General features: G+C 74.7%; 53 protein-coding genes (1 of these 53 running past the window's edge). 20 read left to right on the top strand and 33 right to left on the bottom strand.

Annotated elements, in window-relative coordinates:
- The 11 genes from murG to mraZ form a co-directional block, all read right to left on the bottom strand.
- Nucleotides 1-533: the 5' portion of an undecaprenyldiphospho-muramoylpentapeptide beta-N-acetylglucosaminyltransferase gene (gene murG, locus ACFPL3_RS20545; RefSeq protein ID WP_343946797.1), read on the bottom strand. 586 nt of this gene lie to the left of the window's left edge; the window shows 533 of its 1,119 coding nt (coding positions 1-533); its start codon is at nt 531-533; the stop codon falls past the left edge of the window.
- Nucleotides 530-1,945, bottom strand: coding sequence for a putative lipid II flippase FtsW (ftsW, locus tag ACFPL3_RS20540; RefSeq protein ID WP_343946798.1), 1,416 nt, complete (start codon nt 1,943-1,945; stop codon nt 530-532). Before ftsW ends, murG begins: the two co-directional genes overlap by 4 nt.
- Complete coding sequence (gene murD, locus ACFPL3_RS20535; RefSeq protein WP_379589555.1) at nt 1,942-3,381, bottom strand: UDP-N-acetylmuramoyl-L-alanine--D-glutamate ligase; 1,440 nt, start codon at nt 3,379-3,381, stop codon at nt 1,942-1,944. Before murD ends, ftsW begins: the two co-directional genes overlap by 4 nt.
- Before the next feature lie 110 nt (nt 3,382-3,491).
- Nucleotides 3,492-4,562 (bottom strand): phospho-N-acetylmuramoyl-pentapeptide-transferase, encoded by a 1,071-nt coding sequence (gene mraY / locus ACFPL3_RS20530; protein WP_343945207.1) that lies wholly within the window; start codon nt 4,560-4,562, stop codon nt 3,492-3,494.
- Nucleotides 4,559-5,965 (bottom strand): UDP-N-acetylmuramoyl-tripeptide--D-alanyl-D-alanine ligase, encoded by a 1,407-nt coding sequence (locus tag ACFPL3_RS20525; protein WP_343945206.1) that lies wholly within the window; start codon nt 5,963-5,965, stop codon nt 4,559-4,561. Before ACFPL3_RS20525 ends, mraY begins: the two co-directional genes overlap by 4 nt.
- Nucleotides 5,966-6,017: 52 nt before the next feature.
- Nucleotides 6,018-7,484, bottom strand: coding sequence for a UDP-N-acetylmuramoyl-L-alanyl-D-glutamate--2,6-diaminopimelate ligase (locus tag ACFPL3_RS20520; protein ID WP_379589586.1), 1,467 nt, complete (start codon nt 7,482-7,484; stop codon nt 6,018-6,020).
- A 198-nt stretch (nt 7,485-7,682) separates the two neighbouring features.
- Nucleotides 7,683-8,543, bottom strand: coding sequence for an alpha/beta fold hydrolase (locus ACFPL3_RS20515; protein WP_343945204.1), 861 nt, complete (start codon nt 8,541-8,543; stop codon nt 7,683-7,685).
- A 942-nt stretch (nt 8,544-9,485) separates the two neighbouring features.
- Nucleotides 9,486-11,342, bottom strand: a complete 1,857-nt coding sequence (locus ACFPL3_RS20510; RefSeq protein WP_343945203.1) for a peptidoglycan D,D-transpeptidase FtsI family protein — start codon at nt 11,340-11,342, stop codon at nt 9,486-9,488.
- Complete coding sequence (gene ftsL / locus ACFPL3_RS20505) at nt 11,342-12,154, bottom strand: cell division protein FtsL (protein ID WP_379589554.1); 813 nt, start codon at nt 12,152-12,154, stop codon at nt 11,342-11,344. Before ftsL ends, ACFPL3_RS20510 begins: the two co-directional genes overlap by 1 nt.
- Before the next feature lie 55 nt (nt 12,155-12,209).
- Nucleotides 12,210-13,190, bottom strand: a complete 981-nt coding sequence (gene rsmH, locus ACFPL3_RS20500; RefSeq protein WP_343944036.1) for a 16S rRNA (cytosine(1402)-N(4))-methyltransferase RsmH — start codon at nt 13,188-13,190, stop codon at nt 12,210-12,212.
- 180 nt (nt 13,191-13,370) lie between these two features.
- Complete coding sequence (gene mraZ / locus ACFPL3_RS20495; RefSeq protein WP_343944037.1) at nt 13,371-13,802, bottom strand: division/cell wall cluster transcriptional repressor MraZ; 432 nt, start codon at nt 13,800-13,802, stop codon at nt 13,371-13,373.
- Between the two features lie 453 nt (nt 13,803-14,255).
- Between mraZ and ACFPL3_RS20490 the strand changes: the two genes are divergently transcribed.
- The 3 genes from ACFPL3_RS20490 (at nt 14,256) to ACFPL3_RS20480 (ending at nt 18,871) form a co-directional block, all read left to right on the top strand.
- Nucleotides 14,256-15,224 (top strand): AAA family ATPase, encoded by a 969-nt coding sequence (locus ACFPL3_RS20490; RefSeq protein ID WP_343944039.1) that lies wholly within the window; start codon nt 14,256-14,258, stop codon nt 15,222-15,224.
- 6 nt (nt 15,225-15,230) lie between these two features.
- Nucleotides 15,231-16,472: a DUF58 domain-containing protein gene (locus ACFPL3_RS20485; RefSeq protein WP_379589553.1), complete on the top strand. Its 1,242-nt coding sequence runs from the start codon at nt 15,231-15,233 to the stop codon at nt 16,470-16,472.
- Nucleotides 16,473-16,693: 221 nt separating this feature from the next.
- Nucleotides 16,694-18,871 (top strand): transglutaminase TgpA family protein, encoded by a 2,178-nt coding sequence (locus ACFPL3_RS20480; RefSeq protein WP_379589552.1) that lies wholly within the window; start codon nt 16,694-16,696, stop codon nt 18,869-18,871.
- Between the two features lie 68 nt (nt 18,872-18,939).
- Here ACFPL3_RS20480 and ACFPL3_RS20475 read toward each other — a convergent pair whose 3' ends face one another.
- Complete coding sequence (locus tag ACFPL3_RS20475) at nt 18,940-19,320, bottom strand: DUF3040 domain-containing protein (protein WP_343946788.1); 381 nt, start codon at nt 19,318-19,320, stop codon at nt 18,940-18,942.
- Nucleotides 19,321-19,722: 402 nt separating this feature from the next.
- Nucleotides 19,723-20,484: a class I SAM-dependent methyltransferase gene (locus tag ACFPL3_RS20470; RefSeq protein WP_379589551.1), complete on the bottom strand. Its 762-nt coding sequence runs from the start codon at nt 20,482-20,484 to the stop codon at nt 19,723-19,725.
- A 121-nt stretch (nt 20,485-20,605) separates the two neighbouring features.
- On the opposite strand from ACFPL3_RS20470, the gene ACFPL3_RS20465 reads away from it, so the two are divergent.
- Entirely contained in the window at nt 20,606-21,478 is an 873-nt protein-coding gene (locus ACFPL3_RS20465) for a ParA family protein (RefSeq protein WP_343946792.1), read from the top strand.
- Between the two features lie 31 nt (nt 21,479-21,509).
- Here ACFPL3_RS20465 and ACFPL3_RS20460 read toward each other — a convergent pair whose 3' ends face one another.
- Nucleotides 21,510-21,956, bottom strand: a complete 447-nt coding sequence (locus ACFPL3_RS20460) for an SAV_6107 family HEPN domain-containing protein (protein WP_379589550.1) — start codon at nt 21,954-21,956, stop codon at nt 21,510-21,512.
- A 19-nt stretch (nt 21,957-21,975) separates the two neighbouring features.
- The gene (locus tag ACFPL3_RS20455) at nt 21,976-22,290 is read right to left on the bottom strand and encodes a hypothetical protein (protein ID WP_343944509.1); all 315 of its coding nucleotides are present in this window, start codon (nt 22,288-22,290) and stop codon (nt 21,976-21,978) included.
- A 218-nt stretch (nt 22,291-22,508) separates the two neighbouring features.
- Here ACFPL3_RS20455 and ACFPL3_RS20450 point away from each other — a divergent pair, with 218 nt between their 5' ends.
- Together ACFPL3_RS20450 and ACFPL3_RS20445 are read left to right on the top strand one after the other, a co-directional pair.
- Complete coding sequence (locus ACFPL3_RS20450) at nt 22,509-23,087, top strand: GNAT family N-acetyltransferase (RefSeq protein WP_343944508.1); 579 nt, start codon at nt 22,509-22,511, stop codon at nt 23,085-23,087.
- Between the two features lie 606 nt (nt 23,088-23,693).
- A complete protein-coding gene (locus ACFPL3_RS20445) occupies nt 23,694-24,350 on the top strand; it encodes an LppM family (lipo)protein (protein ID WP_343944507.1) in 657 nt (218 codons plus the stop codon).
- Here the strand turns inward: ACFPL3_RS20445 and metF are convergent.
- Nucleotides 24,337-25,239, bottom strand: a complete 903-nt coding sequence (metF, locus tag ACFPL3_RS20440) for a methylenetetrahydrofolate reductase [NAD(P)H] (protein ID WP_343944506.1) — start codon at nt 25,237-25,239, stop codon at nt 24,337-24,339. The two genes, ACFPL3_RS20445 and metF, sit on opposite strands and share 14 nt — an antisense overlap.
- A gap of 186 nt (nt 25,240-25,425) precedes the next feature.
- On the opposite strand from metF, the gene ACFPL3_RS20435 reads away from it, so the two are divergent.
- The 4 genes from ACFPL3_RS20435 to ACFPL3_RS20420 are packed head-to-tail and all read left to right on the top strand — an operon-like array spanning nt 25,426 to nt 30,705.
- Nucleotides 25,426-26,550, top strand: a complete 1,125-nt coding sequence (locus tag ACFPL3_RS20435) for a polyprenyl synthetase family protein (protein WP_379589585.1) — start codon at nt 25,426-25,428, stop codon at nt 26,548-26,550.
- 13 nt (nt 26,551-26,563) lie between these two features.
- Nucleotides 26,564-28,111, top strand: coding sequence for a phytoene desaturase family protein (gene crtI / locus ACFPL3_RS20430; RefSeq protein WP_343944505.1), 1,548 nt, complete (start codon nt 26,564-26,566; stop codon nt 28,109-28,111).
- 28 nt (nt 28,112-28,139) lie between these two features.
- Nucleotides 28,140-29,786: a polyprenol phosphomannose-dependent alpha 1,6 mannosyltransferase MptB gene (gene mptB, locus ACFPL3_RS20425; RefSeq protein ID WP_343944504.1), complete on the top strand. Its 1,647-nt coding sequence runs from the start codon at nt 28,140-28,142 to the stop codon at nt 29,784-29,786.
- Nucleotides 29,764-30,705: a phytoene/squalene synthase family protein gene (locus ACFPL3_RS20420; RefSeq protein WP_343944503.1), complete on the top strand. Its 942-nt coding sequence runs from the start codon at nt 29,764-29,766 to the stop codon at nt 30,703-30,705. The genes mptB and ACFPL3_RS20420 overlap by 23 nt, the downstream gene beginning before the upstream one ends.
- 116 nt (nt 30,706-30,821) lie before the next feature.
- Here ACFPL3_RS20420 and ACFPL3_RS20415 read toward each other — a convergent pair whose 3' ends face one another.
- Nucleotides 30,822-31,178, bottom strand: coding sequence for an Rv2175c family DNA-binding protein (locus ACFPL3_RS20415; protein WP_343944502.1), 357 nt, complete (start codon nt 31,176-31,178; stop codon nt 30,822-30,824).
- 66 nt (nt 31,179-31,244) lie between these two features.
- Between ACFPL3_RS20415 and pknB the strand changes: the two genes are divergently transcribed.
- Complete coding sequence (gene pknB, locus ACFPL3_RS20410; RefSeq protein WP_379589547.1) at nt 31,245-32,996, top strand: Stk1 family PASTA domain-containing Ser/Thr kinase; 1,752 nt, start codon at nt 31,245-31,247, stop codon at nt 32,994-32,996.
- A 6-nt stretch (nt 32,997-33,002) separates the two neighbouring features.
- Here the strand turns inward: pknB and ACFPL3_RS20405 are convergent, their stop codons facing one another.
- Nucleotides 33,003-34,391, bottom strand: coding sequence for a class II 3-deoxy-7-phosphoheptulonate synthase (locus ACFPL3_RS20405; protein ID WP_343944105.1), 1,389 nt, complete (start codon nt 34,389-34,391; stop codon nt 33,003-33,005).
- A gap of 101 nt (nt 34,392-34,492) precedes the next feature.
- Between ACFPL3_RS20405 and ACFPL3_RS20400 the strand changes: the two genes are divergently transcribed.
- Nucleotides 34,493-34,636 (top strand): GPGG-motif small membrane protein, encoded by a 144-nt coding sequence (locus tag ACFPL3_RS20400; RefSeq protein ID WP_343944106.1) that lies wholly within the window; start codon nt 34,493-34,495, stop codon nt 34,634-34,636.
- Nucleotides 34,637-34,648: 12 nt separating this feature from the next.
- On the opposite strand, the gene ACFPL3_RS20395 is transcribed toward ACFPL3_RS20400, so the two are convergent.
- From ACFPL3_RS20395 to ACFPL3_RS20385, 3 genes are read right to left on the bottom strand one after another with little or no spacing between them, the layout of a single operon-like run.
- A complete protein-coding gene (locus ACFPL3_RS20395) occupies nt 34,649-35,137 on the bottom strand; it encodes a polyadenylate-specific 3'-exoribonuclease AS (RefSeq protein WP_343944107.1) in 489 nt (162 codons plus the stop codon).
- Between the two features lie 49 nt (nt 35,138-35,186).
- Nucleotides 35,187-35,921 (bottom strand): hypothetical protein, encoded by a 735-nt coding sequence (locus ACFPL3_RS20390; protein WP_379589544.1) that lies wholly within the window; start codon nt 35,919-35,921, stop codon nt 35,187-35,189.
- 46 nt (nt 35,922-35,967) lie between these two features.
- Nucleotides 35,968-36,735: a lysophospholipid acyltransferase family protein gene (locus ACFPL3_RS20385; RefSeq protein ID WP_343941331.1), complete on the bottom strand. Its 768-nt coding sequence runs from the start codon at nt 36,733-36,735 to the stop codon at nt 35,968-35,970.
- A 193-nt stretch (nt 36,736-36,928) separates the two neighbouring features.
- Between ACFPL3_RS20385 and ACFPL3_RS20380 the strand changes: the two genes are divergently transcribed.
- Nucleotides 36,929-37,408, top strand: coding sequence for a DUF308 domain-containing protein (locus ACFPL3_RS20380; RefSeq protein ID WP_343941330.1), 480 nt, complete (start codon nt 36,929-36,931; stop codon nt 37,406-37,408).
- Between the two features lie 1,301 nt (nt 37,409-38,709).
- Here ACFPL3_RS20380 and ACFPL3_RS20375 read toward each other — a convergent pair.
- From ACFPL3_RS20375 to ACFPL3_RS20350, 6 genes are read right to left on the bottom strand one after another with little or no spacing between them, the layout of a single operon-like run.
- Nucleotides 38,710-39,666, bottom strand: coding sequence for an ROK family glucokinase (locus ACFPL3_RS20375; RefSeq protein WP_379589541.1), 957 nt, complete (start codon nt 39,664-39,666; stop codon nt 38,710-38,712).
- Nucleotides 39,663-40,037 carry a hypothetical protein gene (locus ACFPL3_RS20370; RefSeq protein WP_343941327.1) on the bottom strand — a complete coding sequence of 125 codons (375 nt, stop codon included), beginning with the start codon at nt 40,035-40,037 and terminating at the stop codon, nt 39,663-39,665. Before ACFPL3_RS20370 ends, ACFPL3_RS20375 begins: the two co-directional genes overlap by 4 nt.
- Entirely contained in the window at nt 40,034-41,260 is a 1,227-nt protein-coding gene (locus tag ACFPL3_RS20365) for an ArsA family ATPase (protein WP_343941326.1), read from the bottom strand. The genes ACFPL3_RS20370 and ACFPL3_RS20365 overlap by 4 nt, the downstream gene beginning before the upstream one ends.
- Before the next feature lie 37 nt (nt 41,261-41,297).
- Nucleotides 41,298-41,738: an SRPBCC family protein gene (locus tag ACFPL3_RS20360; RefSeq protein ID WP_343941325.1), complete on the bottom strand. Its 441-nt coding sequence runs from the start codon at nt 41,736-41,738 to the stop codon at nt 41,298-41,300.
- A 22-nt stretch (nt 41,739-41,760) separates the two neighbouring features.
- A complete protein-coding gene (locus ACFPL3_RS20355; protein ID WP_343941324.1) occupies nt 41,761-42,549 on the bottom strand; it encodes a metallophosphoesterase family protein in 789 nt (262 codons plus the stop codon).
- A 10-nt stretch (nt 42,550-42,559) separates the two neighbouring features.
- Entirely contained in the window at nt 42,560-42,958 is a 399-nt protein-coding gene (locus tag ACFPL3_RS20350; RefSeq protein WP_343941323.1) for a polyketide cyclase / dehydrase and lipid transport, read from the bottom strand.
- Between the two features lie 85 nt (nt 42,959-43,043).
- On the opposite strand from ACFPL3_RS20350, the gene ACFPL3_RS20345 reads away from it, so the two are divergent.
- Nucleotides 43,044-44,867: an AMP-dependent synthetase/ligase gene (locus tag ACFPL3_RS20345; protein ID WP_343941322.1), complete on the top strand. Its 1,824-nt coding sequence runs from the start codon at nt 43,044-43,046 to the stop codon at nt 44,865-44,867.
- A gap of 10 nt (nt 44,868-44,877) precedes the next feature.
- On the opposite strand, the gene ACFPL3_RS20340 is transcribed toward ACFPL3_RS20345, so the two are convergent.
- From ACFPL3_RS20340 to ACFPL3_RS20325, 4 genes are all read right to left on the bottom strand, one after another.
- Entirely contained in the window at nt 44,878-46,026 is a 1,149-nt protein-coding gene (locus ACFPL3_RS20340; protein ID WP_343941321.1) for a glycosyltransferase family 4 protein, read from the bottom strand.
- 109 nt (nt 46,027-46,135) lie between these two features.
- Nucleotides 46,136-47,230 (bottom strand): NlpC/P60 family protein, encoded by a 1,095-nt coding sequence (locus tag ACFPL3_RS20335; RefSeq protein ID WP_379589537.1) that lies wholly within the window; start codon nt 47,228-47,230, stop codon nt 46,136-46,138.
- A 247-nt stretch (nt 47,231-47,477) separates the two neighbouring features.
- Nucleotides 47,478-47,726 carry a hypothetical protein gene (locus ACFPL3_RS20330; RefSeq protein ID WP_343941319.1) on the bottom strand — a complete coding sequence of 83 codons (249 nt, stop codon included), beginning with the start codon at nt 47,724-47,726 and terminating at the stop codon, nt 47,478-47,480.
- Nucleotides 47,727-48,872: 1,146 nt separating this feature from the next.
- On the bottom strand, nt 48,873-50,207 hold the full coding sequence (locus ACFPL3_RS20325; RefSeq protein WP_379589534.1) for an NYN domain-containing protein: 1,335 nt from the start codon (nt 50,205-50,207) through the stop codon (nt 48,873-48,875).
- A 106-nt stretch (nt 50,208-50,313) separates the two neighbouring features.
- Between ACFPL3_RS20325 and ACFPL3_RS20320 the strand changes: the two genes are divergently transcribed.
- Both ACFPL3_RS20320 and ACFPL3_RS20315 read left to right on the top strand, forming a co-directional pair.
- A complete protein-coding gene (locus ACFPL3_RS20320; protein ID WP_343941317.1) occupies nt 50,314-52,035 on the top strand; it encodes a DEDD exonuclease domain-containing protein in 1,722 nt (573 codons plus the stop codon).
- 242 nt (nt 52,036-52,277) lie between these two features.
- Nucleotides 52,278-52,556 carry an Lrp/AsnC family transcriptional regulator gene (locus ACFPL3_RS20315; protein ID WP_343941316.1) on the top strand — a complete coding sequence of 93 codons (279 nt, stop codon included), beginning with the start codon at nt 52,278-52,280 and terminating at the stop codon, nt 52,554-52,556.
- Between the two features lie 200 nt (nt 52,557-52,756).
- Here ACFPL3_RS20315 and trpD read toward each other — a convergent pair whose 3' ends face one another.
- The gene (trpD, locus tag ACFPL3_RS20310) at nt 52,757-53,803 is read right to left on the bottom strand and encodes an anthranilate phosphoribosyltransferase (protein ID WP_343941315.1); all 1,047 of its coding nucleotides are present in this window, start codon (nt 53,801-53,803) and stop codon (nt 52,757-52,759) included.
- Nucleotides 53,796-54,251, bottom strand: a complete 456-nt coding sequence (locus ACFPL3_RS20305; RefSeq protein WP_343941314.1) for a hypothetical protein — start codon at nt 54,249-54,251, stop codon at nt 53,796-53,798. Before ACFPL3_RS20305 ends, trpD begins: the two co-directional genes overlap by 8 nt.
- Nucleotides 54,252-54,328: 77 nt before the next feature.
- Between ACFPL3_RS20305 and ctaE the strand changes: the two genes are divergently transcribed.
- The 4 genes from ctaE to ACFPL3_RS20285 all read left to right on the top strand — a co-directional run.
- Nucleotides 54,329-54,952 carry an aa3-type cytochrome oxidase subunit III gene (gene ctaE / locus ACFPL3_RS20300; RefSeq protein WP_343941313.1) on the top strand — a complete coding sequence of 208 codons (624 nt, stop codon included), beginning with the start codon at nt 54,329-54,331 and terminating at the stop codon, nt 54,950-54,952.
- Nucleotides 54,953-55,002: 50 nt separating this feature from the next.
- Entirely contained in the window at nt 55,003-55,845 is an 843-nt protein-coding gene (gene qcrC, locus ACFPL3_RS20295) for a cytochrome bc1 complex diheme cytochrome c subunit (protein WP_343941312.1), read from the top strand.
- Nucleotides 55,842-56,975: a cytochrome bc1 complex Rieske iron-sulfur subunit gene (gene qcrA / locus ACFPL3_RS20290; protein ID WP_343941311.1), complete on the top strand. Its 1,134-nt coding sequence runs from the start codon at nt 55,842-55,844 to the stop codon at nt 56,973-56,975. Before qcrC ends, qcrA begins: the two co-directional genes overlap by 4 nt.
- Nucleotides 56,972-57,671 (top strand): cytochrome b (locus tag ACFPL3_RS20285; protein ID WP_379589530.1); only part of this gene is annotated, 700 nt, incomplete at its 3' end. The genes qcrA and ACFPL3_RS20285, both read left to right, overlap by 4 nt.

Raw genomic sequence — 57,671 nt, 5'->3', positions numbered from 1 at the left:
GCCTGCCCCCGCAGCCCGGCCCGGTCCAGCGCGGTGATGGAGCGCCGCAGCGGCATCCCCACCACCCGCTCACCGGGCAGCCCGCTGCCGGGCACGGCCACGGCGACGATGTCGGCGAACCGCGCGCCCACCTTGTTGGCCAGCCCGGCGCGGGCGTTCGCCTCGTGCACGACGATCGGGACGCGGCCCCGGGCGCCGAGGTAGGCGGGCAGCGCGACGTAGCCGCCGAACCCGACCACCGCCTGCGCCCCGACGCCCGCGAGCACTTCGCGCACCCGGCCCACGGCGCTGCGGACCTTGCCCGGCAGCCGCAGCAGGTCGGCGGTGGGCTTGCGCGGCAGCGGGACCGGCGGGATCAGCTCCAGGGGGTAGCCACGGGCCGGGATGAGCGTGGTGTCCAGGCCCTTCTCGGTGCCCAGCGCGGTGACGCGCGCGTCGGGGCGCAGGGCGCGCACGGCGTCGGCGAAGGCGAGGGCGGGCTCGATGTGCCCGCCGCTCCCGCCACCGGCGACCACGAGGGACGGCCCGGTCATCGCACCCGCCCCCGCTCGGCGGGTGGGCGGGCCACCGGCGCCCGGTACGGCTGGGGCGCGGGCAGCCTCAGCCACCGGGCGATGGGCCCCTCGCCGTGCTGCTTGACCGCGGCGATGGCCTCCGGCTCGTGCCGCGCCGCGTTGGCGAGCACCCCGAAGACGAACATGGTGACCACGAGCGACGTGCCTCCCGAGGAGATCAGCGGGAGCTGCAGCCCGGTCACCGGCAGCAGCCCCACGACGTAGCCGATGTTGATGGCGGCCTGGGTGACGAGCCACGTGGTGGACGTCGCCACCACGAGCCGCAGCCACGGGTCGGAGCTGCGCGCCGCGATCCGGAAGCCGGTGTAGGCGAGCGTGGCGAACAGGGCGAGCACCACGAACGCCCCGATGAAGCCCAGCTCCTCGGCCACGATCGCGAAGATGAAGTCGTTGTGGGCGTTGGGCAGGTAGCTCCACTTGGCGCGGCCCTGCCCGAGGCCCTGGCCGAACAGCCCGCCGTCGGCGAGCGAGTAGAGCGCCTGCTGGGCCTGGAAGCCCGCCGCCTGCGGGTCGGCCTTCTCGGGGTTGAGGAAGGCCGTGATGCGGCTCATCCGGTACTCGGCGGAGAGCGCGAGGGCGATGGCCCCGGCCGCGGCGCCGCCGGAGAGGGTGAGGATCAGCCGCATCGGCGCGCCGCCGAAGTAGAGCAGCGCCACGAGCACCACGCCCAGCGAGATCGTCATGCCCAGGTCGGGCTGCAGCACCAGCAGCGTCAGCAGCACGACGGTGACCGGGACGACCGGGGAGAGCGCGTACTTCCAGCGGTGCATGACCGCCCGGCGGGCGACGAGCACGTGGGCGCCCCACAGCGTGAGCGCCACCTTCACCGCCTCGGACGGCTGCACCGAGAACGACCCGATCGCGAACCAGGCCCGGGACCCGTTGCGGGTCTCCCCCACGAACAGCACCGCCACCAGCGCCAGCGCGCCCACCACGAGCGCGGCCGGGGCCAGCGCGCGCAGCCGCCGCGGGGAGATGCACAGCCCGAGCCAGAACATCAGCAGCCCGGGCACGCAGAACATCAGCTGGCGGGTGAACACCGAATACGACGAGCCGTCGGCGGTGAGCGACTCCACCGACGACGCCGACAGCACCATGACCAGCCCGAACAACGTGAGCAGGCCGAACACCCCGAGCACGAGGTGCAGCGAGGTGAGCGGGCGGCGCAACCACTGGTTGAGCGCGGCGGCCGTGCGGCCGACCGCCTGGCGCACCCCGTGCGGGCTCACCCCGAGCCCGCGCACCCCTGTGCGGCGCGCCACGGCCGTGCGCGCCGCACCGGTCCTGGAGGCAGCCGCCTTCGCCGCGCCCTTCGACGGCGGGCGCGCCGACCGGCCCCGCTCCCCGCCCCGCGGCAACGGCACGGTCACGGCACCCGGTCCGGTGTGGAGGCGGCCAACCCGGCCGCTGCTTGCGCGAACCGCAGCCCGCGCTGCGCGTAGTCGGTGAACTGGTCCATCGACGCCGCGGCGGGCGCGAGCAGCACGACGTCGCCGGGCCGGGCCAGGGCGGCGGCCCGCCGGACGGCGGTGGTCATGACGTCGGCGGACGACGCGCTGTCCGACGGGGTGGCTTCCGGCATGGGGGCATCGTCGCCCGGCACGACCTCGGCCACGGGGAGGTCGGGCGCGTGTCGCGCGAGGGCGGACAGGATCTCCGCGCGCTCGGTGCCGATCACCACTGCGGCGCGCAGGCCGCGGGCGTGCCGGGCGACGAGGTCGTCCACGGCCGCGCCCTTGAGCAGCCCGCCGACGATCCAGACGACCGGGGTGGGCGCCTGCGCGGCGAGCGACGCGGCTGCCGCGTGCGGGTTGGTGGCCTTGGAGTCGTCGACGTAGCGCACGCCGGCGACGGTGGCCACCACCCCGCCACGGTGCGGGCCGGGCCGGAAGTCGTCCAGCCCGGCGCGGACGGCGTCCGGGCCGACCCCGGCCGCGCGGGCGAGCGCGGCCGCGGCCAGCGCGTCGAGCACACCGGGCGCCCCGCCCGGGTGCACGGCGGCGGCCTCGGTGAGCCGCCCGCCGTCCGGGTCGTCGCTGAAGGCGCGGTCCAGCAGGACCCCGTCGACGACGCCGAGCTGACCGGGGCCCGGCTCCCCCAGCGTGACGCCCACCCGCCGCGGCGCGGGCGCCTCGGCGAGCAGCGCGGCGGCAGGCGGGTCGTCCACCCCGGCGACCGCGACGTCCGCGCGCAGCGCCGCGGCCTTCGCGGCGGCGTAGGCGGCGAACGAGCCGTGCCAGTCGAGGTGGTCGTCGGCGACGTTGAGCACGCAGCCGGCGAGCGGCCGGATCGAGGGCGACCAGTGCAGCTGGAAGCTCGACAGCTCCACGGCCAGCACGTCGTGGCCCGCCCGCACCGCGTCCACCACGGGGTAGCCGATGTTGCCGCAGGCCACGGCGTCGCGGTCGGCGGCGCGCAGCATCGCCGCGAGCATCCCGGTGGTGGTGGTCTTGCCGTTGGTGCCGGTGACCACGAGCCAGACGGGCGGACGCTCGCGGGCCTGCCCGAGCCACCACGCGAGCTCCGGCTCCCCCACCAGCGGCACCCCGGCCGCCGCGGCGGCGGCCACGAGCGGGTGGTCCGGGCGCCGCCCGGGCGAGGTGACCACGAGCGCGGTGCCGGGCGGCACGACGTCCGGGTCGGCGCCCGCCTCGGCGCCCGGCGGCAGGTCGGCCAGCGCCGCGGGCCGGGCGTCGGTGACGGTGACCCGGGCCCCGGCCTCGACGAGGGCGGCCGCGGCCGCGAGCCCGGACACCCCGGCCCCGGCCACGAGGACCGGTGCGCCGGCCAGCTCGTCGGGCCTCATTCCGCGGTCACGCTCCCACTGGTTCACCGACGATGGACATGCCGTGAGCGGACATGCCGTGAGTGGATAAGAGTGCTACAGCCCTCGTACCCACTCACGACCACCCGGGGTCAGCCGCCGCCCGCCGCGGTGAGCCACTCCTGGTAGAAGAGGCCCAGGCCGAGCGCGGCGCACATGGCGGCGAGCAACCAGAACCGGATGATCACGGTGGTCTCGGCCCAGCCCGCCAGCTCGAAGTGGTGGTGGAACGGGGCCATCCGGAACACGCGGCGGCGCGTGGTGCGGAACACCGCGATCTGCACGGCCACCGACAGCACCTCCACCACGAACACACCGCCGATCACCACCAGCAGCAGCTCGGTGCGCGTCACGATGGACAGCCCGGCGATCAGTCCGCCGATCGCCAGCGAGCCGGTGTCGCCCATGAAGATGCGGGCGGGTGCGGCGTTCCACCAGAGGAACCCGATGCAGCCCCCCATCGCGGCGGCCGCGACGAGCGCCACGTCGAGCGGGTCGCGCACCTGGTAGCAGCCCGCGGCGCTGGCGATCGCGCAGTTGTTGCGGAACTGCCAGAACCCGATGATCGTGTACGTGGCCAGCACGATCGCACCCGTGCCTGCCGCGAGCCCGTCCAGGCCGTCGGTGAAGTTCACCGCGTTCGACCAGCCCGCGATGATGAGGTTGGCGAGCAGCACGAACCCGACCGTGCCGAACGACAGCACCGTGATGTCGCGGACGAACGAGAGGCTGTCCGAGGCCGGGGCCAGCCCGGCGTCGTTGGTGAACCGCACCGCGAGGATGCCGAAGATCGTGGCCGTCAGCACCTGGCCCACGGTCTTCGAGGTCTTGTTCAGGCCCAGGTTGCGGGCCCGGCGCAGCTTGATGAAGTCGTCGAGGAAACCGACCATCCCCAGCGCCGTGGTGAGGAACAGGACGAGCAGGGCCGAGGCCGTGATCGGCTCGCCGGTCAGCGCGTGCGAGACGAGGTAGCCCAGCCAGATCGCGAGCAGGATCGCGACGCCGCCCATGGTCGGCGTGCCCCGCTTCGCCTGGTGGCTCTGCGGGCCCTCGGCCCGGATCTCCTGCCCGAACCCCTGCCGGGAGAAGAACCGGATCAGGTACGGGGTGAGCAGGATCGACACCGCGAGCGCCACGCCCGCGGCGATGAAGACACCTCTCACCGCGGCACCGGTCCCGGCTCGTGCAGCAGCCCCTCGGCCACCCGCTCCAGCCCCGCCGAGCGCGACGCCTTCACCAGCACGACGTCGCCGGGCCGCGCCTCGCCGCGCAGCAGGTCGATCGCCTCCCCCACGTCGGCGGTGAGCTCCGCGCCCGGGTAGTCGGCCGTGCCGACGCCCACGAGCCGGTCGATCCGCAGCTCGCGCGCGGCGGCGGCGATCTCGGCGTGCACGGCCCGCGCACCGTCGCCCTGCTCGGCCATCGGGCCCAGCACCGCCCAGGTGCGCCTGCGGCCCCCGCCGATCGCGGCGAGCGCCGAGAGCGCGGCCCGCATCGACTCGGGGTTCGAGTTGTACGCGTCGTTGACCACCGTGAGCCCGTCGGGCCGGTCGGTGACCTCCATCCGCCACTTCGACGCGGGCTCCGCGGCGCCCAGCGCGGCGGCGACCCCCTCGGGCGTGCCCCCGAGTTCCAGCGCCACCGCGGCGGCCGCGAGCGCGTTGGCCACGTGGTGCTCGCCCACGAGGCGCAGCGCCACCGGGGCGCGCCCGGCGGGCGTCACGAGCGTGAAGTGGGCGCGGGCGCCCTCGAGCCGCACGTCCTCGGCCCGGACGTCGGCAGCCGAGCGCCCGAACGTCACCACCCGCGCGCGCGTGCGGTTCGCCATCGCGGCGACGAGCGGATCGTCGGCGTTGAGCACGGCCACCCCGTCGGCGGGCAGCGCCTCCACCAGCTCGCCCTTCGCCTGCGCGATCGCCTCCACCGAGCCGAACTCGCCGACGTGCGCGCGGCCCACGTTCAGCACCACCCCGATCCGGGGCGGGGCCACCGCGGCGAGCCGCGCGATGTGCCCGGTGCCGCGGGCGGAGAACTCGAGCACCAGGTGGCGGGTGGCTTCGTCGGCGCGCAGCACCGTCCACGGCAGGCCCAGCTCGTTGTTGAACGACCCGGGCGGCGCCACCGTGGGCCCCAGCGGGGCCAGCACCGCGGCGAGCAGGTCCTTCGTGGAGGTCTTCCCGGAGCTGCCGGTGACCCCGACGACCGTGGCGGGCAGCGCCCGCACCGCGTGCCCGGCGAGGGCCGCGAGCGCGGCGAGCACCGCGGCCCCGGCGCCGTCGTGGTCGCTCTCGGCGAGGTAGGTGCCCTCCTGCCGGCCCACCGGCGGCGCGATGACAGCGGGGGCGTCGACCTCGCGCCCCGCGAGCACACCCGCCGCCCCGGCGGCCACCGCGGCCGCGGCGAAGGCGTGCCCGTCCACCCGCTCACCCGGCAGGGCGATGAACAGGCCACCCGGCCCGATCGCCCGCGAATCGAACTCGACCGCGGAGACCCGCTCGTCCCCGGAAGCCCGGTGGAGCCGCCCACCGGTGACGGTGGCGACCTCGGCCAACCGCATCTCGATCATGCTCTTGTCCCGCTCATCGGGCCTATCCGATCATCCCGGTGCACACGGCCCGTCACCGCGTGCCCTGAAGCGCCGCAGCCAGCTCGGCGGCGTCGTCGAAGGGGTGTTTGACGCCCATGACCTCCTGGCCCGTCTCGTGCCCCTTCCCTGCGACGACCACCGCGTCCCCCGGCTGCGCGCACGCCACGGCGGCGGCGATCGCGGTGCGCCGGTCGCCGATCTCGAGCACGTCCCCCGCGGCCGGTTCGGCCCGCGCACCGGCGAGCATCTCGGCGCGGATCGCGGCCGGGTCCTCGGTGCGCGGGTTGTCGTCGGTGACCACCAGCACCTCCGCGCGCGCCGCGGCCGCCGCGCCCATCATCGGGCGCTTGCCGCGGTCGCGGTCGCCGCCGCAGCCGAGCACGACGATCAGCCGGCCGGGCACCTGCGGGCGCAGCGCGTCGAGCAGCGCGGCCACCGCCCCCGGCTTGTGCGCGTAGTCGACCACGGCGAGGAAGGGCTGCCCCTCGTCGACGCGCTGCATCCGGCCGGGCACCGCCACGCCGGCGAAGCCCTCGGCGGCCGCCGCGGCGGGCACGCCCACCGCGTCCAGGCAGGCGAGCGCCACCACGGCGTTGGCCACGTTGAACGCGCCGGGCAGCTGCAGCCGCACCGGCAGCCGGGCCCCGTCCGGGGTGATCGCGGTGAAGGTCTGGGTGCCGTCGGCGTCCGTGCGGACGTCGACGCCGCGCCACCGCGCGGGCCCCGACGTCGACACCGTGACCGCGCCCGGGGTGCGCGCGGCCAGCCGCTGCCCCCACTCGTCGTCGACGCACACCACGGCGTGCTCGGCCCGGCCGTCGAAGAGCGCGGCCTTGGCCTCGAAGTAGTCCTCCATGTCGCGGTGGAAGTCCAGGTGGTCCTGCGACAGGTTGGTGAAGGCGGCCACCGCGAACCGCGTGCCCGCCACCCGGCCCATCGCGAGCGCGTGGCTGGACACCTCCATCGCCACGTCGGTGACGCCGTCCTCGGCCATCACCGCGAACAGCGCCTGCAGGTCCGGCGCCTCCGGCGTGGTCAGGGCCGTGGGCAGACTCCGGCCGTGGATGCGCGTGCCGATCGTGCCGACCAGCCCGCTGGGCCTGCCCGCGGCCGCGAGCCCCGCCTCGAGCAGGTGCGCCGTGGTGGTCTTGCCGCTGGTGCCGGTGACGCCGAGCACCCGCAAACCCGCGGTCGGGTCGCCGTACACGAGCGCGGCCAGCGCGCCGAGCACCTGCCGCGGATGCGGGTGGACCAGCAGCGGCACCCCGGCGAGCACGGGACGGCGGGCGCCGTCCGGGTCGGTGAGCACGGCCGCCGCACCTCCGGCGAGCGCGTCAGCGACGTAGTCGGCGCCGTGCGCACGGGAACCGGGCAGAGCGGCGAACAGGTCGCCGTGGCGCGCGTCCGACGCCCGCAGGGTGACCCCCGTGACGGTGGCCGATCCCCTGGCCGGGACCTCGATCGCCGCTCCGAGGACGCCGAGCTCCACCGGGCGCACCCCGCGCGGACGCGGCGGTGCACCGGCCGGCACGGGAGGGGCTTGGCGGGCGGGCGACACGTCGGGGAAGGCTACCGGCGGGCCACCGGCCGCCCCTGCGCGCACCGCCCGCGCGTCACCCGGCCGCGCGCCGGACGGCCCACGGGGCGCGTCGGTCGGCTCCCGACCGCACGGAGCGTGATCCGCGCGCCGTCACGATCACCGTTCGGCGGTGTGTCGCAGCACCTCGGCCACCAGCACGTCCCACACCGGGGGCGGCGGCACCTGGTGACCCATCCCCGGCAGCGGGACGAGCCGGGCACCGGGGATCTCCTTCGCGAGCGCCTCGCCATGGCCGTACGGGAAGAGCGGGTCGTGCGTGCCGTGCAGCACCAGCGTGGGTGCGGTGATCGTCCCGATCGGGACGGTCATCGGCGGCCCCGCCTCGGCGATCCAGTGGTTCTTCCAGGCCGCCGCCATGTCGGGGGTGCGCTCGACCGCCCGCCGCACGAGCGCGGCCGCCCGCTCCGCGTCCGCCGGGAGGGTGCCCGCGAACACCCGCTCCGAGGCGAGGACGTACTCGACCACGGCATCGGGGTCGCGCCAGTCGGGATCGGGAGCGGGCTTCTCGAACCACGCCGAGAGCGCCTCCGTGCACGACGGCAGGTCCTCCCACGCGACGTCCGCCGGGCCGCCGATCGACGTGGCAACGAGCGTGAGCGTCCGGACGCGGCCGGGGTGCTCCACGGCGATGCGCTGTGCGATCGCCCCGCCCGAGGAGACGCCGAGCAGGTGCGCCGCCCCGATGCCGAGGCCGTCGAGCACGCGCAGGGCGTCCTCGACGAGGTCGACGCCTGTGTAACCCGGCTCCCCCGCGGGCCACTGCGTCGACCGGCCGGTGTCGCGCGCGTCGTAGCGGACGACGTAACGGCCGCCCGCGGCGAACCGCGCGCACAGCTCGTCGTCCCACACGTCCATGGAGCAGGAGTTGCCCCCGAGGAGCAGCAGGGCCGGGTCGTCGGGCGAACCGATGCCCTCGACGCAGAGCGCGACCTCCCCGTGCCGGACGAACCGCTCCATCACGCCCTCCTTCTGCTGACGTCGCAGTATCCCGCCACAACCGCAGCGTGCGCCTCGAACTGATCGACCACGACGAGACGAACGCGTTTGCAGCCGGGACAGCAGCTACGTCCTGCCCGGATCGATCACAGTGGCGGCCGGTGCCACGAGAAGTACCTGATCGTCGCCACCACCGCGGCGGTGTACGGCTCAGCAGATCACACGCGATCGACCACCACGAACCGCACACCAGCGCACCAGCCACCCCAGGCGACGCGGCCGATCTCGCGACCGCCCCACCGGCCGGCCGCTGCCCGCCGAGCAGCACCTCCTGGTCGTCGCAACAGCCGCAGCGTGCGCCTCGATCAGATCGACCACGACGAGCCGCACACCACCGCAGCCGTGACGACCGAGCAGTACTTCCCGCGTCGATCACCGTCGCCGCGCAACCGATCGGCCCGCGCGACGCACCGAACAGCACCTCACGGTTGCGGCAGCAGCCGCGGCGTGCGGCTCGCCTCGTCAACCACGACGAGCCGCTCACCCCGGTAGCCGCGACAGCAGAGAGGTGCTGCTGACACCGATCACGGTGGCGAACAGCCCCCGCGAAGTACCTGACCGTCGCGTCCGAGCACCTGGATCGGCCACCAGCCGAGCAGAGGAGACAACAGCGGAGTACTCCCCGCACGGGACACACCGGCCACCAGACCCGTCCCAAGCCGGCCGACGCCGCCGAGCAGCACACCGCAGCCGCAACGCCAGCAACGGCGTACGACTCGGACCGGCCACGCCCGACCCGCTGCATCGAGTCGCACACCACCGCAGAGCAGCGACCGCGATGTGCGACTCGGCCCGATCGACCACCACGAACCGCACACCGAAGTCCCCGGGCGAGCCGCGACGTACGGCTCGGGCCTCAGCACCCAGGCCGTGGGTTGAACTCCGCCTCGAACTGCGCGGCAGCTACGGCAGCTGCAACGTCTGCACCGGGGGCGGCTGGTCGCTCACGGGGAGCCGTTCGCGCTGGGCGAGGTAGGTGGCGATGTCGTGGAACAGCGGCGCCGCGCTCGTGCCCGGGTCGGGGGCGTCGAGCATGATCGCGATGACGTAGCGCGGGTTGTCGGCGGGCAGCATCCCGGCGAAGTTGATCCAGTGCAGCTGGGAGGAGTAGCAGCCGCAATTCGGGTCCACCTGCTGCGCGGTGCCGGTCTTGCCGGCCACCACGTACCCGGGCACGGCGGCCTGGTGGCCGGTGCCGCGCTGGCCGCGCACGTCCTGGGTGACGGCGGTGAGCATCGTCCGCAGGGTGGCCGCGGTCTCGGGGGAGATCACGCGCACGGGCTCGGGCGGCGGCGGGGCGACCTGCACGCCGTCCGCGCCGGTGGTGCCCGCCACGATCCGGGGCGGGACGCGCACGCCGTCGTTCGCGACGGTCTGCAGCATGCCCGCCATCTGCAGGGTGGTGACGGTGAGGCCTTGGCCGATGGGGAGGTTGCCGAAGGTCGAGCCCGACCACGACGACCGCGGCGGCACCTGCCCGGGCTCCTCGCCGGGCAGCCCGACGCCGGTGCGCTGGCCGAGGCCGAAGCGGGCGAGCATGTCGGCGAAGCGCTCCTCGCCCACCCGCTGCGCGGTCATGATCGTGCCGACGTTGGACGACTTCGCCAGCACCCCGGTGAGCGTGTACTGCTCGGTGCCGTGGCTCCACGAGTCGCGGATCGTGCGGTCGGCGACGCGGATGCTGCCCGGCACCGTGAGGACGTCGGTGGGCCCGGCGATGCCGTACTCCAGCGCCGCGGCCATGGTGACGACCTTGGTCACCGAGCCGGGCTCGAACGTGTACTGCACCGCGGTGTTGCGCAGCTGGTCCGGTGAGGCGGCCGACAGGTCCCGCGGGTCGAACGTCTGCCCGTTCGCCATCGCGAGCACCTCGGCGGTGTGGGCGTCGAGCACCACGGCCGAGGACGTCGGGTCGGCCCCGGTGCGCTGCACGTAGTCCACGAGCGCCTGCTGCACGGTGTACTGCAGGTCGGAGTCGAGGGTGAGCTGCAGGTCCGAGCCCTGCACGGCGGCGCGCTCGAAGCGCGTGCTGCCCGGGATGACGGCGTTCGAGTCCTCCGCCGTGTCGACGACGCGCAGCCCCTCGAAGCCGGCGAGCAGGTTGTCCTGCGAGCTCTCCAGCCCCACCCGGCCGGTGAGCTTGCGCTCGTCGGCGTTCCAGGTGGCGGCGCCGATCACGTTCGCGGCGAGGGTGCCGCCGGGGTACTGCCGGTCCTCGCGCCGCTCGTCGGCGATCTCCGGGAACCGCTCCTGGAGCGCGCGGGCGACGTCGGGAGTGACGAGCCGCGCGAGCACGACGTAGCCGCGGTCGCTGGTGAGCAGGTTGTACAGCTCGGCCTGGTCCTGCCCGGTGGCCTGCGCGATGGCGGCGGCCATCTCCCCCGCGTAGCGGGCGGTGTCCGGGCCGCGGGTCCGGGCGATCAGCCGCGGGTTCGCGACGAGAGCGCGGGCGTCCACGCTGAACGCGAGCGGCTCGCCCGCGCGGTCCAGCACCGCCCCGCGCTCGGCGGGGAGCCGGATGTTCGTCGTCGACTGGCGCTGCGACGCGGCGCGCAGCTCGCCTGCCTCCACGGTCTGGACGACCACGAGCTTGAGCGTCGCGATGGCGAGGACCATCACCAGCAGCACCCTGCCGATGCGGAGCCTGCGCACGGCGAGGGCTGCGGGGTCCGGTGGACGGCGGGGTGTGGCCGGCCTGGCGGACGTGGGCCTGCGGGCCGCCGCACCGGCGGACCGGAGCCGGGGCGGGGCCGTCGGCATCAGCCGGCGTCCGTCCCGCCGCCGTCCGCGCGGGCCTCGGTGCCCCGCTCGGCGGTGCCGTCCCCTGCCTCGTCGCCGGCCGGCTCAACCCCCGCGGCGCCGTCCACGGCCTCGGGCGTGGACTCCTCGGCGCCGGGAGCGGCGAGCTGCGCCGCCCCGTCCTCCGTCGCCCCGGATTCCTCCGGAGCGGCACCCTCGGTTTCAGCACCCTCCGGAGCGGCACCCTCGGGAGTCGTGCCTTCGGGAGCGGCACCCTCAGGTGCGGCCCCTTCGGCACCCGCCTCCGGCGGCTGCGCACCCTCCGGTGGCGCGGGCGGCGCCGGTGGCGGCGGGGCCACCGCGGCCCGCGGCTCCCCCACCACCACGACGCCACCGTCCGGCGCGACCACGAGCCGGGCCGGGTCGCGCACCGCGACCATGCCCAGCTCCCCCGCGCGGCGGGCCAGCTCGGGCGCCGACCCGAGCACCGCGACCTCCTGCTTGAGCCGCTCGGCCTGCTCGCTGAGGACGCGCGCCTCCGCGGTGGCGTCCTGGAGCCGGTACGAGTCGGCGGCCGCGGCCGTGGAGAGCCAGAGCGTGGCCACCAGCCCGACGACCAGCAACACCATGATCAGCAGCACGAACTGCGGACGTCCGGCGGGTGCCGCCGGGCGCGGCGCGCCACCCCGGCGCGGCCGCTCGTCCGCCCGCTTGCCCGCCGCCCTCGGCTCGGCTGCGGGCGCGGGTGCGCCGACCGGCCCCCGCTGGGCCGGGATCGCCGCGGTGCGGCTGCGGACGGCGGTGCGCCCGCGCTCGGTGACTGGAGCACTCATGACACCACCCCGTTCCGGACCATCGGCTTCTTCTCGTGAACCCGCCCTCGCGCCGTCACGCCGCCTCCCGGATGCGTTCGGCCGCTCGCAGGCGGACCGGCGCCGCCCGCGGGTTCTCCCTGATCTCGTCCTCGCTCGCCTGCTCGGCCCCGCGGGTGAGCAGGCGCAGCTCGGGCCCGTGCCCCGGTAGTTCGACCGGCAGGTCCACCGGTGTGCGCGACGACGCCCGCGCCGCGAACTCCCGCTTGACCATGCGGTCCTCCAGCGAGTGGTAGGCCAGCACGACGATCCGGCCCCCGACGGCGAGCGCGTCCACCGCGGCGGGCAGCGCGGCCCGCAGGGCGTCCAGCTCGCCGTTGACCTCGATCCGCAACGCCTGGAACGTGCGCTTCGCCGGGTGCCCCCCGGTGCGCCGGGACGCCGCGGGCACCGCCTCGTAGAGCAGCTCGACGAGCTCGCTGCTGCGCCGCAGCGGTGCCTTCTCCCGCCTCCGCGCGACGGCCGCGGCGATCCGGCTCGCGAACCGCTCCTCGCCGTACTCGCGCAGCACCCGCGCCAGTTCCGGCACCGGGTAGGAGTTGAGGACGTCGGCCGCGGTTGGCCCCGTGGTGGGGTCCATGCGCATGTCGAGGTCGGCGTCGCGCGAGTAGGAGAAGCCGCGCTCGTCGGCGTCGAGCTGCAGGGACGAGACGCCGAGGTCGAACAGCACGCCGTCGACGCGGGGAAGCCCCAGTTCCCCGAGCACGTCGGCGATGCGGTCGTACACGGCGTGCACGAGGTGGGTCCGGTCGGCGTGCGCGGCGAGCCTGCGCCCGGCCATCGCGAGCGCATCCGGGTCGCGGTCGAGCCCCACCAGCGTCAGCCGGGGGTGCTCGGCCAGCAGCGCCGCTGCGTGCCCGCCGAGACCGAGGGTGGCGTCGACGAGCACCGCGGGCCGGTCGGCGAGTGCGGGCCGCAGCAGTTCGGCGACCCGGGGCAGGGCCACGGGGACGTGCCTGGCCCCAGCTGGCCCGCCCTCGTGGTGATGCTGCCCCACCGCACACCTCCCTGCCCCGTGTCGCCACCCCCGCGCCCCCGCGCCGGCCGGCCGGACCGTCGGTTCCGACCGGTTCGTCGGCGATGCCTCCACCCGGCAGACCTGGCACCGGGGAAGGTGCGCCAGGGCTACCGGGTGGGGGCACCGCCGGGTTCTTGTCACCCGCGATCACCCCGTGCGTCAGATCAGTCCGGGGAGCACCTCCTCCTGCGCCTTCGCGTAGGTGTCCTCGTTCTGCTCCTGGTACCGCTGCCAGGCTTCGGCGTCCCAGATCTCGGCGCGGGTGAACGCGCCGATCACCACGCAGTCCTTCGAGAGCCCCGCGTAGCGCCGCAACTCGGGTGTGATCGCGATGCGGCCCTGGCCGTCGGGGTGCTGCTCGTCGGTGCCGGAGAAGAGGTTGCGCTGGAAGACGCGGGCCGACTCGCTCGTGAGCGGAGCCGACGCCACCTTCTGCGCGAGCTCGGTGAAGGCTTCGCGCGTGAACACGTACAGGCAGTGGTCCTGCCCCTTCGTGATCATCAGCCCGCCTCGCAGCTCGTCGCGGAATTTCGCGGGCAACGTGAGCCGCCCCTTGTCGTCCAGCCTGGGGGTGTAGGTGCCGAGGAACACCGGCCCCACCTCCCCTGCGGCCCTGTTGTGCCCCAGCGATCACCACATTACCCCACTTCGCCCCACCGTCAACTCGAACCGCCGCTCGTCGCACCGGAAACTTCACGGAAAACACCAGGTCAACGGCGGTGGGGCGGAGTGGGGGACCACCCGCTCGCGCGACGGTCGGCAATCACGCACGGTGAGCGTGCGGCCCTCCGGACGCTCGAACGGCCCTGCAGTTGCCCGCGTTGCGCCGCCCGTACGGCGCAGGAACGGCGCGCGAGCGGAGTCGGTGGGGCAGAGTGGGGAAGGCTGTCCACACCCGGTGGGGCGGAGTGCGATCAGCTGTTTGACAGACTGGACGGACGTCTCGCCCCAGAGACGTGCGATGGACCACGGAGGAGGGCACGTGACCGAGCCTGCGAGGTCACCGGAGGAGCACTCGTGACCGCGACGAGCAGCCGCCCCGGGCTGGACGACCCCGGCACGGGCCTCGGCGACGTCGCGGACCTGTGCGGCCGGATCGCGGGCAACGTGCAGCGCGTGATCGTGGGCAAGCCCGACGTCGTGCGCGTCGCGCTCGTCACCCTGCTGGCCGAGGGCCACCTGCTCGTCGAGGACGTACCGGGCGTCGGCAAGACGACCCTCGCGAAGGCGCTGGCGCGCTCCATCGACTGCTCGGTGAGCCGCGTGCAGTTCACCCCGGACCTGCTGCCCGGCGACATCACCGGCCTGTCGGTCTACAACCGGCAGACCACGGAGTTCGAGTTCCGGCCCGGACCGGTCTTCGCCAACATCGTGATCGCCGACGAGATCAACCGCGCCTCCCCCAAGACGCAGTCGGCGCTCCTGGAGTGCATGGCGGAGCACCAGGTCACGGTCGACGGCGCCACCTACGCGCTCGCGAGCCCGTTCATGGTGGTCGCCACGCAGAACCCCGTGGAGATGGACGGCACCTACGCGCTCCCGGAGGCCCAGCGCGACCGCTTCACCGCGCGGGTCAGCGTCGGCTACCCGGATCCGGCCGCCGAGCTGGCGATGGTCGACGAGCACTCCGCCGCCGACCCGCTCGACCTGCTCCGCCCCGTCACCGACGCCCGTCGGGTGCGCGCGGTCATCGACGCCGTCCGCCGGGTGCGCCTCGGCCCCGAGGTGCGTCAGTACTGCGTCGACCTGGTCGGCGCCACCCGCCGCATCCCCGACGTGCGACTCGGGGCGTCCCCGCGCGCCACCCTGCAGCTGGTGCGCGCGGCCCGGGCCCAGGCCGCCCTCGCCGGCCGCGGTTTCGTGGTGCCCGACGACGTGCAGGCCGTCGCGGTGCCGGTGCTGGCCCACCGCCTGATGCTCACGCCCGACGCGCTGGCGTCCCGCCGTCCCGCCGTCGACATCGTCCGCAGCCTGCTCGGCCGCCACCCCGTTCCGGCGCCCCGGGGCGGCTGAGGCGTGGTGCCGGGCGGTCGCTTCTCCGGGCTCACCACGCGCGGGCGCTGCCTGCTCGCGGGCGGCGGCGCCACCGCGGTGTGCTCCATCGTGCTCGACGAGCGCGACCTGCTGCGCGTCGGCGTGTTCGTGGCGCTGCTGCCGCTGCTCGCCCTGCTGCTCGCGTCGCGCACCCGCCGCACGGTCAGCGCCGAGCGCACGCTCGAACCGGCGCGGGTGCCGGTGGGTGTCTCCGTCGACGTGCGGCTCGAGCTCGCGGGTGGCCCGCTGCTCGGTGCGCTGCGGCTGGTCGACGCCGCACCCGACGCCGCGGGAGCGCAGGCCGACGCCCCGCCCCGGTTCACCGTGCACCGGCTCTCCAGCCGCGGCACGGCCACGCTGACCTATCCCCTGCGCCCGGTCCTGCGCGGCCTGCACAAGGTGGGTCCGCTCACCGGCACGGCCACCGACCCGCTCGGCCTCGCCGAGTTCGACCAGGAGCTCGCCGGTCCGCAACGGCTGGTCGTGCTGCCCCGCGTCGTCCCGTTGCGCGGGGTGCCGCCCGCACTCGGCGCGGGCGAGGGCGTGGCGGGCGCCGCGCTGAACCACCAGGGCCAGGGCGCCACCGACGTGCTGATCCGGCCGTACCGGCAGGGCGACGAGCTGCGCCGCGTGCACTGGCGCAGCTCCGCACGGCACAACGAGCTGATGGTGCGCCTCGAGGAGCGGCCGTGGCGCGGCGGGATGACCCTGCTGCTCGACCGCCGCGACGCCGCCCACCGCGGCCGTGGCGCCGACTCCAGCCTCGAGTTCGCGGTGGGCCTCGCGGCCAGCGTCTGCCTGCACCTGCTCGCGCGCGGCGAGCCGGTCACCCTCGTCACCGAGGACGGCGTGGAGCTCACTCCCCCGGGCTCGGCATCCGGGCGCGAGCAGCTGCTCGACGCGCTCGCCGGGCTGCGCCCGTCGGCGCGCACCGACCTCGCCGGGCCCGAGCTCACGGCCGGCAGCGAAGTGCTCGCCGTGCTCGGCGCCCTCGCGCCGGGGCAGGTCGAGGCGCTGTGCGCGCGCCACCCCGCGGGCGGCCACGCGGTGCTGTGCGACACCGCGAGCTGGGACCCGGCCGGGGGCACCGGCAACGCCGCCGAGAGCGCCTCCGCCCTGCGACGCGCGGGCTGGCACGTCGCGGTGGCCACCGCGACGATGACCCCGGACCAGGCGTGGGACCACCTCGTCGCCGCCCAGGCCGTCGCCCCGGCGGGCACCCGATGACCCGCTCAGCGCCCCCGCCGCCCCGGCGCACCCCACCACCCCCGCCTCCGCGCCGCGCCGCCGCTCGGGCGCCGGTCGCCGAGCCGCCGGAGCCACCCGCGCGGCCTGCGGCACGGGAACCGGAACCGGTCGCGCGTCCCACCCCGGCGCCCCCTGCTGCGGCCCCCGCCCCGGAGCGGCCGCGCGTTCCGTGGGTCGCCACGCTCGCAGCCGGTGCGGCGGTGGTCCTCGCGGGCGGCCCGGTCACCGCCGTCGTCCAGGGCTGGTCCTGGGCGCTCCCCGCGCTGGCAGCCGTCACGGTCGTGGTGCTCGCCGCGCTGGTGCTGCACCGGTTCGGCTCGATCGTCACGCTGCTCGGCCAGTGCGCGGCGGTGCTGGTCGTCCTCGCGGTCTTCTTCGGCGACGGCGCCCTGCTCGGTTTCCTCCCCGGGCCGGCGACGTTCGGCCGCTTCGGCGCGCTCGTGGCGGGCGCCGGGCAACAGATCAACACGAGCACGGCCCCGGTGGCGGCCACCCCGGAGATCCTCTTCCTCGTCACGGCCGCCTTCGGCGTGCTGACCACCTGCGTGTACGCCGCCGCGGTGGTCGCCAAGGCACCCGCGGCCGCCGGGGTGCCGCTGCTCGCGGTGTTCGCGGTGCCCGCGGCGCTGGCCGACCAGCTCCTGCCGTGGTGGGCGATGGCGGGCGCGGCCGCGGGCTTCGGGTTGCTGCTGGTGGCGGCCGGCGGGCTGCACAGCCAGTTCACCGGGGGCACCGCGCTCGTGGCGGGCGCCGTGGTCGTGGCGCTCGGCGTCGGCGTCATCACGCCGTTCGTCGGCACCTCAGGGCGGTTCGCCAACGGCGGCGGGGGCGGGGAGACGGGCTCGATCGGCCTCACCCCGTTCACGGCGCTGCGCGGGCAGCTCGAGCAACCCGTGCCCACCGAGCTGTTCGAGGTGCAGGGCCTCGGCCGTCCCTCCTACCTGCGCGCGCTCACCCTGCGCCAGTACGTCCCGGACCGCGGGTGGGAGGCCACCCGCCCGGAGCCCGGCATCGCGCTGCCCGGGCCGGTGCAGCAGCAGCCGGACGTGCCGGGCGAGTTCGTCGACGTCCAGATCGACAACCTGGCCTTCCGCGACTACTGGCTCCCGCTCTACGGCGAGCCGATCGACGTCGCCGATCTGCCCGGCGACCAGTGGCAGTACGACGTGGCCAGTGGCACCGGCTACACCGGCCGCCCCCGCCAGGACGACGGCTGGCGCCACCGCGCCGTGCTGCCCACCCCGTCGATGCAGCAGCTGCGCGCCGCCCAGGGCATCGAGGGCGTGGGGCTGGAGTACCTCGACACCACCGGCGTCGACCCGCGCGTCGGCGAGATCGCCCGGGAGGTCATTGGCAACGCGGGTCCGGGCTTCGACCGCGTGTTCGCGATCCAGAACTGGTTCGCAGGCCCCGGCTCCCAGTTCACCTACAGCCTGCAGACCGCGCCCGGCTCCGGCGACGACGCGCTCGTCGAGTTCCTCACCGTGGGCCGCACCGGCTACTGCGAGCAGTTCGCCTCGGCCATGGCCGTGATGCTGCGGACCGTCGGCGTGCCCGCCCGGGTCGCGATCGGGTTCACCGCGGGCGTCGACAACGGCGGCGACCGCACGGTCTCCACCTCCGACGCCCACGCCTGGGTGGAGGCGTGGTTCCCGCGCATCGGCTGGACGGCGTTCGACCCCACCCCGCTCACCGACGGCAGGCGCATCGACCCGCCCTACGTCGAGGAGGCCCAGGCCGAGCTCGCGCAACGGGAGAACGCCGAGGCCGAGGACGCGCCCGTCCCCGAGCCCCTGCCCGGCGACGACGACACGGCCCCGGAGCCCAGCAGCCCCGAGCCGAGCGAGCCGCAGGCCACGCCCCCGTCGTCCGAGTCGTCCGGGATCGAGATCCCGATCTGGCCGTTCGCGGCCGCGCTGGTGGGGGTGCTCCTCGTGCTGGTGCCCGCGGCGATGCGGGTGCGCCACCGCAGGCGCAGGTTCGCCGCCGTGGCCCGTGGTGGCGAGGGCGCGGCAGGCGCGGGGTGGGACGAGCTGCTGGCCGAGTCGGCCGACCGCGGCTGCGACACCCCGCCGAGCGACACCGTGCGCGCCGCGGCGCGCCGGCTCGTGCGCGAGCACCACCTCAAGCCGGACGCGCAGCAGGCGCTGCGCCAGGTGGTCGGTGCGGTCGAGTCGAGCTGGTACGGCGGCGCGCACCCGCGGCCGGGCGAGCTGGACGAGCCGGTGCGGACGGTGGCGGCGGGGATCGCGGCCGGCAGCAGCCTGTCGCTGCGGGGCCGGTTGCTGCCCCGGTCGGTGCTGCAGCAGATGCGGGAGCGGCGGGAAGGCCGGGAGCGGACCGGCCGGCGCGCCACCGAAGCGATCACCTCACGCTGAACGCGCGAAAACTCCGCACACCCACGACGGGTCGTGCGGAGTACGCGCAGTGAACAACCTGCGGAGGACTACTCCTGCTCGAAGCGGCGGCGGAAGCGCTCTTCCATCCGGCCGGTGAAGCCGTTCTTGTCGGCCTCGGCGTTCTTGGCCGGACCGGGCTGAGCGTTCGTGCCCACCGACGTGACGGCGAGGACGGCTCCCCCGAGCATCATGAGGAACCCGACCACGCTGAGCACCGGGAAGCTTCCCAGCCACAGCTGGGGCACGGCGACGCCGACGACGAGCAGCACGAGTCCTACGACGAACAGCGCCACGCCTTGGAGGCGACGGCGACGCGTTGGCTTGCGCAACCGTCCACCGCGCACGGTCGACGCGAACTTCGGGTCCTCGGCGTAGAGAGCGCGCTCGATCTGTTCGAGCAGCCGCTGCTCGTGCTCGGAGAGGGGCACGGCTTCACCTCCGGCACTGTTCATCCTGTCGGGTCAAATTCCGTGCCGGAACGACGCGACGAGCGCCCGGGCTGGGCGTCTGTTGATGAGGATACGAGCCAGAACGCCCGTCGACCACCCGGACTCGTCGAGCGGACGGGTCGATCTTCGCCGAAGATCGGCGGGCGGCCACGATCGGGGCGCCGTGCGGCCCTTTCCCCGGGCATCCCCGCAGGTGCGGCGCCCAGGGGAAGATCGACCGCCGCTCCGGACACCGCCTGTGCCGAATCGGTCACACCAGGTCGGGCGGCCGCAACATTCCCGTGCCACGACCGTGATCAGCCCGTGATCAACCAGCAGCGGTCGACGAACGGTCTCTCCGATGCGCCGAACGCACAGTCACCGGAGACGACCGCTCGGTGATCAGGCCCGGCGGGCGAGGGCGTGCAAGCGCGCGGCCACGTCGAGCAGCGGCGGCGCGGCAGCCGCGAGGTGCTCGAGCTCGGCGATCTCGCGTGCGACCCCCGGGCCGCCGTCGCGCACGGAACCGGGGATCCAGCCGTCGAGCACTCCGTCGCCCTGCAGCACCTCCACCCGCAACGCGCCGGAGGACTCCAGCAGCCCGCGCAGCGTGCCGGCGTCCAGTCGCCTGCGCAGCGCGTCGCCCGGCCCGAGCCGCCCGTCCGGGTCGACCAGCAGCGACCGCGCCTCGGCGAGCCTGCCGCCGAGCGCGCGCGCCAGCACCGCGGCGTAGCGGGCGGTGACGAGCACCGACACGGCCCCGCCCGCGGCGGTGGCGGTGGCGAGCGCGGACACCGCGGCCGCGGCGTCGTCGACCACCTCGAGCAGGCCGTGGCCGAGCACGAGGTCGGCCCCGCCGGGCGGCACGACCTCGGCGAGCGCGTCCACGTCGCCCTGCACCGGGGTGACGAGCTCGTGCACCCCGGCGTCGTGGGCCCTGCGGTGGAGCGCGGCGAGCGCGTTGGGGCTGTTGTCGACCACCGTGACGGCGCAGCCGAGGCGCGCGAGCGGCACCGCCCAGGCGCCGCTCCCCCCGCCGACGTCGAGCACGCGGGGCGGGCTGCCCGGCCGGCGGTCGCGCACGCCGGTGATCTCCGCGGCGAGGGCGCGGTGCACCGGCCCGCCGTCGACGCCGGCCACGTCGGCCGTCGGACCACTCACCATGCGAGCCTCACGGCGGCAGCCTAGTCGAGCAGAAGGCGGGCCCCGCCCCACGCTCCGGGCGACGCGCCACGGGATGGTGCCGCGCCCGGCCGGCTCACCTGAACGAGGTAGGTTGACCGCCGTGCTGGTGGTGGCCACATTGAGCTTGAAGGGCGGGGTCGGCAAGACCACCGTCGCGCTCGGCCTGGCCGGCGCCGCGCTGCAGCACGACGTGCGCACGCTCGTGGTCGATCTCGATCCCCAGGCCAACTCGACGATCGCGCTCGACCCGGAGCCGACGTCGGCCACCGTGGCCGACGTGCTCGACGAGCCGCGCCGGTCGGTGTTGCACCGGGCGATCGCGCGCAGCGGGTGGGGCGACGGCCTGGACGTGCTCGTCGGCGCGGAGCAGACCGAGCGGCACAACCACCCCGACCCGGGCCCGCGGCAGCTGGACCAGCTCCGCCGCGCGCTGCACCGCCTCGTGCACCCCGACGGGCTGCTCGGCGATCACACCGCCGACGGCGCCGACGACCCGTACCGGCTGGTGATCATCGACTGCCCGCCGTCGCTGGGCCAGCTCACCCGCAGCGCGCTCGCGGCCGCGCACCGCGCCGTGCTGGTGACCGACCCCACGATGTTCGCGGTGTCGGGGGTGCAGCGCGCGTTCGACGCCGTGCAGACCGAGCGGCAGCGGGGCAACCCCGACCTGCAGCCACTCGGCGTGCTGATCAACCGGGTGCGCCCACGCAACACCGAGCACGAGTTCCGGATCAGCGAGCTGCGCGAGCTGTTCGGCCCGCTCGTGCTCACCGGCGTGCTCCCCGACCGCTCGGCCATCCAGCAGGCGCAGGGCGCGTGCATGCCCATCCAGCGCTGGGACACCCCGGGGGCGCGGGAGGCCTCGGCGGTGTTCACCCTCCTGCTCGGCCGGGTGCTGCGCAGCGACCGCCGCCGCGACCCGGACGAAGACCAGGACGACGCCGCGGTCGTGGCACCCCCCGCCACCCGCTGACGCGCGGGGCTCGTCTCAGCGCACCGGCACCTCAGCGCACGGGCACCGACGCCGTGACGAGGCCGACGAACTGCTCGGCCTGCCGCAGCATGTCGTCGGCGTCGCGCCGCCCGACGAGCCGGGCGATCCCCGCCTCGGCGGCCGCGCGGGTGGCCGAGCACGCCGAGAAGAACGCCGCCCACTCCGCGAACTCGGGGGCGACCTCCGCGAGCAGCTCCCACACGTTGCGGGTGGCGCCCCGGCGCGGCTGCGGGCGCGCGCGGACCGCGAGCACCGCGGCACCCGCCCGGAGCGCGGCGAGGTAAGCGGCCGGGTACCGGAGCAACGGGTCGGCGGACCGGTGGGCCTCGGCGAGCCCGTCGGCGGCCTGGCGCAGCAGGGAGAGGGCGGCCCGCGACGTGGGCGCGGCCACCGGGCGCGGGGCGGCCCGCTGCGGGGCGCGCGGCGCGGGCACGCGGGCCGTGGTGGTGATGGTCATCGTCGGCTCCTCCTGGCTCTCACTCGGCGCTCCGCACGAGGTCCCACACCCCGGGACCGGCGCGCATCCGCAGCACGAACTCCCGGGCGGGCGCCTCCGGCTCACCCGCCGACCGGGCCAGCACCCGCCAGCAGCGCAGCCGGTCGCCGCCGACCGGCATGGGTGACGGGAACGGCCACGGCGACTCCTCGATCCACCGCTCCCGGACGTCGGTGATCAGGTAGCGCGGCCCGCGGCGCATCGGGCGGCGCTGGAACTCGACCGGCTCGCCGTCCTGCCACCGGACCTGCACCGGCGTGGGCTGCCGCGAGCCGAAGAGGTTCAGCGGACTCATCGCACACCCTCACTCACCGGCATACGCTCCTCCCCACCGGCACGGTTCGCCGCACCCGGCGGCGGGGCGCTTCCCCCACCCCACCGACCGGGGCGTCGAGATCGAACGCATGTTCGATCGGTGTCCAGTGAAGCGCGCCGCGACCGCCACGTCAAGTCCGGGGAATCGCGTGGGACACGGGTGTGGGACCGGCGGCGCGGACGTGGTGAGATGGACGGGTGACCAGGGCACCGGCGCGCCACCTCGTCCGGCTCGGGCCGGACGAGCTCGCCGACCGGCTCACGGAGGCGCTGCACGTCTACGTCTCCGCGATGGGCTATCCCCCCAGTACGGCACGCCACCGGCGCAGCCTGTGGCTCGAACACGTCCGCAGGCCGGGCTGGCGCGCGGTCGGCTGGCTCGACGCCGCCGGCTCCCTGCTCGGCATCGCCTACGGCTACGCGGGCGGCCCCGGGCAGTGGTGGTACGAGGAGGTGCGCCGCGGGCTCACCGGCGCTTCCCCGGAGGCGCAGCGCTGGCTGGAGGACTACTTCGAGCTCACCGAGCTGCACGTCCGGCCCGACGCCCAGGGCCACGGGCTCGGCGAGTCGCTGCTGCGGGCGCTGCTCACCGACGTCCCGAACGCCCGTGTGCTGCTGTCCACCCCGGAGTACGGCACCGAGACGCCGGGCCGGGCGTGGCGCCTCTACCGTCGCTCGGGGTTCGAGGACGTCCTGCGCCACCACCGGTTCACCGGCGACGCCCGCCCCTTCGCCGTCCTGGGCCGCACGCTGCCTCTCCCGCCCCGCCCGGCCTGATCCGCGCGAGCGGCGCACCACCACCGGGACGCGCTGCTGATCACCCCGGCCACGCGACCGGCTGCCCGTGATCAGCGTATGCGGTCACAGAACCGCATCCGTGCGGCTTCGTAACCGCACCCGGCGATCATGCTGAGACCGCCGCTCGAACAGCACACCACCGCTCTCGGCGCAGCCGGGGTGTGCGACTCGGCGGACCACCGCCACTCGAACAGCACACCAGCGCTGCGTCACGACCCTGACGTGCGGATCGACCGACCGCCGACACCCCGCCACGCCGAGCAGCACACCACCGCTGCGTCACGACCCTGGCGTGCGGATCAACCGGCCGCCGACACCCCGCCCACGCCGAGCAGCACCTCACCGCAGCAACCACCACCGTGACGCACTGCTGATCACCCGGCCACACCGACCCGCCACCGCATGATCGGCACCTGCGGTCACAGAACCGCACACGTGCGGCTTCATGACCGCACCCGACGATCATGCGGCTACCGGCCCGCGCGAGCAGCACGCCGGCGCAGCCGTCGCCACCGAGGTGTGCGTACCCCGGCCGCGCGGGCCCACCTCCCCGGCGGGCCGCCGCCGGTTTGGCACGATGCTCCCGTGCCCTCCCCCCGCCTCCGGATCCTGCCGCTGCTGGGCCTCCTGTTCGCCGCGCTCGCGCTCAGCGGCTGTGCCCGGGTGCAGGCCGCGCTCGCGGTGCAGCCCGACGACACGGTCACCGGGCAGATCGTCGTGGCCACCCCCGAGACCGGGCCGGACGACCCCGGCCCCGCGATCGCGTTGCCGCCGGACCTGGAGTCCGAGGTGGACGTGTCGGAGTACCGGCAGGACGGCTACGCCGGGTCGGTGCTGCGGTTCGACGGCCTGACGTTCGAGCAGACCTCGCAGCTCACGCAGGCCGTGGGTCCGGCGGGCAGCAAGGTGCGGTTCGAGATGCGCCGCGCGGGCAGCCGGGTGCTGATCGGCGGGGCCGTGGACCTCACCACGGTGGCGGTCGACCGCGCCGACTTCCAGCTCAAGATGAACTTCCCCGGCCAGGTGCTGGAGACCAACGGCGACGCCGACTCCAGCGAGGTGGCGTGGTCGTTCACCCCCGGCGAGGTGGGTGACTTCTCGGCCGTGGTGGCCTACCCCGACCCGCAGGCGCCGTCGCCGGTGAACTGGACGCTCGGGCTGGCGGCCATGGTGGCGCTCGCGTCCGCCGCGGTGCTGCTCCTGGCCCACCGCACCCGCAACCCCCCGGTCAGCAGCCGCTGAGCGCGGGCACGGCGCGGCGGGCGCCGAGCCCCAGCCGCTGCACCAGCTCCACCGTGGCGAGGGAGCGGTTCAGCGTGTAGAAGTGCAGCCCGCGCACGCCCTCGGCGAGCAGGCGGGCGCACATCTCCGCGGTGACGTCCATGCCCTCGGCGCGGAACGCGGCCGGGTCGTCGGCGTAGCGCTCCATCCGCGCGACGAGCGCGGACGGTAGCGGCGCACCGGACAGCTCCGGGCCGCGGCGCAGCGTGCGGATCGTGGTGAGCGGCATGATGCCGGGCAGCAGCGGCACATCGCAGCCCGCGGCGGCAAGGCGGTCGCGCAGCCGCAGGAAGCCCTCCGGCTCCAGGAACAGCTGGCTGATCGCGAAGTCGGCGCCCGCCCTGATCTTGGCGACGAGCCGGGCGAGGTCGGTGTCCAGGTCGGGCGAGCGCGGGTGGCCGTAGGGGAACGCGGCCACGCCCACGCAGAAGTCGCCTAGCCTGCGCACCAGGCGCACCAGCTCGTCGGCGTAGGTGAGGCCCTCCGGGTGGGGCACCCACTCCCCCAGCGGGTCGCCGGGAGGGTCGCCCCGCACCGCGAGCACGTTGGAGATCCCGGCGGCCGCGTACGCGCCCACGACCTGGCGCAGCTCGGCCACCGAGTGGGACACGGCCGTGAGATGGGCCATCGGCACGAGCGTGGTGTCGGTGGCGATGCGGGCCGTGGTGCGGATCGTGCGATCCCGGCTGGACCCGCCCGCGCCGTAGGTGACGGACACGAAGGCCGGGTCCAGCGGTTCGAGGCGCCGGATCGCCCGCCACAGCTCGACCTCGCCGGCCTCGTCCTTCGGCGGGAAGAACTCCACCGAGAACACGGGCCGGTCGCCGCTGATCCGATCAGTGACCTTCACACACTGGAGCGTAGTCGCTGCTCCCACGCCCGTCGTTTCGCTCCGGCGGGTCCGGCGCGATCGGCGGGTCCGCTGACTCGCGGCCCTCGTGACCCGCGGTTACGCTCGCCCCGTGGCCCACTCGACTGGACCCCCGTCCCCACGCCCGCGACCCACGGGGTGGTGCCCGTGAGCCGCGCGGGCACCATGCCCCACCCGCACCCGGGGCCCGACCCCGGCGGGGGGAAGCAGACGGACGATTCCGGCCTCACCGCCGCGATCGAGACCGCCCTCACCACGTATCTGCGCAGCCGCACGGCCGATGCCGGCGCGATCGACCCGGTGTTCGGGGAAGCCACCGAGGCGCTCGCCCAGTTCGTCCTCAGCGGCGGCAAGCGGATCCGTCCCACGTTCGCGTGGTGGGGGTGGCGCGGCGCGGGTGGTGCCGTCGAGTCGCAGGAGGCGCTCGCCGTGCTGCGCGCCGTGAGCGCGCTGGAGCTCATCCAGGCCAGCGCGCTCGTCCACGACGACCTCATGGACGCCTCGGCCACCCGGCGCGGCCGGCCCACCGTGCACGTCGAGTTCGCGCGCAAGCACGCCGCGGCCCGCTGGCGGGGCCAGCCCGCGCGTTTCGGGGCGGCCGCCGCGATCCTCCTCGGCGACCTCGCACTCGCGTGGGCCGACGACATGCTGCACGCCGCGGGCCTGTCCCCCGCCGCACTGCGCCGCGCGGCGCCTGCGTGGCGGGCGATGCGCACCGAGGTGCTCGGCGGGCAGTACCTCGACGTGCTGCACCAGGCCACCGGGGACACGTCGGTGCGGGCCGCGTTGCAGATCGACCGCTACAAGACGGCCGCCTACACGGTCGAGCGGCCGCTGCACCTCGGCGCGTCGATCGCCGACGCCCCACCGGAGCTGGTGAACGCCTACCGCCGGTTCGGCGCCGACATCGGCGTCGCGTTCCAGCTGCGCGACGACCTGCTCGGGGTGTTCGGCGACCCCGAGGTCACGGGCAAGCCGGCGGGCGACGACCTGCGCGAGGGCAAGCGCACCCTGCTGGTCGCCCTCGCCGTGGAGCGGGCGGAGCAGCACGGGCGGCACGACGCGCGTCAGGCCGTGCTCGACGCCGTCGGCGACCCGGCGCTGGACGAGGCGGGCGTCGAGCGGGTTCGCGGGCTGCTCACCGAGCTCGGCGCGGTGCAGGCGGTCGAGCAGCGGATCGCGGCGCTCACCGGTTCGGCGCTCGACGCGCTGTCGGCCGCCGACGTCGCGGAGCCCGCCGCCACGCAGCTCGCCGAGCTGGCGGTGGCGGCCACGCGGAGGCGTAGTTGAGCCGGGCCCGGCGGTGAGCCGCCGGGTCCCGGGCCGCACCGACCACGTCGTGGTCGTCGGCGCGGGGTTCGCTGGTCTCTCGGCGGCGCTCCACCTGCTCGGTGCCGGGCGGCGCGTCACGGTGCTGGAACGGGGCGGGCACCCCGGCGGGCGCGCGGGCCTGGTCGACCTGCACTCGCCGGGCGGCACGTACCGGGTCGACACCGGCCCGACGGTGCTCACGATGCCCGAGCTGCTCGCCGAGGCCCTCGCGGCCGTCGGGGAGGAGCTCGGCGACCGGCTCGACCTCGTGCGGCTCGACCCGGCCTACCGCGCCCGCTTCGCCGACGGCTCCACGATCGACGTGCACGCCGACGCCGAGGCCATGGAGCAGGAGGTCCGCGCGACCTGCGGACCGGCCGCGGCCGAGGGCTACGTCCGGCTGCGCGCGTGGCTCACCCGCCTCTACGAAGTGGAGATCGGCCGCTTCATCGGCGCCAACCACGACTCCCCGCTGGGTCTCGTCGGCCCCGACCTGGCCCGGCTCGCGGCGCTCGGCGGCTTCGGCCGCCTGGGCCCGCGCGTGCAGCGCTTGGTGGACGACGAGCGCCTCGCGCGCATCTTCTCCTTCCAGGCCCTCTACGCGGGCGTGCCGCCGCACCGCGCGCTGGCCGCCTACGGCGTGATCGCCTACATGGACACGGTGGCGGGGGTGTACTTCCCCCGCGGCGGGATGCGCGAGGTCGGGCGGGCGCTGGCCGACGCCGCCGTCCGCGCGGGCGCGGAGATCCACTACGGACGCACCGCCACCGGGCTGGAACGCCGCGGCGGGCGCGTCACGGCCGTGCGGCACTGCGATCCCGAGGGCGGAGCCGGGGCCCGGCTGCCGTGCGACGCGGTGGTGCTCACCCCCGACCTGCCCGTCGTCCACCGGCTCGTGGGGCGCACCCCACGACGCCCGGTGCCGCTGCGGTGGTCACCCAGTGCGGTGGTTCTGCACGCGGGTGTGCGCCGTGCGCACCCCGACCTGCCGCACCACACCATCTCCTTCGGCGCGGCCTGGCGGCGCACGTTCCGCGAGATCCTCGACGAGGGCAGGCTGATGAGCGACCCGTCGCTGCTCGTCACCCGCCCCACCGCCACCGACCCCGCGCTCGCGCCCGCCGGGTCCGACCTGCTCTACGTGCTCGCGCCGTGCCCCAACCTCGAGCGCGGCCGCATCGACTGGGCGCGGGTGGGCCCCGCCTACCGCGACGAGCTGCTCACCGTTCTCGCAGGCCGGGGGCTCGATCTGACCGGTGACCTCGAGGTGGAGCGGCTGGTGACCCCCGCCGACTGGGCGGCGGCCGGGCACGCGGCGGGCACCCCGTTCTCCGCGGCGCACACCGCGGCGCAGACCGGCCCGTTCCGCCCCCGCAACCTCGTGCGCGGGCTCGAGAACGCCGTCCTCGCCGGCTGCGGCACCACACCCGGCGTCGGCATCCCGCCGGTGCTGATCTCCGGCCGGCTGGCCGCACAGCGCATCACCGGTGCCGCCCACCGGCGGTCCCCGCGTGCGCGCAGGGTACCCACGGGGGGCTGACAGGGGTCATGCGAGCATGGGTCGCGTCATGAAGCCACCATCTCCGGTCGACGGGCCGACGCTCCCCGGCACGGCAGCGGACAGCGCAGCCGCGCCGAGCGGCGCGCCCGACCTCCTCGACGCGCCGCCACCCGTCGGAGCCGCTCCTGCCGTACGGCGGTCGTGGCGAGATCGGTTCGGGAACCCCGCCAGGGGCCCGCTCCTGCTGGGCCTCGCCGCCTCCTTGATGCTGGTGATCGGTGGCTTCGGCGCCGGTGGCGTGCTGGTGCACGACCCGGTGCTCACCAACTCGCCGCTCGGCTTCTGGCGGTACGGCCACGGGCGCGACATCGCGGGCACCCTGATGTACGTCGGCGTCGGCCTGATGGTGTGGGCGTGGATCCGGCTCGGCCGCGACGTGCTGGCCCACCGGGCCCGCGGGCGCGCCGTGCTCACCACGGCGGCCGTGTGGACCCTGCCCATGCTGTTCGCCCCGCCGGTGTTCACCCGCGACGTGTTCAGCTACCTCGCGCAGGGCGCGCTGCCGCTCGCCGGGTTCGACCCGTACGCGGTGGGGCCGGAGGAGATGCCGGGCGTCTTCACCGACAACGTCCACTACTTCTGGCAGGACACCCCCGCCCCCTACGGCCCGCTGTTCATCCTGATCGCGAAGGCCGTCGCGTGGATCACCGGCGACACGATCATCGTCGGCGTCGTGCTGATGCGGCTCGCGCTGCTGCCCGGCCTGCTGCTGTTCATCTGGGCGCTGCCGGAGCTCACGCGCAGGCTGGGCGGCCGGGTGTCGGTGGCACTCTGGATCGCCGTCGCCAACCCGGTGATGGTCATCCACATGGTCGGCGGCGGGCACAACGACCTGCTCGTCGTCGGGCTGCTCGCCGCCGGGTCGCTGGTGGCGCTGCGGGGCGGCCACGTCGCCGCCATCGCAATCGTCACGGCGGCCATGGCCGTCAAGGCGAGCGCCGCGATCGCGCTGCCGTTCCTGGTGCTCGTGTGGGCCGCGCACATGTCCGGTTCCCAGCGGGCCCGCATCGGCAAGGCCATCGCCGCGGGCACCGGCATCTTCCTGGTGGTCTTCGCCGCGTGCACGGTGGCCGCGGGCGTCGGGCTGGGCTGGCTGCCCGCCCTGAGCGCGCCCTCGATGATCGTGAACTGGATGTCGCTGCCCACCGCCGTCGGCGAGTTCACCCACACCCTGATCAGCGCGATCGTCAACGTCCCGAAGCAGCCGTTCATCAACGTCGCGCGCGTGCTCGGCGGCATCCTGCTGGTCTACATCGCCGTGCGGCAGTGGTGGGCGGCGCGCGACGGGGGCCCGGACGCCATCCGCCGCGCCGGCATCGTGCTGCTGGCCACCGCCGTGCTGTCCCCGGCAATGCTGCCCTGGTACGTCAGCTGGGGCATGGCGCTGCTCGCGGCCACGGCCTGGTCGGTGCTGGGCATGCAGATCACCGTGTTCGTGTCGGTGATGCTCACGATCTGCTACTACACCAACGGCGAGGACGCCCTCTACAACCCGCCGTACCTCATCGGCTGGGCCCTCATCGCGGTGCTCGCGGCCGTGTCGCTGGTGCGGCCCGACCCGCTGCGCCTGTCCGCGGGGGCGTGGCAGCGGGCCCGGCAGACCGGCGACGCCGACAGTGCGGCGGTCGACGGTGCCGAACGCGGCGCGAGCTGAGCTCGACGCCGCCGGCATCACCCACCCGGCGCTGCGGGCCGGCTACACCGCCTGCCGGGCTCTGAACGCGACGCACGGCCGCACCTACTTCCTCGCCACCCGGCTGCTCCCGGCCGGTCGACGTCCCGCCGTGCACGCGCTGTACGGCTTCGCGCGCTACGCCGACGAGATCGTCGACGACCTCGACGACACCCGCTCACCCGGCGAGAAGGCCGCCCGGATCGACGCCCTCGAGGCGCAGCTGCAGCGAGCGCTGGCCGGGGACGGGCCGGAGCACCCCGTGCTCGCCGCGGTGGCCGACACCGCCGCGCGGTACGCGCTCGACCCCCGGCACTTCACCGACTTCCTCGCCTCGATGCGGATGGACACCACCGTCACCGAGTACGCCACGTTCGACGAGCTCGCCCGCTACGTCCACGGCTCGGCCGCCGTGATCGGCCTGCTCATGCTGCCCGTGCTCGGCACCACCGTGCCCCGCGTGGAGGCCGAGGGGCCTGCCGCCGCGCTGGGGGTGGCGTTCCAGATCACGAACTTCCTGCGCGACGTCGGCGAGGACCTCGACCGCGGCCGGGTGTACCTGCCCACCGAGGAGCTCGCGGCGTTCGGCGTCGACCGGGAGCTGCTGACGTGGTGCCGGCGCACGCGGAGGCGCGACCCGCGGGTGCGCCGGGCGCTCGCACACCTCGTGGCGCACACCCGCGCGATCTACCGCCGCGCCGAGCCGGGCATCGGGATGCTCGAGCCGGTGTCGCGGGCCTGCGTGTCGTGTGCGTTCACGCTCTACCGCGGCATCCTCGACCGGATCGAGGCCGCCGACTACCACGTGCTGCACCGCCGCGTCACGGTCCCCGTGCACACCCGGGCCGCCGTGGCCGGCCCGGGGCTCGTGCGCGCCCTCGTGGCCCGCGCCCGCGCCTGAGGGCGCCGCAGATCGCGCAACTCGCCCCGCGAGACGGGAGACTCGCGCCACCCCTGGGAGAGCGAGTCTCGCGTTTCGCGGGGCGAGTCGCGCGTCTCAGAAGGCCCCGGAAGGCCCTAGAACGCCATGGCCTGCGCCCGCCGCTTCACCTCGCGGTGCCGCCCGGCGCGCAGCGACGCCACGGGGGTGCCCGGCAGCGACTCGTCCTCGGCGAAGAGCCAGCGCAGGATGTCCGGGTCGGCGTAGCCCCCGTCGCGCAGGACGGTGATGGTGCCCGACAGACCCTTGATCACCGCGCCGTCGTCGCCGAGGAAGTCCGAGGGGACGACGACCTCACCCTCGCGGCGGAACGACAGCAGCTGGCCGTCCCGCACGAGTTGGTGGACCCGGGAGACCGGCTGTCCCAGCCGCTGTGCGACCTCCGCGACAGGCAGGGTCGCAATGTCCTCCGAAAGCCCGACAAGCTCGTTCACGGGGCGATACGATGCCACAGGCGCGCCGCGTGGGAGAAGCCGAAAGCTCCCCGGTACCGTCATCGCGTGAACGCCCCGCCTGCTGCGCTGCTCGACGCGCGCTACCGGGTGGGCCCTCTGCTCGCCCGCGGTGGGATGTCCACGGTGTACCAGGGCACCGACACGCGGCTGGACCGGCCGGTCGCGATCAAGGTGATGGATCCCCGGTTGGCCGCCGATCCCTCCTTCCGGGCGCGGTTCGAGCGGGAGGCCCGGTCCGCGGCGCGCATCGACCACCCCGCCGTCGTCGACGTCTACGACCAGGGCGAGTCCCCCACCGGTGCCGGCACCGGTCTCGGCGGCGACGGGCCGCTGCTGTTCCTCGTCATGGAGCTGGTGGAGGGCGGCACCCTGCGCGACGTCCTGCGGGCGCGGGGTGCCCTCGGGGTGCCCGCCGCGTTCGCCGTGCTGGAGCAGGTGCTGGCCGGGCTGTCGGAGGCCCACCGGCTCGGGCTGGTGCACCGCGACGTGAAGCCGGAGAACGTGCTGATCAGCCGCACGGGCGAGGTGAAGGTCGCCGACTTCGGTCTGGTCACCGCGAGCGCCCAGGCCGGTGCCAGCACCGCCGGGATGATCATGGGCACGGTCGCGTACCTGTCGCCCGAGCAGGTCGCCACCGGCGACGCCGACGCGCGCAGCGACGTGTACGCGGCCGGAATCGTGCTGTACGAATTGCTCACGGGGGCGCCGCCCTACACCGGCGACACCGCGCTCTCGGTGGCCTACCGGCACGTCAACTCCGACGTGCCGCCGCCGTCGCAGATCGCCGGCGAGGTGCCGCCCGAGCTGGACGAGCTCGTGCTGCGCGCCACCCGCCGCGACCCGGCCGCCCGCCCGGCCGACGCCGCGGCGATGCTCGCCGAGCTGCACCGGGTGGCCGTGCGGCTGGACGTCCCGCGCGTGCCGCCGCCGGTGCCGCCACCGCGCCCGGTCGACGAGCAGGACACCGTTCCCGCCGGCCCGCAACGCCTCGCGGGCGACCCGGCGGGTGCGGCCCACGCCGCGCCGGGGCCACGCGGCACGCGGGCCCTCCCCCGCCCGCACGACGACGGCCCGCCGCCGCACGTGCGCGCGCGCCGGCGCAGCCGCACGGCCTTCGCGGTGTGGACGGCGATCGTCCTCGTGCTGGCGCTGCTGGTGGGCGTCGGGGCGTGGTGGCTGGGGAGCGGGCGCTGGACGGCGGTGCCGAACATCGTCGGGCTGGAGGCGGCGGCCGCCCAGCAGCTGCTCACCGAGTCCGACCTCGTCGCCCGCGTCACCGAGACCTACCACGACGACGTGGCCGCGGGCGTCGTCAGCGCCACCGAGCCGGCCCCGCAGGCCGAGCTGCTGCGCGGCAGCACCGTGCAGATCACGGTCTCGACCGGCCGCCCGACGGTGCCCGAGATCGCGCCGGGCACCTCGCTGGCCGACGCCGAGCGCGCGCTGCGCGACGCGGGCCTCACCCCCGTGCACACCTCGGACGACACGGACGAGAGCGACTCGGTGCCGGAGGGTGCCGTGGTGCGCACCGACCCCGACGCCGGCACCGAACTGCGGGTGGGCACGGACGTGACGATCGTGGTGAGCAGCGGCGAGTCGGACACCGTCGAGGTGCCGAACGTCGTCGGCAAGGACTTCGACGACGCCTCCGACATCCTCGACGAGCTCGACCTCGACGCCGAGGGCCGCAGCGCGATCCCGTTCCTCGGCCGCAGCGACGGCCAGGTGGTGGAGCAGCGGCCGTCGCCGGGCACCACGGTGGAGCGGGGCACGACCGTCACCCTCGTGACGGTCTGAGCCTCGTCAGCCGCGCAGCATCTCCGCCACGAGGAACGCGAGCTCCAGCGACTGCTGGGTGTTCAGGCGCGGGTCGCAGGCGGTCTCGTAGCGGCCGGAGAGGTCCGCGTCGGAGATCTCCTGCGCGCCGCCCAGGCACTCGGTGACGTCCTCGCCGGTGACCTCGACGTGGATGCCGCCCGGGTGGCTGCCCAGGGCCCTGTGCACCTCGAAGAAGCCCTGCACCTCGTCGACGATGCGGTCGAAGTGGCGGGTCTTGTACCCGGTGGTGGACTCGTGGGTGTTGCCGTGCATCGGGTCGCACTGCCAGATGACCTTGTGGCCCGACGCCTCGACCTTCTCCACGATGGCGGGCAGCACGTCGCGGACCCGCCCGTTGCCCATGCGGCTGACGAGGGTGAGCCGGCCGGGGGTGGCGCGTGGGTCGAGCCGCTCGACGTACTCGACGGCCTGCTCCGGCGTGGTGGTGGGGCCGATCTTGAGCCCGATCGGGTTGGAGAGCAGCTCGGCGAACGCGATGTGGGCGCCGTCGAGCTGGCGGGTTCGCTCCCCGATCCACAGGAAGTGCGCCGACAGGTCGTAGAGGCGCGGTTCCGGGCGGGTGGTGTCCAGGCGCAGCATCGCGCGCTCGTAGTCGATGAGCAGCGCCTCGTGGCTCGCGTAGAACTCCACGCTGTGGAGGTTGTAGTCGTCCACCCCGCAGGCCTGCATGAAGTGGACGGCGCGCTCGATCTCGGTGGCGAGGTCCTCGAACCGCTCCCCCGCGGGCGAGGTGCGCACGAAGTCCTTGTTCCAGTCGTGCACCATCGTGAGGTCGGCCATGCCGGTGGCGGTGAGCGCGCGCACCAGGTTCATCGCGGCGCCCGCGTTGGCGTATGCGCGCACCATGCGCGACGGGTCGGGCACCCGGGCCTCCGGGGTGGCCACCAGCGAGTTGACGATGTCGCCCCGGTAGGAGGGCAGGCCGAGCGCGTCGACGGGCGCGCTGCGCGGCTTGGCGTACTGCCCGGCGATCCGCCCGACCTTCACGACCGGCATCGACGCGCCGTAGGTCAGCACGATGGCCATCTGCAGCAGCGTGCGGATCGTGGCGCGGATGTGCGGCTCGGTGTTGTCGACGAACGTCTCGGCGCAGTCGCCGCCCTGCAGGAGGAACGCCTTGCCCAGCGCGACGTCGGCGAGGCGCTCGCGCAGCCGGTCGACCTCCGGCGGCAGCGTGACCGGCGGGACGCTCTCCAGCACGGCGCGCACGTGGGCGACGTGCGCGGCGTCCGGCCAGTCGGGCTGCTGCGCCGCCGGCCGGGCCAGCGCCTCGTCGAGGCGGGCCCGCAGATCAGCAGGCAGCGGGGGCAGCTCGGGCAGCACCTCGACCGGTGCGTCGACCGTCCAGTTCACGATGGACAAGAGTAGGACGTGGCGGAAACGTGGGAATGGGCACCTCGGCCCTCACCCGTTCGGCCCGATTCCGCAACCGGCGCTACGGCAACAGGGGTGTCATGAACACTTTGCTGTGGATACTCGCCGTGGTCCTCGTCGTCGCCGGCGTGTTCGCGATCCTGCGCAAGCAGTTGATCTGGGGGATCGTGCTCATCATCGTGGGCCTGCTGGTCGGCCCGGGCGGCGTGAGCATCTTCACCTGACCCCGCACGGGATCAGCGGGCGGCCACCGCCGCGTCGATCGCCTCCCACCGCTTGCGGTTGAGCCGCGCGTCGGCCAGCGCGTCGTGCGCGTCCGGCGTGGGCGGGGGCAACGGTGGCCGCCCCGCGTCCTCCCAGCGCTGCCGCAACTCCCGGGTGAACCGCGGCAGAGCGCGCGGCAGCGCCGGCATGGCACCCCACAGCTGGCAGAGGGCGACGTGGTCGTACGCGGCGATCCACGCCCACAACTCGACCTCGCCGGGCGCCGACGTGAGGAACTCGAGCAGGTCGGTGCGCAGCTGCACGCGTGAACGCCACGCCGGATCGGCCGGCGAGGGCAGCTTCGGCAGCACGTTGGCGCGCACCCACTGCCCGGCCCGGGTGGGGTCGAACTCGGTGGAGACCGCGTAGAACTCGCGCCCGTCCTCCCCGACCACGCCGATCGACACGAGGTCGATCGTCGTCCCGTCTTCGATGAACTCGCAGTCGTAGAAGAACCGCACGTCGTGAGGCTAGTGGCTCACCGCTGGAGGATGGGCACCGGCCGATCGACTACTCGTCGCCGTCCTCGTCCGGTTCCTCGGACTTCTCGTCGTCCGAATCGACGGACGCGGACTCACCCCGATCACCTTCCGCGGGCGCGGCTGCCCGCGGGTCGGCGCTCGGGGCGGCGTCGGCATCGCTGTCCTGCTGCGGTGGCGGCTGCCGCTCACGTGTGCCGGACGGGCCCCCGTCGACAGCCGCGGCGGGCGGCGGGGGCGCCGGGGCGCGCGTGGCGCGCGGCCGCTGCGTGGTGCGCGGCGCCGGCTTCTTCGTCGGCTCCGGTTCCACCGTCGGCTCGGGCGCGGTGGTGGGCGGTGCGGTGGTGGGCTCCGGAGGGGGCGGCGGTGCCGCCGTGGCCGTGGGCACCGCCTGCAGCATCGGGGTGGCGGCCTGCCTGTCGGCGGTGGGGCCCTGCAACCACCCCGCCAGCGTGGTGGTGGCCGTGAGCACCACCACCGCGATCACCGCGAACACGGCCCACGACGCCACCCCGCTCAGCCCGCCGCGGGACGCGGCCTCCGGCGCGGGACCGACCAGGGCGGGCATCTCCGTGGTGGGCCGGTCGTCCACCGGGACGACGGCCGTGGCGCGCTCGGGGTCGGCGGGGTCGGGCTGGTCGCCCTCCACCTCGGGCACATCGGCGGCCTCGGAGCCGAGGAGGACGTCCTCGTGCTCCGCGCCGACGAGCGGGTCGTCGGAACGGAGCGGATCGTCCGGCTCGCCCACACCCGACCATCGCTCCACGCCAGCACGGTATTACGCGCGGCAACCACCGCGGATCCCGGGGCCGTCAGCTGGCGCGCGTGCCGGGCACCCGGCCCGACCCGCGACCGTCCTCACCCTCGCCGTCGGTGGGGATCGGGGCAGGCCCGGCCGCCGCGGCGGCCGCCTTCTCCTTGACCGACGCCGCGTACAGGTCGACGTAGGTCTGGCCGGACAGCTCCATCAGCGCGTACATGATCTCGTCGGTCATCGAGCGCTCGATGAACCGGTCGCCCGCCATGCCCGCATACCGGGAGAAGTCCAGCGGCGGCCCGATCTTGATGCGCACCTTCCGCGGGCGCCAGATCCGCGAGCCGATCGGGTTGACCTCGTCGGTGCCGATCATCGCCACCGGGATCACCTTGACGTCCGCCTCGAGCGCCATCCGCGCCACGCCCGTCTTGCCCTTGTAGAGCCGGCCGTCGGGCGAGCGGGTGCCCTCCGGGTAGATGCCGAGCAGCTTGCCCTCGCGCAGCAACCGGACGGCGGTGTCCATCGCGGCCTGCGCCGCCGACCCCCCGGACCGGTCGATCGGCACCTGGCCCACCCCGGTGAAGAAGATCTTCTTCAGCCAGCCGACGAGCCCGGGCTGGGTGAAGTACTCGCGCTTGGCGAGGAACGTGATGCGCCGCGGCACGAGCAGCGGCAGGAAGAACGAATCGGCAACGGCGAGGTGATTGCTCGCCAGGATCGCCCCACCCCGCGCGGGGACGTGCTCGAGACCCTCGATCGAGGGCCGGAAGAACAGCCGCAGCAGCGGGCCGAGGAGCACGAACTTGGACCACCAGTACAGCACCTGGGCGTGCCCCCTCCAGCTCGACGGCGCCAGCCTACGGAGCGGCGCGAGCCGCCGACAACGGGCACCGGTGTATCAGGCTGGATCGGGGCCGAAGTCTTCCCCCATCCCGGTCCCCCCGTGTCAGGATGGGGGCCGCCGGATGCGTTCCCCGGAGCCGGGCCGCCGGCGGCGCACCGAGGGAGGAGGCCGCGTGAACGGCGATCCCGACGAGCGCCCCCAACCCGACGGCGCGGCGCCCGACGAGTTCGAGGCGATCGTGGCCCTGTGGCGCAACGAGGGCGACGTCCCCGAATGGCCCGACGAGCAGAAGCCCGGCGACCCGGAACCCCCCGACCGCGAGCCACCCGCCGATGAGGCCCCGCAGGCCCCCGCCCCACCGTCCACACCGCGGTCCTACTCGCCCCCACCGCTGCCCGAGGACGAGCACTTCATCCCCCCGGAACCACCCCCGCTGCCCCGGCTGGGCCCGCCCGCGCTCGTCGGGCTCACGCTGATCGTCCTCGGGCTCGTGCTGGTCGTCACCCCCGGCTGGGTGGGCATCTCCGCCCCCTACGGCCTCCCGCTCGGCCTCGTCGCGCTCGCGGCGGGCCTGGGATGGCTGGTGCTGCGCCTGTGGCCGGACCCGCCCGACCGTGACGACGACGGCGACGACGACGGCGCGATCGTCTAGCAAGGACGTGCCGATCAACAGTTCCGGACAGCACCACAGAGTCGCCGCACCGGCGCTGACGTGCTGCTCGACCGGGTCAACCCGCTGCCACCGGCTCGAGCAGCACCTCAGGGTCGCCAGGACTGCAGCAACGCCCTGATCGGCTCGATCAACCGGCCGCCTCCCGCCCGAGCCGCACCACACCGTCGCCACACCAACACCGACGTCCTGATCGACCCGGCCAACTGGGCGCCGCCGGCGCGAGCAGCACCACAGCGTCGCCGCACCAGCGCTGACGTGCTGCTCGACCCGATGAACGCGCTGGCAACCGGCTCGAGGAGCACCTCAGGGTCGCCAGGACTGCAGCATCGACCTGATCAGCTCGATCAACCGACTGCGGCCGGCCCGAGCAGCACCACAGCGTCGCCCCACCAGCAGCAACGTGCTGATCAGCTGGATCAACCGCCCCTTGATCACTCCGAACAGCACGCTACGGCCGCGCCGGCAACCCTGGCGTGCGCCTCGGCGCGACCGCTGCCGGTCGAGGACCCTGGCGACCGGCCCGTTCACGTTGACCAAGGGCAAACGGTCGCTCCCGAAGATCGAACCACGACCATTCCCCTTGATCGCCGCCGCGACGCACCGGCCACCGCTGCCCGGACCCTCAGCCGCCCGGCAGCAGCGACGTCCTGCTCGGTCCGGTCAACCGCCGTGTCAGCCCCGAGAAGCACCACACGGTCCTCACACCCGCACGCATGCCCTGCCCGACCTCAGCGACCACCCGCAGGCGGCCGAACAGCACCACTGGGTCGCCACACCAGCAGCAACGCCCTGATCGACTCGACCAACCGGCCGCGACCGACCCGAACAGCACCACAACGTCGCCGCGCCAGCGCTGACGCCCTGCTCGGCTCAACCAACCGACCGCGACCGACCCGAACAGCACCACAACGTCGCCCGGGCGACAGCAACGCCCTGATCAACTCGACCAACCGGCCCGAACAGCACCTCCCGGCTCCCGCAACAACCCTGACGCACGCCTCGTCGCGAACACGGCCGGTAAAGGTCCCGGCGACCGCATTCTGAGTTGGCCGAGGGCCACCGTCGGCGCACCGGCCGGCAACAGCAACGTCCTGCTCGGCCCACTCACCACCCACCCCCAGCCCGAGCAGCACCACAAGGTCGCCGCACCAGCGCCGACGTCCTGATCGGCTCGCCCAACCGGCCCGAGCAGTACCTCACTGCAGCCCTGGGACCCTGGTGTGCGTCTCGGCCGGATCACGGATCGTTCGATCGCTCACGGGCCGGGCCGGGCGGGCCGGTCAGGAGCTCCGGGCCAGCTCGCGGGCCAGTTGCGCGGCGCCCACCACGGCGGCCGCCTCGCCCAGCTGGGCCGTGCGGATCCGGGCGAGCGGGCGGCGGCCCGCCCCGGTGACGGTGGCGGCGTAGTGCTCGCGCGCCTCGTCGAGGAACAGCGGCGCCGAGCCCGACACTCCCCCGCCGATCACCACCAGCTCCGGGTCGAACACGTCGGCGACGAGCGCGAGACCCTCGCCGAGCCAGCGGGCGAGCTCGTCCATCGCGGCGCAGGCCACCGGGTCGCCGTCGCGCGCGGCGGCGGCAACGCGGCGGCCGGTGACGCGGCCGGGGTCGCCCGCCACGAGCCTGCGCAGCAGCGGGGACCGGCTGGGGTCGCGGGCGAGGAGCTCGACGGCCGTGGTGGCCAGCGCGGTGCCGCTGCAGTAGCGCTCCCAGCAGCCGTTCTTGCCGCACGGGCACGGCCGCCCGTCCGGCACGACCCGCAGGTGACCCAGCTCGGGAGCCACCCCGAAGGCGCCGCGGTAGATCTCGCCGTCGACGAGGAGCGCGGAGCCGATGCCGGTGCCGAGCGCGACGAACACCACGGTGGCGGCCCCGGAGGCGGCGCCGAAGTGCCGCTCGGCGAGCGCGGCGGCGTTCGCGTCGTGCTCGACGACGACGGGCAGCCCGATCCGGTCGGCGATCCGGTCGGCGACCGGGGCGTCGCGCCAGGACAGGTGAGGGGCGAACCGCACGCCCCGCCGGTCGGGCGTGACGAACCCGGCGAGCGCCAGCCCGACGGCACCGATCCGGTGGCGAGCCGCGAGCTCCGCGATCACGCCGGCGAGCGCGGCCTCCAGGGCGGTCTCGCTGCGCGGGGTGGGGGTGCGGGCGGTGTCGTGCACGTTCCCCTCGGCGTCGACGACGCCGGCCCGCACGCTGGTCCCGCCGACGTCGACGCCGATGGTCAGCACGGTCATGGCGTCCGCCGCTGCACGGGGATCCGCTGCACCCTGCGCCCGGGTGGCGGGGCCTCGTCCACGTCGGGCGGGTCGGTTGCGGGTGCGGGCCCGCCTTCCGCGAGGGCGGTGCGCAGCACGGCCACGAGCCCGGTGGCGTGCTCGGCCAGCCGCGCGGCGAGTTCGGGGCGTTCGCCGCGCACCGCGGCGATCACCGCGCAGATCGGGCAGACGGAGCACGTCCCGGACGCGTCGGCCGGGCCGGGCGGGTCCGCCGGTTCGGTGCGCAGCCGGTCGAGCACCGGGTCGATGCGGTCGAGGGCGACGAGGGCGAGCGCCCGTAGGTCCTCCGCGATCCCCGCGTGGCTGCCGCAGCCGTCGGCCGCGGTCACCGGAGCCAGACCGCGGGATCGGGGACGAAGGCGACGCGCAGGTCGTCACCGTTGACGTGCGCACCGGTGACGGTGCACCGGCGCAGCACCGAGGGCAGCGCGATCATCCGGCGGGTGCTGCCGGTGGTGACGGCGAGGTCGTCGTCGAGCCGGACGAGGTCCACCGGCCCGCTCGACACCCCGGGCAGGTGCAGGACCAGGTCGAACGCGGAGTCCGGTGACGTCCCGCTGCCCGCGGTGCGGTGCACCTGCATGAGCGGGGCGGCGGACGTGCCCGGTGGCGCTGCGGGGTCGTCGGAGCCGTAGAGGGAGCTCGCGAGCTCCCGCAGCCCGGGCAGGCCGGTGGGTTCGGCCGAGGCGTACTCGGCGACGCGCAGCGGCACCGGTACGGCCTCCAGCTCGGCGAGCACGGCCCGCTGCTCGGTGTGCCGCTCGCGCAGCCAGCGGCCGGCGGGACCGCGCAGCGACGACGGCGCCTCGGGCACCATCCGGTTGACGACCAGGCCGTCGACGCGCAGTCCGTGCAGCGCCAGCGCGGTGAGCGTGCGGCGGGTCTCGGCCGCCACCACGCGCTCGGGGGTGAGCACGAGCCGGATCGACGTCCGGTCCTGGTCGGCGAGCAGGGCGCGCAGGCCCTGCAACTCGACGGCGAGCGAGTCCAGGGCGGCCACGGCGCGGTCCCACGCGGGCTGGGCCTCCCGGCTGCCGGTGGCGAGGCCGCTGATCAGCCCGCGGACGGCCCTGCGGTGGGCCGGGAACAGCCGCTCCAGGTAGGTCGAGAGCGCCTCGGGCAGGCCGAGCAGCCGCAGCGTCTCGGCGGTGGGGCCGCAGTCGACCACCACGACCTCCCACAGCCCGCTCTCGGCGAGCCTGCGCACCTCGCCGAGGGCGAGGAGGTCCTCGACGCCGGGCAGCACCGTGACCTCGTCGGCCACCAGCTCGTCCACCCCGGCGCCTGCCAGCAGCGTGCCGAGGTGGTCCTGCAGCCGGGCCCACGCACCGTCGAGGAGGGTGCGGGTGTCGACGTGGGCGGCGAACAGACCGGGTTCGAGCTCGGTGGGCTCCCCGCCGAGCTCGGCCTCGACGGCGTCGCCGAGCGAGTGCGCGGGGTCGGTGGAGACCGCCAGCACCTTGCGGCCGGAGCGCGCGAGGTGAGCGGCGGTGGCCGCGGCGAGGGTGGTCTTGCCGACGCCTCCCTTGCCGGTGAACAGGACGACGCGCACGACGCGGAAGGGTAATCGCGGGATCAGTGCGCGCGCGTCACGGGGCGCTCTCGACCCGCCGCTTCAGCCCCTTGAGCGCCGTATCGATGATCACCTTCTCCGCCTTGCGGCGCAGCATGCCGATCATCGGGATGTTCAGGTCGACGGCCAGCGAGTAGGTCACGGTGGTCTCCTTGTCCGTGCCCGCCAGCGTGTACGAGCCGGTCTGGGCCTTCTGGATCTGACCCTTGACCAGCGTCCAGCTCACCGAGCGGCCGTCGCGCGCCCACGTGTAGTCGAGGGTGTAGGAGTCCTTGATCGGACCGGCGTCCATCGTGAAGCGCACCCGCTGCGCGCGCCCGTCGCCGTCGCTGCTCAGCACCTCGACGGTCTTCACCTGCTCGGCCCACTCGGGGTAGGCGGGGAAGTCGGCGATCACGGCCATCACGCGCTCCGGCGGCGCGGCGATGGTGATCGATGAGGTCGTAGCGTCGGCCATGGCGGGCACGTTACCGCTGGGTTCAGAACCGGAGCACGTACGGAGTGCCGGTGGCGCGGAAGTGCCCGACGTTGACGCACTCCGTGCGCCCCACCCGCACCCGGGGCGCCAGCGGCTGGTGGACGTGCCCGAACAGCGCGGCGCGGGGGCGATCGCGGTGCACGACGTCGAGCAGATCGGCCGAGGACGCCTCGGCCCGCCGGGTGACCACGTCGAACGCCAGCTCGGGCACGGCGGGCGGCACGTGACTGCACAGCACGTCGACGCGGTCGAGCCCCTTCACGGCCGCGGTGAACTCGTCCGCGCGCAGCAGGTGCGGCGTCCACGGGCCGCTGGAGCGCGGCTCCGTCCCGGGCGGCAGCGGCGCCCCGCCGACGAAGCCGAACCGCAGCCCGCCGATCTCCAGCACCTGGCCGTCGGCGAGCGTCAGCCCGGGCCGGGCGTAGCGCGGCCACAGGCGGGGCATGTCGACGTTGCCCGGGATCGCGTAGGTGGGGGCGGTGAGCGCACCGAAGAGCCGGTCGTACTGCTCCCGCACGGCGTCCTCCAGCACGGCGGGCGCGTCCGGCAGCCGCGCCCACGCGTCGCGGATGAAGCCGATCAGCTGGTCGCGCCCGCCCTCGGTGCGCAGGCGCGCGAACTCGGTGCTCACCCCGGGGCCCAGCACGCGGCCCAGGATCCCGCCGGTCGGATCGCGGTAGTCGATGTAGTCGACCAGGTCGCCGAGCACGATCAGGGCGTCGGCCCCCTCGCCCGCCCGCGCGAGCGCGTCGGAGGCGCCGTGCACGTCGGAGACCACGTGCACGCGCATGCCGGTCACGTTACCCCGGCGGCTCGCCCGGCTCCCGGCCCGCTTCGAGGCGGTCCTTGCACGCGAACGCGATCGCCTTGGCCGCGAGCCGCCGACGCATCGCCTCGGCGGCGGCTCGCCGGGGCGGCGCGGGCCGCGGCGCCCCGTCCGGGCCCTGCGGGTCGGCCCGCAGGTAGTAATGCAGCACCGTGCCGTCCAGCACCGGCTCGAGCCACACCTCCATGCTCCCGACGAGGGCACCGCGCACCGTCCACCGGATCCCCTCGACGCCGCGGTCGGCCATGACCTGCAGGTCCAGGTCGGGCCACAACAGCGGCCAGCGGGAGGGCACCGCGAACTCGGTCGCCACCACCGCGGGCGGCACGGCGAGGAACGTCTCGTCCACCACGTCCACCGACGGCACGGGCACAGGGTAGTGACAGGCCGTGCCGACCCCGGCTACCGCGAGGTAGGTTTCGGGAAACGGGAGCCGGTGCCGGCAGGAGGTCACGACCGTGCGCGAGTACAGCGTTCCAGCCACCGCCAACGTCGGTGACGAGGAGAACCTCCTCGACGCGGTCTACGCCAACGCCGAGGAGCACGGTTCCGTGGTCGTCTACCGGCGCCAGCTCTCCCCCGGCGAGTGGTCGGACGTCACCTGCGAGCACTTCGCCGAGGAGGTCGTCGCCGTCGCCCGCGGGCTCGTCGCGGCCGGGGTGCGCCCGGGCGACCGCGTGGCGCTGCTGTCGCGCACCCGCTACGAGTGGAGCCTGATCGACTACGCGATCCTCGCCGTCGGGGCGGCCACCGTGCCGATCTACGAGACCTCGTCCGCCGAGCAGGTCCGCTGGGTGCTGTCCGACTCCGGCGCCGTCGCCGCGGTGGTCGAGTCCGACCGCCACGCCGCGGTGGTCGACGAGGCCAGGGCCGGCATCCCGGAGCTGCGGCACGTCTGGCGGATCGAGCCGGCCGCCGGGGCCCGCGGCGCCGTCGAGGAGCTCGTCGCGCTCGGCGCCGACACCCCCGCCGAGGAGGTGCGCGCGCGCAGCGCCGCCGTCCGCGCCGACGACCTCGCCACGCTGATCTACACCTCCGGCACCACCGGGCGGCCCAAGGGCTGCGAGCTGACCCACCGCAACCTCGTCAGCGAGGTCAAGGGCACCGTGAGCATGCTCCCCGAGCTGCTCTCCGAGCGCGGGTCCGTGCTGCTGTTCCTGCCGCTCGCGCACGTGTTCGGCAAGGTGATCCAGTGCGGCGCGCTGTACACGCGCACGGTCGTGGGCCACACGCCGGACGTCAAGCAGCTGCTGCCCGACCTCGCCTCGTTCCGGCCCACGTTCATCCTGTCCGCGCCGCGCGTGTTCGAGAAGGTCTACAACAGCGCCCGCCAGCGCGCCCACGACAGCGGGAAGGGCCGCATCTTCGACGCGGCCGCCGAGACCGCCATCGCGTGGAGCCGCGCCAAGGACACCGGTGGCCCCGGCCTGGCGCTGCGGCTGCGCCACGCGCTGTTCGACCGGCTGGTCTACGGCAAGCTGCGCGCCGTCGTCGGCGGGAACGTCGTCGCCGCGGTGTCGGGCGCGGCCCCGCTCGGCGAGCGGCTCGGCCACTTCTTCCGCGGCGTCGGGATGCCGGTCCTCGAGGGCTACGGACTCACCGAGACCACCGCGGGCGTCACGCTCAACGCGCTCACCGCGCAGCGCGTCGGCACCGTCGGGCGCCCCGTGCCGGGCCACTCCGTCCGCATCGGCGACGACGGCGAGGTGCTGGTCAAGGGTCCGATCGTCTTCCGCCGGTACTGGCGCAACGAGGCCGCCACCACCGAGGCGCTCGAGGACGGCTGGTTCCACACCGGCGACATCGGCGAGCTCGACGACGCCGGCTTCCTGCGCATCACCGGCCGCAAGAAGGAGCTCATCGTCACGGCCGGGGGCAAGAACGTGGCGCCCGCCGTGCTGGAGGACCGGCTGCGGGCCCACCCGCTGGTCAGCCAGTGCATGGTCGTGGGCGACGGGCAGCCGTTCGTCGCCGCCCTCGTCACGATCGACTCCGAGGCCCTCCCGGGCTGGTGCGAGCGCGCGGGCAAGCCGGCCGGCTCGACCGCCGCCGACCTCGTCGACGACCCGGACCTGCGCGCCGAGATCGCCGCTGCCGTCGAGGACGCCAACCAGGCGGTCTCGCGGGCGGAGCAGATCCGCGAGTTCCGCATCCTGCCGGTCGACTTCACCGAGGCGGGCGGCGAGATGACCCCCACGATGAAGGTCAAGCGCGCCGTCGTCGCCTCGACGTTCGCGGCCGACATCGCGAGCATCTACAGCGGGGCGAAGACCCCCGCCTGATCCCGGCCGGTCACCGCGCGGCGGGCGCGCGCGTACCGGCGAGCAGGGCGCGCAGCCGGGCCACCCGGGCCGGCCACGTCCACTCCTGCTGCATCCACGCACGGCCGGCAGCCCCCATCGCCCGGGCCCGGTCCGGGTCGGCGAGCAGCCCGGCCAGCGCGGAACCGACCGAGCCGACGTCCCGCCCGTCGACGACGCGGCCGGTGCGGCCCTCCTGCACGGTCTCCGGCGCCCCGCCCGACCGCCCCGCCACCACCGGCAGGCCCGCCGCCGCGGCCTCCAGCAGCACGATGCCCAGGCCCTCCACGTCGAGCCCGCCGCCGCGCGTGCGGCACGGCAGGGCGAACACGTCACCGACGGCGTGGTGGGCAGGCAGCTCGGACTCCGGCACCGCCCCCGCGAACACCACGTGCTCGGCCACCCCGCCGTCGCGGGCGAGCCGGCGCAGGCGGTCGGTGGCAGGGCCGTCGCCGACCAGCAGCAGCCGCGCCCCCGGCACCCGCTCCCGCAGCCGCGGCAACGCCCGGATCAGCACGTCCTGGCCCTTGCGCGCCACGAGCCGGGACACGCACACCACGAGCGGCGCGTCCCCGATGCGGTAGCGGCGGCGCAGCTCGGCGCGGGCCGCCGAGTCGGGCCGGAACCTCTCGGCGTCGATCCCGGGCGGCAGCACCTCCAGCGCCGCACACGGCCCGAACGCGGCCGCGACGCGCGAGCGGGTGTAGCGGGAGACGGTGGTGAGGACGTCGGCGTCGCGCCCGATCCGGCGCAGCGCCTGGCGCCCGCCGGGCACCATCGACCAGCCCACCTCATGGCCGTGGGTGCTCGCGACCACCCGCTCCACGCCGGCGCGCCCGCGCAGGTGCGGCCCGAGCAGCGCCAGCGGGGCCGCCGCACCGAACCAGACCGTGCGCGCACCGTGCTCGCGCACCAGCGCGGCGGCCCGGGCCGCCACCGCAGGCACCGGGAGCATCAGTGACGTCGGGTGCCGGTGCACCGGCACGGGCGAGGCGGCGTCGAACTCCGCGGCCCCCGGCCACGCCGGCGCGTACACCGCGAGCTCCCCCGGCGGCAGCCGCTCCGCGAAGGCCTGCAGGTAGGTCTGGATGCCGCCGGTGCGGGGCGGGAAGTCGTTGGTCACGAGGAGCGTGCGCGCCACCTCGCGACGCTATCCGGTGCCGCTGCACGTGCACCGCTCCGGGCGCTCGGGCGGCGGCCGGTCACCCCGGCCGGCCGCCGCCCGTTCCGGGGAGCGGACGAAGCGCGCGCTAGAGCCGGCGGGCGCCGGTGATCGGGCGGCTGGAGATGTCGGAGTACTTGACGACGTCGCCCGTCTGCGGTGCGTTGATCATCTTGTTGTCGCCGACGTAGATGCCGACGTGGCTCACCGGCTTGTAGAAGAACACCAGGTCACCGGGCCGCAGCTGGTCGCGCGGCACAGGGGTGCCCACGCGGGCCTGCTGGCTGCTCGACCGCGGCAGCGTGATCCCGACCTGCTTGAACGCCCACGACGTGAGGCCCGAGCAGTCGAACGAGCTGGGCCCCTCCGCTCCGTACCGGTAGGGCTTGCCGAGCATCTTCATGGCCGCCCGGATCGCCTCGACCCCGGCGCCGCTGCCGCTGATCGAGCTGGGGCCGCTGAGCTCGGGCCCCCGGCGATCGCGCCGCTGCTGCGGGCTCAGGCGGTCGAGGAGGCGCTGGGCCTCGTCGATGCGCTTCTCGGCATCACGCTTGCGCTTCTCGACGTCCTCGGTGGCGCGAGCCGCCTCGTCGGCGGCCGCCTGGGCGCGCGCGATGGCGGCGTCCGACTCGATCCGCTTCTGCGCGGTGTCGTCGACCTTCGTCAGCAGCTGGTCGAGCTTGTCGCGGTACTCGACGGCCAGCGTCTCGATGGCCGACATCTGGTCGAGGAACTCCTGCGGGGAGCGGCTCGCGAGCAGAGCGTTGAGCTGGTCGAGGTTGCCGCTCTCGAACGTGGACATCGCCACGGAGTCGATCTCGAGGCGGAACTGCTCCTCGTCGGCGACCGCGGCCTCCAGCGCCGCCCTGGTGGGCTCCACCGCGGCCTGCAGCGTGGAGAGCTCCGACTGCCGCTGCTCGAGGGTGTCCTTGGCGGCGTGCCACTCCTCGGTGAGGGCCTCGGCCTCGCGGTTGACCTCTTCCAGCTGCCGGGCGGCGTCCGCCGCGTTGCCGGGCGGGTCCTGCTGCGCCGCTGCCGGGGGGGCGGCGACGAGCAACGACACGACCACCATCGCGATGACCGACCCGACGGACGAGGCAGACCGGCCCCGGCGGCGCAGGCGCCGCACGAGCGGCCGAACGGTCTGCCGAGGACCCGACGAGGTGCGCCGACGCGACTCCACGCGGACGGATCTCCTCTCGCGACCCCGCACAGATGCTCGATCGGGCGAACATGTCGTCCCGATGGAGTATCGCGCGGTGACCTCACGTCGCCATCCGCGGTCGAATGGCTGACACGCCGCAAGGTCTCGCGGAGATTACGGAGCAACGCGCGACAGGTCCAACCCGGGGTACCCCTGCGTGGCGCATTGTGTGGCGTCACCCACATGCACGGAGCGCAGCGGAGGAGCGCGCTGAGCGGGCATGTGATCACCCTGCGTCACGAACGGCTCCCCCATTCCCTTCATCCCGGGGCGCTCGGCGCGGCGTGGTGGCCACCAATCGCAATCTCGGCACCAGGCCTTGATCCGCGAGCACGGCGAGCGCACGCCGCTCCGGTGCGTCGAGCTGCACGATCGGCGCGCCGGACGGCACCTCCGACGGCGTGTCGGCGGCATGATCGGCGGCCTGATCCACTCCCGTAGCCGGCTCGGGGGCGCCCAGCAGCACGCCGATCACGCAGTCGCCACAGGCGTCCCCGCGGACCGCGCACCCCTCACAGTCGATGATCATCTCTGCTCCCTCGACGGTGCGGACGACCCCGTCGCCGTCCGATGCCCCGGACGTTATGAGCGACCCCCGACAATTCCGGACACGCGACGGCGTCGAGCAGCACGTCAGGCCGGAGCGAGCGGCCACGCCGAGGTTGCCGACCGCCTGGGTGGGCCGCGGCCCCGGCCTCGGGGTGCTCACACACCGGTAGCGGTGCCCACACACCGGTTGCAGTCGATGTGCCGGCACCCGACCTCATGTGCGAGCGGGCCGCCGCCGACCCCGGTGCCGACCACACACCGGTAGTGGTGCCGACACACCGGTTGCAGTCGATGTGCGAGCGGTCGACCTGGTGTGCGAGCGGGCCGCCGCCGACCTCGACGTGCCCGTCACGCTTGTGGGGCCAGCACCCAGTCACGCACGCGCACGGAAGCGGCACCGGCGTCTCCGGCGGGACCCCCCGAGCGCTCGCACACCGGCAATAGCGCCGGCACACCGACTGCAGTCGGTGTGGGAGCACGCGAGGTGGTGTGCGAGCGGGCCGCCGCCAACCCCGGGGCGCCCACACACCGGTCGTGGTGCCGACACACCGGTTGCAGTCGATGTGCGAGCGGTCGCCCTGGTGTGCGAGCACGCCGCAGCCGACCTCCACGCGCTCGCCCGGTGAGGGGGGCAGTGCGGCGGCTGGTCCTCGGGGGCTCGATCAGCACGAGGCTGTCGCCGTGCCCGCTGGGACGTGTGCATCCCGCAATTCGCCCGAGCAGGACCTCACGGTGGTGGCTGTGACAGCCGCGGTGTGCGGCTCGCGCTGATCACACGCGGCATCGGCCGCCCGCCCGGGAGCATGATCGTTGTTTCGGCGCGAAACCCGACGCGTCCCGTCGGAAAACGCGCCGATTCACCGATCATGGGCTCGGGATCCTTCGTTGATCGCCGCATTGGGCTGGGCGCCGACCAAACCCGGGGCGCCCACACATCGGTTGTGGTGCCCGCACACCGGTTGCAGTCGGTGTGGGAGCACGTGAGGTGGTGTGCTAGCACGCCACGGCCGGCCTCGGCCCACCGACATCGCCACCGGCCGCACACCCGCCCGGAGCGAAGCGGGGAGCGCGGCTACCGCACCAGCCGCGCCAGCAGCAGCGCCGAGGGCACCGCGTGGGCGCCGGCGCGCCGCACCGACTGCACGACGGCGCGGTCGGAGGTGGCCACCACGACCGGCCTGCCCTGCGGCTCGGCGGCGACGAGGTCGCGGATGACGTCGTCGGCGAGCACACCGGGGTCGCTGAAGAGCACCCGGACGCCGCGGGATCCGCGGGGTGGTGCGGTGATGACGCCTGCGCCGTCGAACACGACGGTGACCTCCACGCCGGTGCGGGCGGCGAGGGCACCGAGCTGCCCGACGAGCCGGGAGCGCTGGTCGGCGAGGGGGAGGTCGGGGTAGCCGGTCTTGCTGACGTTGTAGCCGTCGACGACGAGGTGCACGGACGGTACGGCGAGCAGGGCGTCGAGCTCGGCGAGCGTGCCGACGGAGCTGCCGCCGCGGGCGGCGCGCGCCCCGGCAACGAGGTCGCCGGGGCGCGGCCCGCCGCCGCCGATCGCGAGTTCTCGGCGCAGACCGGTCAGTGCGCCGCCGAGGGTGTCCATCAGGAGCGCGAGGCGCACCTCGTCGGCCTTGCGGGCCTCGCGGGCGGCCTGGCGGGCGGCAGCCACCTCGGCGGCGGCGCGATCGGCCCTCCTGCGCTCGGCCTCCGCGCGTTCCCGTTCGCGGTCGCGCTCGGCGAAGGCCGCTGCGAGCTCGCGCTCGGCGGAGCGGCGCAGCTCCTCGACCTCGTGCTCGGCGGCGAGCTGGGCGTCGCGGGCTGCCCGCAGCCGGGCGCCCTGCTCGGACACGCGGCGGCGCAGCTGCTGGTACTCGTGGTCGCGCTGCTGCCCGGCGGTGCGGGCCTGGGCGCGGGCCTCGGTGAGCTCGCCGCGCAGCCGTTCGAGCTCGGCGGTGAGCTTGTCCACGCGCGAGAGCGCGGCGTCCCGCTCGGCGCGCAGCTCGCTCGCCTCGCCGCGGCGGGCGGCAGCGGCGACGGCCTCGCCCGCCTCCGGGTCGTCGTTCAGCACGGCGGCCGCGGCGGCCATGAGGGAGTCGTCGGACGAGGTGGTGAGCTCGCCGGGGCGCTGGTCCTCCCACCAGGCCACCACCGCCGCGCGGAACGCGGCGGACGCCGCGAGCTCTGCCGTGAGCGCGGCGCCGCCGAGCTTGGCCCGCTTGGCCGGGGTGAACCGCGCAAGCCTGCGCAGCGGCACCGGGACGTCGGCGGCGGGCATCGAGCCGACGGCGGTGGCCGCCAGCTCGGCCAGCCGGCCGCGCAGGGCCTCCGGCAGCTTGCCCCAGTCGACGCGACCAGGCGTCGGCACACCCGGGGCGGGCGAGCCGGAGGCGTGGTCGGACCGTGACATCGCACCAGGTTAGCTGCGTTCGCCGCGGTTCACCGGTGACGCGGCGATCACAATCCGTACGGCGGTACCCCCGGACTGTCGGAGGCCACCGCTACCGTCCGCGCCCGTGTCCGCCCGCCCGGCCCAGTTGACGTTCGACGAGCTCGGCACCCCGCTGCGCGAGGTCACATTCGTGGTGCTCGACCTGGAGACCACCGGCGGGTCGGCGAACACCGACTCGATCACCGAGGTCGGCGCGGTCAAGGTGCGCGGGGGCGAACGGATCGGCGAGCTCGCCACCCTCGTCGACCCGGGCACCGGCGTACCGCCCGGCATCGTCGCGCTCACCGGCATCACGTCCGCGATGACAGCGGGTGCGCCGCCGCTCGCACAGGTCCTCCCGTCGGTGCTGGAGTTCCTGCGCGGCGCGGTGCTCGTGGCCCACAACGCCCCGTTCGACGCGGGGTTCCTGCGCGCGGCGTGCGAACGGCACGGGCAGGTGTGGCCGCGCCTGCCGGTGCTGTGCACGGCGCGCCTCGCCCGCGCCGTGCTGCCCCGCGACGAGGCCCCGAGCGTCCGGCTGGGTGCGCTCGCCGAGCTGTTCGGCACGACTACGCGCCCCACCCACCGGGCGCTCGCCGACGCCCGCGCCACCGTCGAGGTGCTGCACGGGCTGCTGGAGCGCGTCGGCAACCTGGGTGTGCAGAGCCTGGAGGAGCTGATCGCGCTGGCGCGGGAGTCCGCCCCGCACCGGCCCACCCAGCGGCAACGGCAGAAGCGGGTGCTGGCGCAGGGCGTGCCGTCGGCGCCAGGGGTGTACCTGTTCCGGGGGCCCCGTGACGAGGTGCTCTACGTCGGCACCAGCGGCGACCTGCAACGGCGCGTGCGCAGCTACTTCACCGCGGGCGAGCGGCGCCGCCGCGTGCGCGACATGGTGGCGCTCGCCGAGCGCGTCGACACCGTCGTCTGCGCCCACGCGCTCGAGGCCGCCGTGCGGGAGCTGCGGCTCATCGCCGCCCACCACCCGCGCTACAACCGCCGCTCCCGGCGCCCGAACCACACCTGGTGGGTCGTGCCCACCGCGGAGGCGTTCCCGCGGTTGTCGGTGGTCACCACGCCGCGCGACGGGGCGCTCGGGCCGTTCGGTTCGCGGCGGGCGGCCACCGCGGCCGTCGACACCGTGCTCGACGTCGTGCCGCTGCGCCCCTGCACGCAGCGGATCCCGGCGAAGGGTGCGTCGGCGAGCCCGTGCGCGCTGCACGAGATGGGGCGCTGCGCGGCGCCGTGCGCAGGCCTGCAGACGCCCGAGGAGTACGCGCCGGGCGTGCGCGCGCTGGCCGACCTGGTCGAGGGCCGTGACGACGCACCGCTGCACCGCGTGGCCGCCGAGATCGACGAGCTGGCTGCGAAGGAGCGGTTCGAGGTCGCCGCGCGCAGGCGCGACGAGCTGGCGGCGCTCGTCGTCGGGTTGGGCCGGTCGCAGCGGCTCACCGCGCTCGCTGCGGTGCCGGAGCTGGTGGGCGCGCGGCCGGACGGGCGGGGCGGCTGGGAGATCGCGGTGGTGCGCCACGGGCGGCTGGCGGCCGCGGGGGTCGCCCGGCGCGGCGTCGCCCCCATGCCGGTGATCGACGCGCTGCGGCTGGGCGCCCAGACAGTGCTGCCCGGGCCGGGACCGCTGCGCGGGGCGCCCGTGGAGGAGGTGCGGCTGTTGCACCGCTGGCTCACCACCGGGGGCACCCGCCTCGTGGCGAGCGACCCGCCGTGGACCGAGCCCGCCCGCGGGGCGGGCGCCTGGGGCGCGTGGGCGGAGCGGGCGCGCCCGGTCGAGGTGGCAGGTGAGGTGCGCTAGCGCCGAAGCGGTGATCACCCTTCGGCGAGGGTGCCCCGGACGGGGGGCATCACCGCGAGCCGTACGACGCGGTCACCGAGAGCACCGTGAGGTACTCCTAGGACCGGCTGATCCGGCCGAGCAGTACTCCACTGTCGGCGGCGCGACGGCAAGTGCTTCTCGAGCGCGGCCCGCGACGATCTGACCCCGATCGCGCGTACTCCCGCATTCAAGATCGGCGCGACACGGTCTAGGCTGGCGGCGTGATCACGGCGATCGTCCTGGTGCACACGGCCACCGACCGGATCCCCGAGACGGCGCAGGCCATCGCCGACCTCGACGGGGTGTCCGAGGTCTATTCCTGCGCGGGCGACGTCGACCTCATCGCGGTCGTCAAGGTCGCCGAGCACGAGCAGCTCGCCGACGTGATCGCGGGCCGGCTCAGCAAGGTGGAGGGTGTGCAGCGCACCGACACGCACATCGCCTTCCGCTCGTACTCCCGTGCCGACACCGAGGCCACCTTCTCCGTCGGACTCGACTGACCCACCGGGGCGCGAGTCTCCCGTTTCAGTGCCCGAGTGCCTCGTCGGAGTCGGCTCCGACGCGCAACTCAGGCCGCGGAACGCGAGACTCGCGCGGCCGACGGCCCCCGGATGCGCAACTCGGACCGCGAAACGCGAGACTCGCGCCGCCGACGACATCCGGCACGCGCAACTCGGGCCGCGAAACGCGAGACTCGCGGTCAGGGTTTGTGGGCTGTCGAGACCTCGACCCAGCGGGTCAGGAGGCGTTCGGCGGCGCCGGAGTCGACGGCGGTGGCTGCGCGGTCCAGCGCCCCGGAGAGGGCACCCGCGAGATCTGCGGGCGGACCGTCGAACGCGACCAGGGCGCCCGCGGCGTTGAGCAGCACCGCGTCGCGCACCGCGCCGGTGCGGCCGGCCACCAGCGCGCGGAAGACCTCGGCGTTGTCGGCCGCACTGCCGCCGCGCAGCGCCTCCCGGGTGGCGGGGGCGAGCCCGAGCGCGGCCGGGTCGACGACCTCGCGCCGCACCTGACCGCCGGCCACGACCCAGGCGGTGCTGGTGGTCGTGGTGGTGAGCTCGTCGAGCCCGTCGTCGCCGCGGACGACGAGCGCCGACTTCCCGCGCCCCGCGAACACCTCGGCGATCACCGGGGCGAGCCGGGCGTCGGCGCACCCGACGAGCGCGGCGGGCGGCTGGGCCGGGTTGGTGAGCGGGCCGAGCACGTTCATGGCGGTGGGCACGCCGAGCTCGCGGCGCGGCGCGGCCGCGTGCCTCATCGCCGGGTGGAACACCGGGGCGAAGCAGAAGCCGATGCCGACCTCGGCCACGCACGCCGCGACGCCCTCGGGCGGCAGGTCGATCACCACGCCGAGCGCCTCGAGGACGTCGGCCGCCCCGCTGGACGACGACGCGGCGCGGTTGCCGTGCTTGACGACCGGCGCCCCCGCTGCCGCGACGACGACGGCGCTCATGGTGGAGATGTTGACCGTGTGGGCCTGGTCGCCGCCGGTGCCCACGACGTCCACGGCCGGGCCGACCACGGTGACGCGGCGGGCGTGGCGCAGCATCGCCTCGGCGAGCCCGGCGACCTCGGCGGCGGTCTCACCCTTTGCGCGCAGCGCGACCAGGAACCCGGCCAGCTGCGCGTTCGTGGCCTCGGCCGAGAGGACCCGGTCCATCACCCACGCCGTGTCGTCGGCGCCGAGGTGCTCCCCGCGGATCAGCCGGCCGAGCAGGTTCGGCCAGCTGAGGACGCTCTCAGCCACGACCGGTGCCGACGGGCGCCCCGCCGTCTCCGCGCACCGCGACCGCCGTGGACCCGCGCAGCACGTCGGCGACCGTCTCGGCGGCGGTGATCGGGTCGAGCGGGTGGACGAGCACCGCGTCGGCCTGCGACCAGGTGGCCAGCCAGCGGTCGTCGCGCCTGCGCACGGTGACGATGATCGGCGGGCAGTCGTCGATCTCGTTCTTGAGCTGGCGCGACAGGCCCATGCCACCGGTGGGCTGGGCCTCGCCGTCGAGGATGGCGAGGGCGAACTCGCCCGAGTCGGCCGCCTGCAGGACGTCCGCGATGCCGCTCACCTCGTGGAAGCGCAGGCGGGGCAGGTCGGGCGCCGGGCGCCGGCCGACGGCCGTGACGATGGCCTCACGCACCTCGGGGCGGTGGCTGAACACCAGCACGGTCAGGGTCTCGTGCGGGACGGGGCTGCTCACAGCGATGAACTGTAGTGCGACGTGCTCGTCCGCCCCGTCCCGCCTGCCCCGGGGGTAAAGACGACAGCGTGTAGAAGATGGTCCATACTGCCCGGGTGACGACTGCGGCTCCCACGATCAGCGCGCGCATCCACTCGCTGAACCGCCCCAACCTGGTCAGCGTCGGCACGATCGTCTGGCTGTCCAGCGAGCTGATGTTCTTCGCCGGGCTGTTCGCGATCTACTTCACGGCGCGCGCACAGAACCCGCCGGACCTGACGTGGCCGCCGCCGCCGACGCACTTGAACGTGCCCTACGCGCTGGTCGTGACGATCATCCTCGTGGCGTCGTCGTTCACCTGCCAGTTCGGGGTGTTCGCCGCGGAGCGCGGCGACGTGTTCGGGCTGCGCCGCTGGTACCTGCTGACGCTGCTGATGGGCACCGCCTTCGTCATCGGGCAGGGCTACGAGTACTACCAGCTCGTGCACGAGGGCACCACGCTCGCGTCGGACGCCTACGGCACGGTGTTCTACCTGACCACGGGCTTCCACGGCCTGCACGTCACCGGCGGGCTCATCGCGTTCGTCTACCTGCTGATCCGCACGAAGCTCAGCAAGTTCACCCCGCAGCAGGCCACCGCCGCGATCGTCGTGTCCTACTACTGGCACTTCGTCGACGTCGTGTGGATCGGCCTGTTCACCGTCATCTACTTCATCCGCTGACACAGCGCACCCCGACTACTGCGACCGTAAGAGGTTGGACGACGCCGACGATGACCACCACACCCCCTTCGAGGAAGCCCCGCGGGCCGCGTAGCCGGTTCCGCCGCCGCGTGGCAGGCGCGCTGGCGCTGGGGATCGGCCTGCTCACCGCGGGTGGCCTCTACACGGCCTTCACCCCGGAGCCGCAGGTGGCCACGGCGCAGGAGGGCGACGCCGCGCTGATCGCGCAGGGCGAGCAGATCTACAACAACACCTGCGTCAGCTGCCACGGTTCCAACCTGCAGGGCGTGCAGGACCGCGGTCCGAGCCTGATCGGCGTCGGTGACGCGGCCGTCTACTTCCAGGTGGCGACGGGCCGGATGCCGCTGGCCCGCCAGGAGGCGCAGGCGCAGCGCAAGCCCCCGCCGCCGCAGTTCGACCCGCACACCGAGGAGGGCGCGGCGAACATCGACGCGCTCGGGGCGTTCATCCAGGCCAACGGTGGCGGTCCCACGCGGCCCGCGGCCGACGGCGAGGCCCTGCGTGGCGGCGACCCGGCCCGGGGTGGCGAGCTGTTCCGCCTGAACTGCGCGTCGTGCCACAACTTCACCGGCCGCGGCGGTGCGCTGTCCTCCGGCAAGTACGCGCCGACGCTGGACCCGGCCACCGAGATGGACATCTACACCGCGATGCTCACGGGCCCGCAGAACATGCCCAAGTTCTCCGACCGGCAGCTCGCGCCGGAGGAGAAGGAAGACATCATCGCGTACGTCATGTCGGTGACGAACGGGAACAACAACCCGGGCGGCAACCCGCTGGGCGGGGTCGGGCCGGTGTCGGAGGGCCTCGTGGCCTTCATCGTCGGCATCGCCGCCATGGTCGGAGTCGCAATGTGGCTGGGAGCCAAGTCATGACCACGTCCCACCAGCACCCACCCGCCGTGCCCACCGCGGCCGAGGTCGAGGACATGACACTCGAGGAGCGTGCGCGCCTCGCGAGCACCCTCGACGACGTCGAGGTGGTCCACAACCAGAACAAGTGGCCGATCAAGGGCACCCGCGCGGAGAAGCGCGCGGAGCGGGCCGTGGCGCTGTGGTTCGTCATCTCCGCGCTGTCCGGGCTGGCGTTCCTGGGTTCGTTCCTGTTCTGGCCGTTCCAGTACGTGGCTCCGGGCCAGCCGGGCTACGGCCTGTACACGCTGTACACGCCGGTGGTCGGCTTCACGTTCGGGCTCTCGGTGCTGGCGCTCGGGATCGGCGTCATCGCCTACATCAAGAAGTTCTTCCCCGACGAGGTGTCGGTCCAGCAGCGCCACGACGGCGCCTCGGACGACGTCGCCCGGCTCACCGTCACCGCGCAGCTGGTGAAGGCGGGCCAGGACACCGGCATCGCGCGCCGCAAGCTGATCATCCGTGCCGCCGGGGGCGCCGCGGGCGTGCTCGGCCTGGGGTTGGGCATCGCGGCGATCGCGCCGCTGGTGCGCAACCCGTGGAAGGGCGGCGACGAGGCGGCGCTGTGGGTCACCGGCTGGCGGCCCGTGAACGGCGAGACCGTGTACCTGCGGCGCGACACCGGCGACCCGCACGAGGTGTCGCTGGTGCGCCCCGAGGACCAGGCCCCCGGCTCGATGGAGACGGTGTTCCCGTTCCGGGAGTCCGAGCGGGACGACGAGGAGGCCCTGATCCGCGGGCTGCGCGGCTCGGACACCCCCGTGATGCTGATCCGCCTGCGGCCCGACGAGCGGGTGGTGCACCGCAACGGCCAGGAGAACTTCAACTACGGCGACTACTACGCCTTCTCGAAGATCTGCACGCACCTGGGCTGCCCCACCTCGCTGTACGAGGCGCAGACCAACCGCATCCTCTGCCCGTGCCACCAGACGCAGTTCCTGGCCACCGAGTACGGCCGGCCGGTCTTCGGTCCGGGCACCCGACCGCTCCCCCAGCTTCCGATTACTGTCAACGACGAGGGATACCTCGTCGCCACCGGCGACTTCGCCGAGCCCGTCGGCCCGGCCTTCTGGGAGCGGAGGTACAACCCGTGAGCTCGCTCACCACGCCCACCGGCTCGGGGGCCAACGCGAAGGTGATCGGCGCCCTCGACGAGCTCGACCAGCGCTACCACCCGGCGGCGGGCCTGCGGAAGCAGTTCAACAAGGTCTTCCCCACCCACTGGTCGTTCATGCTCGGTGAGGTCGCGCTCTACAGCTTCATCGTGCTGCTGCTGTCGGGCACCTACCTGGCGGTCTTCTTCGACCCCTCCATGGAGGAGGTCACCTACAACGGCGTGTTCGAGAACCTGCGCGGCATCCACATGTCGCGGGCGTTCGAGAGCGCGCTGGAGATCTCCTTCGACGTCCGGGGCGGGCTGTTCATCCGCCAGGTGCACCACTGGTCGGCGCTGCTGTTCATGGCGGCGATGGTCGTGCACATGTTCCGCACGTACTTCACCGGCGCCTTCCGCAAGCCGCGCGAGGCCAACTGGGTGATCGGCGTGCTGCTGCTGTTCCTCGGCTTCTTCGCCGGGTTCACCGGCTACTCGCTGCCCGACGACCTGCTGTCCGGCACCGGGCTGCGGATCGCGTCCGGGTTCACCCTCGCGGTGCCCGTGGTCGGCACCTGGACCCACTGGGCGCTGTTCGGCGGTGAGTTCCCCGGTACCGAGATCATCCCGCGGATCTACATCGCGCACGTGCTGCTCATCCCGGGCATCCTGCTCGCGCTGATCGCGCTGCACGTCG

It is taken from the genome of Pseudonocardia zijingensis (genome assembly GCF_042657305.1).
Lineage (GTDB): Bacteria > Actinomycetota > Actinomycetes > Mycobacteriales > Pseudonocardiaceae > Pseudonocardia > Pseudonocardia zijingensis.
The sequence above is the reverse complement of the archived record's forward strand: the minus strand, read 5'-3'. Positions and strand labels throughout refer to the sequence as shown.

What these genes read in the sequence shown, in the direction of transcription:
- murD (WP_379589555.1), bottom strand. Translation starts at nt 3,381, where the DNA reads ATGAGGCCCGACGAGCTGGCCGGCGCACCGGTCCTCGTGGCCGGGGCC.
- ACFPL3_RS20525 (WP_343945206.1), bottom strand. Translation starts at nt 5,965, where the DNA reads ATGATCGAGATGCGGTTGGCCGAGGTCGCCACCGTCACCGGTGGGCGG.
- ACFPL3_RS20515 (WP_343945204.1), bottom strand. Translation starts at nt 8,543, where the DNA reads ATGGAGCGGTTCGTCCGGCACGGGGAGGTCGCGCTCTGCGTCGAGGGC.
- ACFPL3_RS20510 (WP_343945203.1), bottom strand. Translation starts at nt 11,342, where the DNA reads ATGCCGACGGCCCCGCCCCGGCTCCGGTCCGCCGGTGCGGCGGCCCGC.
- ftsL (WP_379589554.1), bottom strand. Translation starts at nt 12,154, where the DNA reads ATGAGTGCTCCAGTCACCGAGCGCGGGCGCACCGCCGTCCGCAGCCGC.
- ACFPL3_RS20470 (WP_379589551.1), bottom strand. Translation starts at nt 20,484, where the DNA reads ATGGTGAGTGGTCCGACGGCCGACGTGGCCGGCGTCGACGGCGGGCCG.
- ACFPL3_RS20460 (WP_379589550.1), bottom strand. Translation starts at nt 21,956, where the DNA reads ATGACCATCACCACCACGGCCCGCGTGCCCGCGCCGCGCGCCCCGCAG.
- ACFPL3_RS20455 (WP_343944509.1), bottom strand. Translation starts at nt 22,290, where the DNA reads ATGAGTCCGCTGAACCTCTTCGGCTCGCGGCAGCCCACGCCGGTGCAG.
- ACFPL3_RS20435 (WP_379589585.1), top strand. Translation starts at nt 25,426, where the DNA reads ATGCCCCACCCGCACCCGGGGCCCGACCCCGGCGGGGGGAAGCAGACG.
- mptB (WP_343944504.1), top strand. Translation starts at nt 28,140, where the DNA reads ATGAAGCCACCATCTCCGGTCGACGGGCCGACGCTCCCCGGCACGGCA.
- ACFPL3_RS20400 (WP_343944106.1), top strand. Translation starts at nt 34,493, where the DNA reads ATGAACACTTTGCTGTGGATACTCGCCGTGGTCCTCGTCGTCGCCGGC.
- ACFPL3_RS20375 (WP_379589541.1), bottom strand. Translation starts at nt 39,666, where the DNA reads ATGACCGTGCTGACCATCGGCGTCGACGTCGGCGGGACCAGCGTGCGG.
- ACFPL3_RS20360 (WP_343941325.1), bottom strand. Translation starts at nt 41,738, where the DNA reads ATGGCCGACGCTACGACCTCATCGATCACCATCGCCGCGCCGCCGGAG.
- ACFPL3_RS20355 (WP_343941324.1), bottom strand. Translation starts at nt 42,549, where the DNA reads ATGCGCGTGCACGTGGTCTCCGACGTGCACGGCGCCTCCGACGCGCTC.
- ACFPL3_RS20325 (WP_379589534.1), bottom strand. Translation starts at nt 50,207, where the DNA reads ATGTCACGGTCCGACCACGCCTCCGGCTCGCCCGCCCCGGGTGTGCCG.
- ctaE (WP_343941313.1), top strand. Translation starts at nt 54,329, where the DNA reads ATGGTCCATACTGCCCGGGTGACGACTGCGGCTCCCACGATCAGCGCG.
- qcrC (WP_343941312.1), top strand. Translation starts at nt 55,003, where the DNA reads ATGACCACCACACCCCCTTCGAGGAAGCCCCGCGGGCCGCGTAGCCGG.
- qcrA (WP_343941311.1), top strand. Translation starts at nt 55,842, where the DNA reads ATGACCACGTCCCACCAGCACCCACCCGCCGTGCCCACCGCGGCCGAG.